Genomic DNA, 56751 nt, shown 5'->3' with positions numbered 1-56751 from the left:
CTCGACCGCGTGGCCGGACACGATCATGCCATGCTTGGTCAGATCGAAGGTCGACAGATGCAGCGGACAGGGGCCGAGCACCGAATGCTCGGGGCGAAATTCGCTCTCGCCCATATAGCCGCCCATATGCGGGCAAATCGTGTTGAAGGCGACGATGTTGCGCGCCTCGCCCACGCCGCCGCCGGCCTCTTCGTTCAGCATCATCAAGAGATTCTCGATGTCGTCATTGGGATAGGTAAAGGTGATCGCCGTACCCGGCCCGAGGTCCGACAGCTTGCCGATCACCTTGCGGGTATAGGCGGACGAAACCAGTTCCTGCGCCTGCGGTCCGGTGCCATAGGTGGCCAGCACGGTGATGGCCGTGCCACCGAGGATCATGAAATTGCGCCGTGAGAGAGAAGCGCAGCCATGGTCTGCACCTTTGGGTTTGGTTGCCTGGGTCATTTGAGAAACTCCGACCATGTTGCGGTTTCGGGCAATTCGGGGGGGTCGGCGAGCAATGGCTCGTCCATAGACAGCGCTTCGAGAAAGGCGATCAGATCGGCCTTTTCTTCGTCGCTCAGGCCCAGAGGCTGCAGCCCGGCGGTCTGTTCCTCGCCGCCACCCGCGTCGTAGAAATCCACGACATCGGCCAGCGTCCAGAATGTGCCGTTGTGCATGTAGGGTTCGGTCCAGCGCAGTTCGCGCAGGCTCGGCGTGCGGAACTTGCCCTTGTCGCCGGGCCGCTTGGTGACGTGATAGAGGCCCAGATCGTCATCGCCCTTGCGATAGGTCGCCTCATCCATGCCCTTCTGATACAACTCCCATCGGAGCGTGATCTGATAGAGCGGATCCTGCTCGAATTCCGCCGCAGCAGGCACGCCGATGTCGTAGAATTTCTGATCCGAGGCCAGCGCGCCGTTGTGGCAGGAAATGCAGCCCGCCTTGCCGTTGTAGATATCCATGCCCCGCTTGGCCGCGTCGCTCATCGCATCCATGTCACCCGCGAGATAACGGTCGAAAGGCACCTTGGTGGCATCTGTGACGATAGTGCGTTGATATGCGGCGATGGCATCCCAGGCATTCGCTACATGCGGCCATTCGGTGCCGAAAACCTCCTTGAACGCCGCGACATATTCGGGGACAAAACGCAGGCGCATTTCCATCATGGAGCTATCGCCGTTGCCCGCGACGCTACCCCCGGCAGCGGCCGGTGCCTGCGCCTCGAGCGAGCTGGAATTGCCTTCCCAGAACAGCTTGTTGTAATAGGCGGAGTTCAGGATGGTCTGGCTGTTGCGCCAATGCTGCGTGCCGGGATAGCCAAAGCTGATCGCACCCCCGGTACCCCAGCCGAGATCGGGCAGGTGGCAGGCCGAGCAGGGCATCGATCCGTTGCCCGACAATCGTCCGTCCCAGAAGAGTTTTTCGCCCAGCTCGATCTTTTCCGGGGTCATCGGATTGTCGTCAGGAATTGGCGGTGGTGACAGGGTGGCGAGCGTCGGGGCGCTCTCGGCCAAGGCAGGCAGGCTCAGCAAGGCCGAGAGCGCCGTGCTGCCCAGAATGCGGGTGAAGTGACGTGTCATGTCTCGGACCTCCTCAGTTCTTGCCAACGTCGCGCAGGGCGTAATCCGGCAGTTCGGGCGGGGTAACATCGGGCGCATCGCCAGTCAGACTGTCGAGGAAGGCCACAAGATCCGCCACCTCTTCGGGGCTGAGGCCAAGCGGCGCGATCCGCTCGTTGCCAGCATTGTAGAAGGCCACGACATCGCTCAGTGTCCCAAACACGCCCGAATGCATGTAGGGTGCCGTATGGCCCACATCCCAGAGCGAGGGGGTGACGAATTTGCCGATGTCGGCCTCGTCCTTGGTCACGACATAATGCCCCACATCCTCGCGCAGGTTCATGTAGTTGGGCGTGCCCATGGTCGCGAAGTGGCGCAGCATGGTGATCTGGCGTGCGGCGGTCGCATCATCTGGTGCGGCGGCGGTGTGGCCAGCATGCTCTGCCGCCTGACCAGGGGCATCCCCCAGGAGTGCCGGGTGATCGGGCGCGCCGATGGCATGCAGTCCGCCGTCCGACAGCATTTCGCCCGAATGGCAGGAGATGCAGCCCGCCTTGCCTTCGAAGAGAGCGAGGCCGCGTTTGGCCGCGTCGGAGATTGCCGCGTCATCGCCTTTCAGATAGGCGTCAAACGGTGCGTTCTGCGTGCGGATCGTCTTGAGGTATTCGCCAATCGCGCCATAGATGCGTCCGCCATAGGGTTCGGCCCCATAGGCTGCCTCGAACATCTCCATATATTCCGGCACCTGTTTCAGCCGCTCCTGTGCAAGGCGGCTGTCCATGTTCATTGTATGCGCCTCGGTCAGCATATCGCGCACCAGCGTGCCGAGATCGGACCCGTCAAGCCGCCCGTCCCACATCAGGAAGTTGCGGTTGGCCACATTGAAAAGGCCGGGTGCGTTACGGAAATAGAGCAGATCGCCATAGGCATGTGACATCGGCTCGCCGGTGCCCCAGCCTTTTTCCGGATCGTGACAGGAGGCGCAGGAATGACCCGTGTCGCCCGACAGGCGGCTGTCGAAGAACAGCATCCTGCCCAGGTCGGCGCGCGCCTGGTTGATTTCCCCCGGTTCCGGCAGGGGCGCAAGGGGCGCAGCCTCTTGTGCCGGGGCGAGGGGCGCGGCGACGGTCAGGGCCAGGGCGGAAATGCCCGCAACGAGCGTTGCGATCCGCGATGGTCGGGTTGTTCGTGTCATCGAATCCTCCATTCTTGGAAAATCGGTCGAGCAGGTCAGTTGCGCGTGCCGTCAGGGTTGAATCCGGCCAGGAAGGCGATCACGTCGGCGATATCTTCATCCTTGCGAAGGCCCGGAAACTTCATCTTGTTGCCTGGCAGGGTGCCAGCCGGATCGGCGAGAAACGCGGCGAGTGTCGTTTCATCCCACACGAGGTCGCTGTCGGTCATGGGGCTGGAATAGGCAAAGCCCTCCGCTGTGCCCGCAGGTCGGCCAATGATCCCGTTGAGCGTCGGGCCGGCGCGATTTTTGGCATTCTCCCCAACCTGATGACAGGCCTTGCACTTGTTGAAGACCTTTTCACCGGCCTCGGCATCGCCTGCGGATGCAGGGGCCACCACGCTGAGCGACAGCGCGCTTATGACAACGGCGGATATGGGTATAAGTCTGGGCATGCGGCCTCCGGTCCTGATGTCCTGCCAGAGCGCGATCTGACCGCTTTGAGGGTCGGTTTTCCGTTCCTGGCTCAGGGCGGAAGTTATTCAAACGCGCACGCACGGTTGTTGCGGGCGCTGTGACGCGATGTGAAAAATTGTGACGAAATGTGACCGCTGCATCAAGCGGCGCGGCTCGCGTCCAGCATGCGGCGCACATGGCGCGCCAGGTCCAGCGGATCGAGCGGCTTGGCCAGCACCTCGGTCGGCCCACCGGGCAGGATGACATCCGTGGGCGTAAACCCGGTGCAGAGGATCACCGGCAGGTCGGGTCGTAGCGCGCGCATGGCGCGGGCCATCTCGATTCCGTTCATCTCGGGCATGATCACGTCCGAGATCAGCAGGCTGTGGCGCGCCGGGGTTTTCTCGAAACGATCCAGCGCGATACGGGCCGATGTATAGGCCTCGACCTGATAGCCCATGCGTATGAGGCCGCGCCTGAGCGTCGCGGCGACCTCGGTCTGATCGTCGACGATGAGCAGGCTCTCATGTCCGCGCTCGGGTGCGGGGCTGGCTGCGGATTGCGCGGCCTGGGCCGCAGCCGCCCCCGGCATCAGGATGCGGAACCGCGTGCCATTGCCCGGCGCACTCTCCACGGTAACGCGCCCGCCGATGTCCTGCACCAGCCCCTGCACCACGCAGAGGCCCAACCCGGTGCCTCTGCCAAGCGGCTTGGTCGTATAGAAGGCATCGAAGATACGCGCGGCAGTTTCGTCGGACATTCCGATCCCCGTATCCTCGACCGTAAGCTCGGTCCAGCCTTGGGTGCGCGTCGACAGCCCCTCGGGCGTGTCGGCAAGGGCGCGGGCCGTGATGCGGATATGCCCGTCGGCATCGCCGATCGCTTCGGCGGCGTTGGTGCAAAGGTTCATCAGGATCTGGTGCAGATGGGTCGGATCGGCAAGCACGGTGACCGGCACACAGTCCTTGACGCCCTCGATCCGGATGGTCGGCGGGATCGCCGCACGCAGCAGCCGTTCGACCTCTGCCATCACGATGCAGAGATCGGTTGCGACCGGCGTGCCGGGTTCGCGGCGGGCAAAGCCCAGAAGCTGGCGCACCAGCGCCTGCGCGCGCCGCGCGGCGATGTCGATCTGTTCCACTTCCTGCGCCAGATCGCTGCCGGGATCCGCATCGAGCGACGCCAGATGCGTCGAGCCGAGGATCGCCGTCAGGATATTGTTGAAATCATGCGCGATACCACCCGCCAGAAGGCCGACCGCCTCGATCTTTTGCGCGCGGACCATTTGTTCTCGGACCTGACGTTTCTCGGTGATGTCCTCGCCGATGCCGACATAGCTGTGAATGCTGCCATCCTCGGCGCGCAGGGGCAGGATGGTGCTGTCCACCCAATAGCTGCCCCCATCCCGGCGGCGGTTGTGCAGCACACCGCGCCAGATCTCGCCGCGTTCGAGTGTTTTGCGCAGATCGGCATGAACATTGTCGGATGTCTCGCCGGATCGCAGAAGTCTTGGCGTGCGACCGATGATTTCCGCGCGGGTCCAGCCCGAGACGTCCTCGAACCGCCGGTTGACATATTGGATGCGCTCGGACGTATCGGTAATCAGGATCGTGGCCGGGCTTTGCTCGACCGCCTGCGCGAGGCGCTGTTCGGACCGTTCCAGTGTCCGGCGTGCCCCCAGCTCTTGCGTGAGCCGCAGATTGGCGGCACGCATGTCCCGGATCAGCACGCCGATCAGAACGGCGATGGTCAGCGCTGCCGCCGCCAGCAGGACCATGGCCAGGAAACCATAGCCGATCAGCATCTCGCCGCGCGTGACGGCAGCGATGATCCGTGCAGTGCTGCGCGCGCGGCTGTCCATCCAGAGTATTTCCAGATTGCGCAGTGCGAGAACCGCCTCCGTGTCATCGACCCTGACCAGCCGGTCGGTGCGTTCGGCGGGCCAGTTGCCCGCTACCGCGCGGTCGGCGATGCCGAGGCGCGCGCGGTATTCCCCGATGGTGACGCGAATCGTCTCGAGCGCGCGACGCTCGACGTCGGGTAGCGGCTCGGACAGATAGCTTGCCATCACCGCATCGAACTGGGTGATTTGATCGAGCATGCGCGTGCGATAGCTCTCATCCTTGCGGATCACATAGTTCTTGAAGTTGTGGATGATCCCGCCATAGCCCAGATAGCCGCGCAGGGAACTGATCCAGACGCCTTTCTTTTCAGGGTCTTCGGCGTAATCCGTCCAGCTTTTGGCGATGTCGTTGAACTGCGCCCGCGTCTGTGCCCCGAGATAAATCCCGGTCGTGACCGTGACCAGAACGAGCAACGCCGCCGCCGTGGCGATTTTGTAGGTGCGTTTGATCGAGGTCATGGTTGCCCTTTCACCGGGTCTTTACAATCGCCCCATTGATTTTCTGTTGCAACAGATTGTGCGGGGATGCACCGAATGACCGAGCGAATACTTGTGGTGGATGACGACCGTCAGATGACGGGTTTTCTTGAGCGTTTTCTGACCAAGCAGGGTTTCGAGGTGCATGCCGTGGGGTCGGCTACGCGGATGGGGCTGGCGATGGAGCATAGTGGCTATGACCTTGTGCTGCTTGATGTGGGGCTACCCGATATCGACGGGTTCGAGGTGACGCGCGAATTGCGCCGCTCGTCGCGCTTGCCGATCATCCTGCTCACCGCACGCGAGGACGTGTTTGACAAGATCATCGGGTTGGAGTTGGGGGCCGATGATTATGTCTCCAAACCGTTCGAGCCGCGCGAGTTGCTGGCGCGCATCCGGTCGGTCCTGCGTCGATCGAGGGCGATGGGTGCGCCGCATGATGCCTTGCCTGAAGTGCGCATGCTACGCTTCATGGGCTTTGTCCTCGATCTGCCGCGGCGGCAGCTTTCGGGGCCTGATGATCGTGAGGTTGCGCTGACGGGCATGGAATTCAGCCTGCTGAAGGTGCTTGCTGAAAACGCCGGTGCGGTGGTCAGTCGGGATAGGATCATGCAAACCGTCTATGGCAATGCGATCACCGTGACGGATCGCGCCATCGACGCTCATGTCGCCCGGTTGCGCAAAAAGATCCTGCCATGTGCCGGGAGCGAGTCGCTGATCCGCACGGTGCATGGCGCGGGTTACAGTCTTGCCGTGCAGGTCTGTGCCGAATAGCGCCTGACGAGGATTCCATGTGGCAAGCGACCGAGGCCGGCTGGAAACGCCGTCCCGGGAGAGGCGGGGCATGCCAGCCTTGTGTGTCAGTACGCACTGCCCGTGATCGGTGAAGCAGGTGAGGCGCAAGGTCGCAATCCGGATTTGGTATTTGCAATGCGCAATGTTACAGGTTAATCGGTAAATAAAATACCTATTCATTCGATCCCGGTTGAGTCGCCGACAAGGAAAAAGGGGCCCATGGAGCACACTGCCGAAGCCAACATCCCACAGGCGAGGGAGGCGCTGATCGACGCTATCGCGGCGCATGTCATGGCGGACGGCGATGGCCTTGCCCCGCGGTTCGGGTCCGGGACATGAGCAAGCGCGGAACATATGCGTCGCCACCCTGCCTGGCGCATGAGGTCGATCCCGCCTATCACGATCCGCTGGCCGTCGATCCGGATCAGGCGCGCGATGTGGCGCGATGGCGGCGGGCGGAACGGACACGGCTGGCTGGGCTGAGGGACGCCCTTGGTCAGTCCGGGCGGGCGCGGGTCGGGGAGGATGTCATGCGGCACCTGGGGGCGATGCTCACGACGCGCGCCAAGTTACATGGAACGATCCTGTCCGGCTATTGGCCGATCAAGGGCGAACCCGATCTGCGCCCGCTGTTGTCCGGACTGCACCGCGCCGGTGTCACGATTGCGCTGCCGGTGGTCGAAACACGCGCGGCGCCGCTGGTGTTTCGCCGCTGGACGCCCGAGATGCGCATGATCCGTGGCGACTGGAACATTCCCGTGCCCTCACCCGAGGCCGAGGTGCTAAGTCCTGATGTCGTTCTGGCGCCCTGTCTGGGCTGGGACGCCGGGTGTTACCGGCTTGGCTGGGGCGGGGGATATTTCGACCGCACGCTGGCGGTGCTGAACCCGCGTCCGTTTGCCATCGGTATCGCGCTGGCGGCGGCGCAGATGTCCACGATCTATCCGCAGCCGCATGACATCCCCCTCGACATGATCGTGACCGAGGCGGGCGTTCTTGCCGAAAGGGAAGGCCGGAGATGAGCATTGACGCTGGCATCGCATCCGGGTCGTCCCTGTCAGGTATTGGCCTGTGGCGTGGTTCAGTAATGGTTTCGATCACGAGAGCGCGGGCTATCGTCGGATCGCGGTGACTGCGCCTGCTTGACGGTCTGGAAAGGTGTGAGAGATGGCATCCACAACTGCCGAACAGATGCGGGCCTGGACGGGACCCGCGATCCTGACCTACGGGTTTCGTCCGTTTTTCCTGGGCGCAGCCGTCTGGGCCGCGTTTGCCATGGCGCTGTGGGTTCTGATGTTGTCGGGTTATGCCGCAGTGCCGACCGCCTTTGATCCGGTGTCGTGGCATGCGCATGAATTTCTCTATGGCTATCTTGGCGCGGTAGTTGCGGGGTTTCTGCTGACCGCGGTGCCGAACTGGACCGGGCGACTGCCCATCGTGGGCTGGCGGCTGGGAGCGCTTGCGGGGTTGTGGCTTGCGGGGCGGCTGGCGGTGGCGGTGTCGGCGGCGTTGCCGCCTCTGCTGGTTGCGACGGTCGATCTGGCCTTTCCGCTGGTTCTGGCAGCGGTTCTCGGGCGAGAGATCGTGGCTGGCAGGAACTGGCGCAACCTGATCGTGCTGGGCATGCTTGGCGTGTTTACGATAGGCAACGGGCTATTCCACCGGGAGGCCGCGCAGGGCCTTTATGCCGCTCAGGGTGCGGGGCTGAGGCTGGGGCTTGGTGCGGGGATGATGATGATCGCTGTCATCGGGGGGCGGATCGTGCCGTCGTTCACGCGCAACTGGCTGGTCAAAAATAATGATGTGGTCCTTCCGGCGCAACCCATGCAGGGTTTCGACAAGTTCACATTGCTATCGCTGTTACTGCCGCTGCTCTTGTGGGTCGTGCAGCCCGTGCATGTCGTGACTGGTGCGGCACTGGCACTTTCGGGAGGGCTGCATCTTGTGCGTCTTGCCCGCTGGGCGGGACACCGGACCCTGGCAGAGCCGCTGGTGACGGTCCTGCATGTCGGTTATGTTTTCCTGTCCTTGGGCGCGCTGGCGCTGGGGATCGAGATTCTGTTTCCCGGCAGCTTTGGCATGGCGGCGGCGCAGCATCTGTGGATGGGCGGGGCGGTCGGACTGATGACGCTGGCGGTGATGACGCGCGCCACCCTTGGCCATACCGGGCAGCCGCTGAGCGCCGGGGCGGGAACGGTGGCGATTTATGTCGCACTCGTGCTGGCGGTTATGGCGCGGATCGCCGCAGGATTCTGGCCGGGTGGAGCGGCGCTGTTGCACGCGGTCAGCGGCCTGTTCTGGATCGTGACCTTTGGGGGCTATGCAATGCTTTATGGTCCGCTCCTGCTACGCCTGTCTGCGGCCAGACGGCTCTGAGGCGGGCGCTCGGGCGGGGGGACTGCGCTGGCATTGTTTGGCGTCGTCGCCTGGCCGACTCCGGCAACGCGGCTTGCCAGTTCCTGACTGGCCAGCATCGCGGGGAACCATGTGATGCCCATGGTCCACATGAAGCGCACCTTGCCGTCGATCACCCAGCGGTCGACGTTGAGCGGTTTCTTGCGCCGTCCGGGGTATTTTTCCGGGCTGAGCCAGCCCTTGCCGTTCCTGATTCCGTATTCCACGCCCATCGTGCGGTGCGGGGTGACGAAGATCATCTGCTTGCCCGGATTGTCGCCGCCCATCATCCACTCGGTGAAGAGCACCGTCTTGGTCTCGTAGGGATCGACGCCCGACAGATGCACCTCAGGCATCCTTGACGCTGTAGTCCGGCAAACGGTCGAGCGCGTCCTTCAGGGTCTGACTCTCTGCCCTCGACTTCAGAGTTCATCGGGGAAACGGAGGTCTTTTCACAAGCCGGTTAATGGTGCTCCGGTGATGAGTTTTGAGTCGCAAAACAAGCTGTCCAGAGCATCGTCCTGTGCTGACTCATCAAGGTGCCTCATTCAATTGAATGTCGAAATGTAGCGCAGAACTACCGGACCGATGGTTACAATGAGGAGTGATGGCATCATAAGACTGGCCATAACCGCCGACATGTAGACCGGCAGTTTATTGGCCTTCTCCTGCGCACGGATTTCGCGGCGTTGGCGCATGTCGGCCGAATAGGCAAGTAGTGCCTGCCCCATACTGGTGCCGAAGCGCATTGATTGAAGAACAACATTAACGAAAGCAAATGCCTCTTCAATCCCGAGACGTTCGGCCATGTCTTGATATGCGGCATCACGGTCGCGCCCGGCGAGGATCTCGCGCTGAGCAGTGTCAAACTCATAACTCAGATCCGGGGCGGCCACACTCAATTCCGTGGCCACACGCGACAGGGCCGCATCGAAGCCAAGGCCAGACTCAACCGATACCTGCAGCAGATCGAGCGCATTTGGAAAGTTTTGTTCGATACGCTCGCGCCGTTCGGTGGCACGGGCCGAAAGCCAGATGGCGGGACCGTAGAAACCGATAAGTATCATGATACCGAGACCGATCATCATCTGACGGGGTCCGATCTTGCTCAGTTGAATGTCAATGCTTGAGGGTATCGGAAGTTGGTCGCGCATCAATATCATGGCAGCCAGGGCCGCAGGCAGTAGCAGTCCGATGCCTACGCGGATCATGTAATATTTGATCACGGCATTCGGGCCGGTAAATCCCGCATGCGCCAGATCACGACGAACCTTCGCGCGTTCGCGCCTTTTGGTTGGCAGGAATGCCTTTGCGATCGAGGAAGGATCTGACTCGGGTGCAACAAAAAGGCCGGCTGTGGCATCACCAGCCGCGCTCATGCGTTGCAAAGTGCGCGCACCGGCACGTTCCCGGAAAGTCATTACCAGGCTCAGGAAGACCAGAAATGCGCCGAGGAAAACGCCAGCCGCGATCAACATTTGCGGCTCGACCCCTGTGGTTTCGGAAATTCGTGTAAAGATGTTGAACATGGGAAACTCCCGGGGATGCTAGAACTTGAAATTGACAAGCTTGAACAGCACGAGCGCGTTCAGCGCGATGAGCGTCAAGGCCGTGAACGCGAGCGGTATGAAGAGCGGATCGCCCACTACGCCCCCATAATATTCCGGCGTGATAATCGAATTCAGGCCAACCATGAGGAAGGGGATACAAGACAGGATTACCGCCGATACACGTCCCTCGGCTGACATGGCCTTTATCTTGCGTCGTGTCATGGCGCGACCGCGCATGACCTGCGAGAGCACCGTCAGGATGCGCCCAAGGTTGCCGCCCGTTCCATGCTGAATGGCGATGCTTGCGGCGAGGTAGCGAAAATCTTCGGTTGGAACACGTTCGGCAAGTTTGCGCACCGCGACGACCATTTCATCGCCATAGCTTATCTGGTCGACAAGAATGCCGAACTCTGTGCCGATCGGATCGGGCATGGTTTCGGCAACGGTGGCGATCGAGGTGTTCAGTGGATGCCCCGCCCTGAGGCCCCGAGCCATGAGATCGAGCGCATCAGGTAGCTGCGCCGACAGTTTCTGACGCCGCGCATCGCGGATTGACATCATGATGAGAAGAGGCAGCAGCACGAACAACGAAAGCGCAGTTACTATAGCCGGAATCAGGCCAATCAACTGAAGGAGCATTGCGGTAAGTGCGGCCGCGCAAAGCAATGCCACGACCACATAAAGTGCCGGTGATCGGCTTAGACCGACAGAGGTCATCAAAGCGGCCAATGAGCCTCCTTCGCCAGCTTGCCGGGGTGCGAGCGCCGAGAGTCGCTCGGCTACATCGGTGCCGGCTGCGACCATCCTCATCCGGCGTGAGCGCGCCTCGGTGTTCGTTTCGCGCCGTGAGAGAAGTTGGCGCATTCCCTCGATCAGCAACAGCGCACCCAGGAAAACACCCACAAATAAAAGCCAACCGGGATCAACTCGGGAAAGAATATCAGTCATCTTACCGGTCTCCGTTTTGGTAAGCATCAGAGGCGATGTCGATTCCGGCCGCCGCCAGACGTTCCGCAGATTTCGGGCGAATTCCGGTTGCAACGAATTCGCCCAGAACCTCACCGGTTTCTGACCGGCCCCGTTGACGGAAGACAAAGATGTCCTGCATTGTGATGACATCGCCCTCCATACCTGTAACTTCGGTGATCGACATGATGCGGCGGCGGCCATCGGCCATCCGGGCGAGTTGCAACACCACCTCAAGGCCCGACGAAATCTGGCGGCGCACTGCAGACAGGGGCATTTCACCGCCTATCATGGACACCATCTGTTCAAGCCGCGCCAGCGCATCGCGCGCGTTATTGGCATGGATCGTGGTCATCGAGCCATCATGACCGGTGTTCATCGCCTGAAGCATGTCAAAGGCCTCCGATCCGCGAACTTCGCCAACGATGATCCGGTCAGGGCGCATCCGCAGCGCATTGCGCACCAGATCGCGTTGCGTGACAGCGGGCGTACCCTCGGCGGTTGCGGGCCGTGTTTCAAGCCGCACGACATGATCCTGTTTTAGCTGAAGTTCGGCGGCATCCTCGATGGTGACGACCCTGTGAGCGGGATCAATGAATGCAGACAGTGCATTGAGCATGGTCGTCTTGCCCGATCCGGTACCGCCGGAGATCAGGATGTTGAGTCGCGCCTCAACCAGACCGCGCAAGAGCTGAACCGAACCCGGCGTCAGCGTGCCTATCTGCAACAAGCGATCAAGCGTAAGCGGATCGCGAGAAAACTTGCGGATCGACAGCGTCGGCCCATCAATGGCGCAGGGACGGATAATTGCATTGACCCGGCTGCCATCCTCAAGTCGGGCATCGACCCAAGGCTGGCTTTCATCCACACGGCGGCCCACGCGGCTGACGATCTTGTCGATAATGCGCATCAGGTGACGTTCGTCGCGGAACTGAACCGGCACACGTTCGAGTCGCCCGTTCCGTTCGACGTAGACATTGTTGTACGAGTTCACCAGCACATCGGCGACCTGCGGATCAGCGAGGATCGGTTCGAGCGGACCGAGGCCCAACACCTCGTCCAGAATTTCCTCGGTCAGCCGTTCCGTATCATCGGCCCGCATGGGATGGTTCTCGCTGGCAAGAAACTCGACCACAAGCGCACCAATCTCGCGATGGAGTTCGGAGCGCTCAATTCGATCGAGCACAGAAAGATTCAGACGACCGAGCAATTCCTCGTGAAGGCGCGACTTGAGATCAAGATGGGCGCGCAGGGCGTTGTCAATTTCAAAATGGGCCTCCACGGGCACCACGTTGTTCGAAACCTGTGCCTCGCGTTGGGATTGTATGGCCGTGGCAACTGCGCCGCTTGAATGCGTGTGTGCCTCTGGTTTCCGGAGAACAAAATCCTTGAACATCTGGTGTTACCTTTGCATTTCTTGTTGTGGCATTGCGCGGTCCAGTGACTGTGCGATCCTGCGCACAGCCCGCGACCACGCAGAGCGAGGAGCGAATGTGATCATCGGTTCACCCCGATCGAGCGCGAGGCGGGCGTTCCGGGCTTCGTCAGGCAGCCAGTACGACAGGGGTGCGCCGATGGCATCGGCAGCCTGACGATGCAGCTTGCTCTGAAAGATCGGCTTGTGCTCACGCGAAACCACGGATTCGACGACAAGGTTCGGTGCATCTTCGCGTAGAATATTGAGCATCCGGCGTGCACTGGTGACGGAGGTGACGGCCAGATTGGTGACCATCAACAGACGTGTGGCCCGTGAAAGCAGGGGTTCGATCCAGGTAACCAATGCCGGTGGCATATCGATTATGACAACGTCGTTATCGGCCATCAGTACGTCTATGATCGCGGCGATGCGCGGACCATCGAGCGCCTCTAGCGGAATAGGATTCGCCGGGGCCGCCAACACCTTTAGTCCGCTTTCATGTGCAATCAGCGCGCTGCGCACGGCCTGGGCATCGGGGTGGCGGGGCAGTTGCAGAAGTTTCAGCAACCCGCCCCGATCAACAAGGTCAAGACTGGTGGCCACGGTTCCGAATTGAACATCGAAATCGACCAGCACCACCTTTTTGCGTTCTCGGGACAGACGCGAGACGCGCTTGCTTCTCATCTCCAGCGCAAGGTTTACCGCAAGCGATGTCGCGCCGATTCCGCCGCGCGCACGGGCCACGAGGATCAGGCAGCCGGGGGCGGGAGTCCAGCGAACAGGCAATAAACGTTCATGAGCCCCCTCGTCGACCGCTGTATCGGTTTTAGCCTTATCGGCCTGGTCGTGAAGCGGCCTGATATCGCCTTCGGCAAGCGGTTCTTGATCCTCGACCGGCTGGGGTTGCGGGTCGGTGCCGCGCGCCAGAGGCGTAACGGCGCTGCCATTGCGCTTTGAGCGGCTCTGATCAACTGCGCGACGGCGGTGTTCATCCAGTAATCTGGCAGAATCTGGCAGAACAAGCGGAGTTGGCCCAGCCGTTGCCAGAGCGGGTCCGCCACCCGAGGCGGTACCCGGAGAACTGTAAAGATTGTTTGCTGCCATGTTACATGTTCCTTTAATTTAATTGTTCAATGCGTCGGGTCATTCGTGTCTATCCGTCCATCCCCTGTGCGAGATCTTCGCCGGGAAGCGATACGCTCATCCCCGGCATGGGGATATCGGCACCTAGTGCGGTGGTATTTCCGGTCAGCGGCGTTAGCATCCGCCCCAATTGCGAAATGAAAACAAAATCGACATTGATGAATTCGACCGTGACCATCGGGATGTAAGGTCCGCCGAGGAACCCAAGATCAGGGTCGAACGAATAACTGAAACGCAGATTGTCGGCTTGAGTGCCCGGTGGCATCAGCGGTCGGATCGCCTGCAAGATTTCGACAGAGGTTGCGTTCGTGTCGTTACCCTGGCAGGTGAAGGTGCCTGGATCGGCACAGACGCCCGTCCCCAGCCGGCACATGGAACCAAATGTCGTGGACCCTGTCGCGGTTCCCCGCACGTTTTGTGTCGGCACACCTGGGCAAACGGGTGGGCGGACCGCGGCGAGGCGGGCGGCGATCTGCGTGGCCTTGTTGGCGGCGACCCAGGCATTCGCGAGGCGGCCGAAATCAATGATCGCAAAGAGCAGGAACAGAAACAGCAGGATGACCAGGGAATATTCGACCAGCCCTGCACCGGATTGATCCGAGCGGAAACGGCGAACCTCGTGGCATGCGGCGCGGATATGACGGGTCATGTTCATAGGCCGTGCACCCTTGCCTGTTCTTGCACCGCGGTCGTGATCGTCCCCCATCCTGCGCCACCAATCAGCGTCAAGATGCCGGTAAATGGCATCTCCATGCTGAGATCGGCCGTGACGGTTGCGACCGGAACGACGGGTTGGCGCAGGTTGAGGCTGTTGACGCAATCAAGCGTGGCCGACAGGCCCGTGATGCTGATACCGGGAGGTGCGATACCGTCGCCGTCGATCGTGCTGTTGACGATAGTGAGAAGGCGAGGTTCAAAAGTCGCAATCGCCGGACCAGAGTCACAGATATCGCCGGGCGCTATGCGGGCCAGATATCGCGTGGCGTCGCGAACCCCGGCAATGGTCGCCTGATAGGACCAGAACAACCGCATGGTATCAATCAATCCATAGGACATAACCAGGATCAGCGGCAGGCTGATACCGAATTCGACCAGCGCCGCGCCGTGTTCGGCGCGTCTGAAGGTGCGAATTTTTTCAAGGATCGCGCGCATGCCCATCACCGGTACAACTGAATGAAGTCGCGATGCACACCAGTCAGCGCACCCGAGCCGACACCACCGGCGCTGCCGACCACCTCGACCATGATTTCCGCGTCGTCGCCACCGCCGGGCGCCAGCACCGGTTCGGTCATGAACAGCTCGACGAATTCCAGTGGCACCACGTTCTGCGTGCTGCCCTGGATGCTGTTCGCGCTGCAGTCCACCGCGGCGGCAACGACGTTGCGCCGGTTGACATCGGGGGATGGTCCGAGCGTATGGCACATCACCTCGCCGGTCTCGTCCATGCCCGGCAGCGGTACGCCACCGTTCGATTGGGCGACGGCGACTTCCGCCAGATAGATCTCGTAGCGCGAACTGGTCGGACCGGTGCCCGCTGGGTAGACCCCGCCGTGATTCTGGGCGACATAGGCCGAACGGTCCCAGTTGCCGTCACCAAAGCGACCGCAGGTTTCGCAATCAATGATAGTGTCACGCGGCAGCGGCATGGTGTTGATTTCGCCATCGGCGTATGTGAGCACGTTGTTGCCACGGCACACTCCGCCATTGGGCAGCGTACCCTGAACGGTATTGGGCGCAGGCCGATAGGCGGGGTTGGTCTTGCGTTGCTGCATCGACCCTTGGAAAGTATCGAAGCGGGTGTTGAAGGCCTCGGCTAGGCCCTGCCGTTGGCCGGGCAGCGTATTGACGCCGGCATCGGTGCGCACGCAGCCCGTGATCGCTTCATCGGCCCCGACGAGGCAGCGATAAAGCTGCGCGCCGTTCAGCCCCGCGCAAGGGCCGGCCGGATCGACCTCCAGTATGGTCGGATCGAGAAAGCCGAAATTTCCCGGCCCCCAGGCCGCGCCCTGTCCGCCCGCGCGCAGCTTGATCTGGTCGCCTACATTTGCGTCGGCTTTCCAGGAGCTGTCGGGGACGCAGAACATCAAGGGTGTGATGTCGCAGGCCCAGGATGTAATCCCGGCGGTTGCCGAGGCCCCAATGTCGGATGACAAATTCTCCCCGCCAACCAGTGCGGCATTTACCGCCGCAAAGAGCGTCATCACGGTACGGTCGGTCACATCGACACGGACAAAACGCGCCTGCGCCCCGTCGTTTGTTGTGTCGGTTGCGGCAACGTTATCGGCGGCGGGAAGGGATCGCAGGAATGTCAGAGTGAAATCGCCCGCGCCAAGCGCCTGGGCGCCGGTCGCATAGGTCTGCGCATCAGAAATCAGCCCGTTCGCGGCGACCGTGGCCCGGGTGATGGCATCGGGACGGCCATCCAACTCTCCGGCGGCCGCCAGCGCGACCTGATCGGCGAAGGATTGCATCTCTGATTGCGTGCTCGCGACCCGGCCCAGGTCGAAGGCCAGCGCCATGAACCCGAAGGCAACCGCCAGAAACATTCCCCATAGAATAAGGACGGATCCCTCTTCGCCCCGCAGGAACCGGGCCGGACGCGCGGGGCAGATGGCTGGATCGGTTGCGGGGCAGGGCATGATCATTCTCCGTTCGGGTTGGCAGGATCAGTCGCGCAGGGTAACTTCCGCGGCATCGACACCGCGGCGTTCGATGATCGTGTGTCGGCTCGGGGCCGCCGGGGCCGCCGGGGCTGCCTCCGGTGCCGGTTCGGGCTCGGCGATGGGTTCCTCCGGCACCAGGTCGCTGAGGCGCAGCCGTTCCAGCGGCGCGCCATCATCGCCACCGCCATCGCCATTGCGCAACGCCAGGCTCAGCGTTCCGGCCCGCTGGGCGAGCGCGATCACCTGCCCCTGTTCGGCGGTCACCTCGACCGTCACGGTCGCGGCCACATCGGGGCTGTTGCTCGTCTCGTCGGATTTCTGATCAACGCCGACCACACGGATGTTGCGCAGGATCGTGTCGGTCATAAGTTCGTCGCCGCGACCACGGGTCAGCAGCAGATCGACATGATCGCCCGGCGTCACGAAACCGCCCACGGCGGTGACCGCGTCGACCTTGATGGCCATCGCGCGGGTTCCGGGTGACAGAGATTGAACGATGGTGACCTTTTCGCCAAAATCGGAAATCTTGCTGGCAAGCAAAACTTCGCCGGCGACCAATGGGCGGATTGCGCGCCGGGGCTGGCCTCCCGTTTCAGGCAACAGTGCCGCACGGTCGATAAAGGCACCGGGGGGGACCGCGTCGCTGGGCCAGGCCTGCGACGACAGCATATGGGGTAGAATTTCTTCGCCGCGACGGATCTCGACGGCTGCGGTCAGAACCTGAACGAGTTCGGGTTTGACCGTGGCGTCGGCCCGCGACGCGGCCAGCATTTCGCGCGCCAGTTGGGCGGACCCGCCAGCTACGCCAAGACCGACAAGGGCCAGGATAATCGAGGAAATGCGCATGGTCGTGCTCCGGGGTCAGAGGGAGGGGCGACCGCCGGGGGGAGGGCCCCCGGCGGTCGGAAGAGTGTGGAGAAGATCAGGGAGTGGTGGCGGCGGCACGCACCGCCTGCGTGGCGGCTGCAGCGTCGGTGAACTGTGCTTCCGTGTCTGTCGAAATAGTGATCAGAGCAGCGGTCCCCACCAGAATGACGACCAGCAGGGCGACACCGTATTCGACCAGGGCAGCACCGCTTTCGTCGCGGACAAACTTGTTAAGAAGAGCTTTCATATCGGTAATCCTATCCTTGAGTTGTGTAATACCACGGGCGGCAGACCCGAGGCCCCGCAGCCAGAGGGCGGCGGTTAACCAAAGATTAGTATTGGACAGGATGGCCCCGCATCGTTCAAACCGATGAGAAAAAGCGCCCTAGGGGAGATTTGTGGCGGAAAATAATCAACCTAGACACGAATATCCTGCGCGAATTCAACGATTCGACGCAGTTCACCACACAGTGATTCGCAATCTGTCCGATCACGTTGTGCGACAATTGTGGCGTAATAAAGAAACAATCAGGGCGTATCTGCCGCAATCTCTATTCCCGCGACACGTTTTCGCCCCAATGTTTGACTGCGATGCCCCAACGGCGCAAACTGATCTGTATCGGCGGGGGAATTGCAGGTGCCGTTTATAGTTTGAGGCATTCAAAGTTTTCTCTCGTCATTCTGTGTGTTGGTCATTTTTTGGATTTTTTACCATGACGATTGCAACGTTTGTTCACAAGGGCGGGGGACAGCCTACAACCATTATTCAGGCGGCAGATTTTCTTGTCCGTTGGGCGGAGTGCCTGCATGGCTCGGGAAATCTGCGCGACACACTGGCTTTGTTTGCCGAGCTGACCGGCTCTCGTGTCGTTAACCTGTCCCGTTTCGATCCTGAAACCGGACGTCAGCGCACGATTACCTGTTTCGATCTGGATGCACGCGAAGGTAAACGCCCGCTGACCAAAGGTATGGCGCCGTCGATCCTGCGGGGTCATGGCGCGTATGCCCGGCCAGGAACCATCTGGACCCTGGGCGAAAAGGACCGCGTGCAACGGACCGAGCTGGATAACCGCAGCCAGAGATGGATGGAGGACCGGGGGTTTGGCGAAGTTGTCGTCATACCAATGGGACGGGATGGCACGGACATTGACGCAATTGAATTCTATCGCGCCGAGCCGCTTGAAGATACGAATGATCCGATCCTCAAATGGCTGGCGTCTTCGGCCGCCGAAGTCTGGGGCCGACGCCGCAAGGGCCGTATAGCACGACTGCTGCGGTCGGTCCCGGCAATTACCGAGCGGCTCCAATCCCCGGACCCTGATGAGCCGGTCGATATACTGTCATCGGAAAATCCCTGCCGCCTGACCGCCGCCGAAACCCGCATCTGCATTCTGATACAAGCCGGTTTTGCATTGAATGAGATGGGTTTAAAGATCGGCATTGCCGAAGCTACCGTCCGGTCACATCTACGCAGCATTTACGCAAAAACCGGAGCGGCGGGCCAGATAGGTCTGGTGCGCATGCTGCTGGATATCGACCAACAAGTGCATCAAGCGATAAAGGCCTGATACCGGTCTCATGCCCGAAAATCGTGGCCGACCAGACGCGGGATCGCGGGATGCCGTAGCGAGGTGCGCGTTAGCGCCGAGCAACGCGGTGTTGTCAGGCACCTGATAGTCACCTAGCGTTTGCCTGAAGACTGTGAACCGGCTTGCGGTTGCAAAGGACTTTCAGGCATGTCGCGGATGAACCTCGAACAGATCAGGACGTTTCTCGCGGTCGTCCGTCTGGGCGGCGTCAGCAAGGCGGCGCAGGTGCTTAATCTGACGCAGCCCGCCGTGACCACGCGGATCCGAAATCTGGAACAGTCGCTCGGCGCCGATCTGTTCGACCGGACGGGCAGCGGGATGAGATTGACCAAGCGCGGGGAGTTGTTACTGAAATACGCGGAGCAGTTCGAACAGCTTGGCGAGCTGGTGCAGAAGGACGTGATCGAGCCGGAGGGCACCGAGGGCCGTCTGCGGCTGGGTGTTTCTGAGACGATCGCGCAGTGCTGGCTGCCCGAGTTCATCGCGCGACTGCATCAGATCTATCCAAGGCTGGAGATAGAGATCAATGTTGATATCTCGATGAACCTGCGTGCCGGGTTACTGGACCGGGAAATCGACCTGGCGATTCTGCTGGGTCCGGTTTCGGATCATGCGGTCGACAATATCGAGTTGCCCGGTTTCGATCTGGCGTGGTATCAGGCCCCCGGTTCTGATCATGGCGGTGGCGCGTCGGCGGGTTATTTCTCGCGCCCGGTCATCACCTATGCACGCAATACCCGGCCTTACCGGGAGCTGAAATCCGAACTCTTCCGGCGCGTCGGCCCAGGTATTGCGCTTTTCCCTTCGTCCTCGCTGTCGGCGTGTTTTCGTCTGGTCGAGGCCGGGCTGGGCGTCGCTGCCTTGCCGCGTGCCCTGGGGGCTGCCTATGTCGAAAGCGGGCGCATCGCGGAGTTCGACCCGGGCTGGCATCCCGAACCGCTGCGGTTCTCGGCCTCCTACATGGGCGAACCCCGAAGCCACATGATCATCACGGCCGCACAAACCGCGTTGAGGGTTGCGTTGGAGCACGAGGAGCATAGATGATTTTTATGTCCGAGTAAAAGTTTATTCAATTTGATTTTATAACCCCCGCCGGTGATGTTGTTGCAAGGGGAGGGGCGCGAATTGCCTACCACGTATGATCAACTCAGGAATGCAGATACCACGCAGTTGCGCGCGGCGATCCGGGGCGGGGATTATGCGGGACACACCGCCGGGTTAGGACGTGGATTTCTGCAGGCCAATGTGGTAATCATGCCCGAGCGTTTCGCGCTTGATTTCATGCGGTATTGCCAGCGCAACCCCAGACCCTGTCCGTTGACCGGCGTGTCGGACAAGGGCGATCCGCGCATGACGACGCTGGGGCGCGATATCGACATCCGCACCGATGTGCCTGCCTACAACATCTATCGCGACGGGCAGTTCAGCGAGACCCGCAGGGACATCAGCGCGCTCTGGAGCGACGATATGGTGGCGTTTGCGCTTGGGTGTTCATTCACCTTCGAACATGCCCTGCAGCGGGCGGGCATCGCGCTATGGCATATCGACAACAACACGACCGTGCCGATGTTCCGGTCCAGCCTCGAAACGGTCGCGGCGGGTCCGTTCTCGGGGCGGATGGTCGTGAGCATGCGCGCCATTCCCGAGAATCAGGTGAAGCGGGTGCGCGACATCTCGCGCCGCTATCCTCTGGCGCATGGCGCGCCGATCCATGCGGGGGATCCCGCAGAGATCGGTATTCGCGACATTGCGCGCCCCGACTGGGGGGATCCCGCACCGGTGGAGCCGGGTCATGTCCCGGTCTTCTGGGCGTGCGGGGTCACCCCCCAGGTGGCCGTCGAACAGGCGCGCTTGCCGCTCTGCATGACGCACAAGCCCGGACATATGCTGGTCACCGATATCGCCGAGGACGCCGAGGTGCCGGTTTTGCCGCCTCTAACGAATACTGAAACCAACAGGGAGATCATGAGATGAAACAGATGCTCAGCACCGCCGCCATCGCGGCGCTTGCCGCCACACCGCTTGCGGCACAGGACCTTTCGGTGGTCGGAAGCTGGTCCGGCCTGCCGTTGCACAAGGAATTCGAGCGACCGTTCTGGACCGAAACGCTGCCCGCGGCGTCGAACGGCGCGATCTCGGTCTCGATGACCACTCATGGCGAGATGAACCTTGGGGTGGCGGATGTCTACCGCCTGCTGGGTCAAGGGGTCTATGACGTGGCGATGACCGTGGCAGATTATGCCGTGGCTGATGCGCCCGCGCTGGAGGGGCTGGATGTGCCGCTCGTCGCGCTGTCCGCCGACGAGGCCCGCGCCATGGTCGAGGCGGCGCGCCCGATGGTCGAGGATATCTATCGCGACACATTCAACAGTCACGTTCTGGCCATTGCGCCCTATCCGCCGCAGGTGGTGTTCTGCAATGCCGAAGTCACGGAATTGGCTGATCTGGAGGGCCTCAAGGTCCGTGCGTCCGGGCGGATGACCGCCAAGTTTCTCGAAGCGCTTGGCGCCGAGGGTGTCAATGTCAGCTTTGCCGAAGTGCCCGGCGCGTTGCAGAAGGGCGTGGTCGACTGTGCCGTGACCGGTGCCGGTTCAGGCTATAGCGCGGGCTGGTGGGAGGTGTCCACGCATCTCATGCCAATCCCTCTCGGGGGCTGGGATTCGGTGGTGACCGCGATCAATCTCGACAAGTGGAACAGTCTTGACGAGGCCACGCAGGCGCTCATCACCTCCGAGATCAGGACCGGGTTCGAGGATGCCGCCTGGACCGTGGCACAGGATGCGCTGGTCGAGGATATCGCCTGCCTGACCGGCAATGGCGAGTGCCCCGCAGGCGAGGCGCGGTCGATGACACTGGTCGAGGTTTCCGAGGCTGATTTCCAGAAGGCGCGCGACATTCTGGTGAGCAAGGTGCTGCCGGACTGGGCACAACGGGCAGGCGGCGACTGGGCCGAGCGCTGGAACGCCTCGGTGGGCGAGGTGGTCGGCGTGACCATCGCCACCAACTAAGCGTTGTCACGCCTTGTGAAGGGGATTCCCGATGCCCGATAGCCTGCTTGTGATGTTGCGACGCCTTAACCGGCTGGTGGCCGTGCTGGTCGGGGTGATGTTGCTTGCCTGCGCGGCGGTGGTGTTGTCGGATATACTGCTGCGGCAGGCGGGGTCCTCTTTCGGTGGCACGGACGAGATCAGCGGCTATGCCATGGCGATCGCTACGTCGTGGGGGATGGGATTTGCCCTGCTGGAACTGGCCCATGTGCGCATCGACCTGTTGCGCAGCAGGGTGAACAGTCTGGGGCGGGCACTCTTCGATCTCTTCTCGATGCTCGTGCTGAGTGCGACGGTGTCGCTGATCGCGCTCAGGTGCTGGCCGGTTCTGGAGCGCTCGCTGTCGATGTCTTCGCGCGCCAACACGCCGCTGGAAACGCCGCTCTGGATAGTGCAGCTGCCGTGGTTCTCCGGATGGATATGGTTCGCGCTGATGGCGTGGCTCACCTTTCTCGCGGCGCTTGTGCTTGTGCTGCGTGGCCGGTTCGACGCCTCGGAAGCCGCAATCGGAGTCTTTGGCGAAGAGGAGATTCTGAAATGATCGTCTCGATCTCGGTCGGGCTGCTGGCGCTGCTGAGCCTTTCTATTCCGGTCGGAATCGTGCTGTTTCTGCTGGGGTTCGGTGTGGATCTGTTCCTCAGCCCCTTTCCGCTCATCCGGGGTCTGGGCAACATGGTCTGGTCCACCTCGGACAATGCCACGCTGATCGCAATTCCGTTCTTTGTCCTGCTGGGCGAGGTTCTGGTGCGCAGCGGGGTGGCGGCGCGCACCTATGCGGCACTTGACCGCTGGATTTCGTGGCTGCCCGGCGGGCTGATCCATGCGAATGTGGCGACAGCAACCATGTTCTCGGCCACCTCCGGCTCTTCCGTGGCGACCGCTGCGACGGTCGCCACGGTGGCCATGCCGCAGGCCGAGAAGCTGGGGTATGATCCGCGGCTCTTTTCCGGCGCCATCGCGGCGGGCGGCACCCTGGGGATCATGATCCCGCCGTCGATCAACCTGATCGTCTATGGCTTTCTCACGCAGACCTCGATCCCGCAGCTTTTCCTTGCGGGGCTGGTGCCGGGGATCGGACTTGCCGTCGGGTTCATCGTGATCACCGCAATCATCTGCATGATCCGCCCCGAACTGGGCGGTGAGCGGCGTGTCTTTCCGCTGGCCGAGATGATGTCTGCGCTGGTGAACCTGATCCCGATCATCCTGCTGTTCACGGTCATCATCGGCACCATCTACAAGGGGTGGGCCACGCCCACGGAGGCGGCCGCCGTCGGCGTCGCAGGGGCGTTCGTCATCGCCGCTGTCTTTGGCGGAGTGTCGCTGGCGATGGTGACAGAGAGCATTCTGGGCACGGTCAAGATCACCTCGATGATCATGCTGGTGGTGCTGGGGGCGTCGTTTCTCAATTTCACGCTGGCCTCCGCGGGTCTGGGCAACGAGCTGCGCGTCTTTCTCGACGGTCTGGGTCTGTCGCCGCTGATGACGATCCTTGTCATCGTGGGCATCTACATCGTGCTTGGGTTTTTCATCGAGACCCTGTCGCTGATGGTGGTGACGATCCCGATCATCGTGCCGCTGGTGGTTCAGATGGGCTATGATCCGATCTGGTTCGGTATCCTGATGATTGTGCTGATCGAAATGGCGCTGATCACACCGCCGGTAGGATTGAACCTTTATGTCGTGCAGGGCGCGCGCAAGGGAGGCAAGATGAGCGAGGTGATGCTGGGCGCTATTCCCTACGTGATCGCCATGCTGCTGATGGCCATGGCGCTGATCGCCTTTCCGCAGATTGCGCTTTATCTTCCCGGTGCCGTGCAGAACTGATATCCGCCTGAACATGCCCCAAGGTTTTCCGTCATGACGCCCATCGGCCCTGACCGATCCAGGATCGACCCGGCGCGGGACTGGCCACGGATCCGCACCGTCGGGGTGGACGGGCTGCTGGTCAGTTTCGGCGACCGGCTGAGCGAACCCGCCAACCGCGCGGCACTTGCCTTTCGCGCGGCGCTGGAGCGTGCCGCGCCCGAGGGGGTCGAGGAAAGCGCGACCTCGCTGGTATCGGCCTATGTCCGGTTCAATCCGCTGTGGAACGATCACGCGGCAATGCGCACCGCGCTTGAGGCGATCCTGGTCTCACGCGACTGGTATGATGCGCCCTTGCCTGAGGGCCGCCGGTTGTGGCGTATTCCCACCGTCTATGGCACCGATCTGGCCCCGCAACTGGAGGAGGCCGCCGCCGCCGCGGGGCTGGTGCCCGAGGCCGCGATTGCGTCGCTTTCGCAAAGCCGGGTGCGGGTCCAGACTATCGGTTTTGCCCCCGGCCAGCCCTATCTGGGCGAGTTGGATCCGGCCTGGGACATCCCCCGTCAGAAGGCGTTGACCGCGCGCGTCCCCGAGGGCGCGCTGACGGTTGCGATCCGCCAGATCGTGCTCTTTTCGGTGTCCGCCCCTACGGGATGGCGGCATGTCGGGCAGACCGCCATTCGTCTCTTTCGGCCTGAGGCCGACACCCCCTTCGTGCTGCGGCCCGGCGACGAGGTGCTTTTCGATGCGGTTTCGCCCGAAAAGCTTGCGGCGATGCGCGGGGATCCGGATGGCGGCGCGACCGCGCAGGCCCTCAAATGACCCGGACGCTGATCGTTCATCGCGCCGGGCCGGGACTGAGCATTCAGGATACGGGCCGTCCGGGGTATCTGGGGTTTGGCCTGTCGCGCGGGGGCGCGGCCGACCGGCTGGCGCTTGCTGAGGGCGCGGCGCTGCTGGGACAGGACGAAAGTCATGCAGCGCTGGAAATGGCCGGAATGGGCGGTGAATTCGAGGCAGGTTGCGATCTGCGCATCGCGCTTACCGGCGCGCCGATGCGGGTCAGCATCGACGGCGCGCGCGCGGCATGGAATGCGAGCCACTCGTTGCCTGCCGGCGCCCGCCTGTCCATAGGCGGGGTCGAAGCGGGCTGCTTTGGTTATCTGCATCTGGGTGGAGGTATCGAGACGCCCCTGCTGCTTGGCGCGCGTGCCGCCCATTTGTCGAGCGGTCTGGGGCAGACCGTCGCAGCGGGCGCGCGGTTGCCTGTCGGTACGGATCCGAAGGCTGGCGAAACCGGTCTGACCCTTGCCGTCGAACCGCGCTTCGAGGGTGGTGTGATCCGGGTCGTGCCCAGCCTGCAAACCGATCTGTTCGATCCCGCCGAGCGGGACCGGTTCATGGCAACGACGTTTCACCGCGATGCGCGCGGCAGCCGGATGGGCGTGCGGCTGAATAGCAAGGTTCCGGGGTTTCACAGCGAGGCGGGTCTGAGCGTGCTCTCCGAGGTCGTGGTGCCCGGCGATATTCAGATCACCGGCGACGGCACGCCTTTCGTACTGCTGGGCGAATGTCAGACAACCGGGGGCTATCCCCGAATTGCCTCGGTCCTGCCGTGTGATCTGCCGCGTGTGGTGCAGGCCCCGCCGGGGGCGGCGCTGACATTCCGCCTTGTCGAGCTGGACGAGGCCGTCGCTGCGGAACGCCGCGCCGACGAGCATCGCAGGGGGCTGCGCGCCAATCTGCGTCCGCTGGTGCGTGACCTGCATGACATTCGGGACCTTCTGTCCTATCAATTGATCAGCGGCGTCACCGCCGGGGATGATATCGAACGAGGCCGGACATGACCATCAGCGTGGATCTCAATGCCGATATGGGCGAAAGTTTTGGACCCTGGCGCATGGGCGATGATGAGGCACTTCTGGGGGTCGTCACCTCGGCCAATATTGCCTGCGGGCAGCATGCGGGCGACTGGGACGTGATGGCGGCGACCATGCGTGCCGCCGCCCGCAATGGCGTGGGAATCGGCGCGCATCCCGGTTTTGCCGATCTGCAGGGCTTTGGTCGGCGGCGGATGAGCTTGCCGCTCGACAGCCTGGGCAACCTGGTGCGCTATCAGCTTGGCGCGGCGCAGGCGATGGCGCGGGCGAACGGGGCAACGGTCCGTCATCTGAAGTTGCATGGCGCGCTCGCCAACATGGCGTCCGAGAGCAAGGAGATGGCGCGCGCCTGCTACGAGGCGGCGCTGTCCGTCGCGCCGGAGATCATCGTCATGGTGCTGGCAGGCACCGCGCAACAGGCGGCGGCGGCAGAGCTTGGTTGCCGGACCGCCTGCGAGATTTTCGCCGACCGTGCCTATCGCGACGACGCTACGCTGGTGGACCGGAGCCAGCCGGGCGCGGTCATACACGACCCTGCAACAGCGGCGGCGCGCATGGTCGAGATGGTGCGTGCAGGCGCGATCGTGACCACGAGCGGCAAGCGTATTCCCAGCCGGATCGACACGATCTGCCTGCATGGTGATACGCCCACTGCCGTTGCCATCGCCCGCGCCGTGCGTGGCGCGCTGAACGAGCAGGGCGTCACGCTGCGCATGTTCGAAGGCGCGACCGTCTAGGCTTGGCTCTGAACCGGGCCACAGCCTCCGCTCGTTCTCTGATCGGGGCTATTGTGCGAGGAACGAAGCCCCGGCTTGCGAGAGCGCCGCAGGTCATCGTAATTTATTGAGCAGGATGACATTCAGCCGTAATCTTGCGCCTGATCAATCTGGGCGGGTTGCAAAGATGTCATTCACCATACGTCAGTTGAACTACTTTGTAGCCGTTGCAGAACATGGCTCGGTCAGTGCTGCGGCGCAGTCTCTGTCGATTTCCCAAAGCGCCGTGACCGAGGCGGTTAAAGACCTCGAAGCCGATCTGGGTGTCAAGCTGTTCGACCGACATTCCCGCGGTCTGCGGATCACGCATCGGGGGCATCAGTTTCTGCGGCATGCGACGACGATCCTGTCCGAAGTCTCTTCGGCGCGGGGCGCCTTTGATGACGAGGGTCAGAGCGCGAAGGGCAGGCTACATCTTGGTCTGACATCGCTTGTCGCAGGTTACGTGATATCGGATCTGCTGGCCAAGTATCGCCGGGCCAATCCAAAGGTCGAGATCAGCGCCATCGAGGAATCGAGCGAATATCTGGAACATCTGCTCATTGGCGGCGAAATGGATGTGGCCGTGATGATGACCTCTCCCGTGGCGGAGCGTCATGCGCTTTATGCGGAAACGCTGGATGTGTCGCCTTACCGGCTGTGGATGCCTCTTGGGCATCGTCTGGCCAGTCAGGAGAGCATCAGTCTTTCGGATCTCAAGGATGAACCGCTGATCATCCTGAACATCGACGAGATGGAGCAGGAGACGGTAAAGCTGCTGTCTGTTCTGGGAACGCAGCCAAAGGTTGCCTTTCGGACCCGGTCGGTCGAGGCGGTACGGTCCCTGGTGGCGACGGGGGCCGGGGTGGCGTTGCTGCCCGATCTTGTCTACCGGCCCTGGTCGCTGGAGGGGGACAGGATCGAGGCGCGGGATGTCTCGGGGTCGTTGCCGGTTGTGCAGGTGGGGCTTGTCTGGCGCAAGGGTTCCAGGCTGTCGGCGGCGGCGCGGGAGTTTGTTGCCGTCGCACAAGCCCATAAAATGATAAGCGGGGTATAGCTGCCTGCTATCGAAAAAACCGATAGAACAATTCTGACAATTGAATTTGCGAACGCAACAGGCTTCCCGCAGTCTTCCGCCAGGAATGGGCAGAAGTTGCCAGGTCCACCCATAGGGGAGATTGCGAATGAAAAATGTCTTGAAACCAGGCGTAGCGCTGCTGCTTGGTGTGACGGTGGCCGGTCAGGCCGCTGCCCAGTCAATGGTCATGCAACTCGGCGCGGGCGAAGGGCAGGTCAATATCGTCGCCTGGCCCGGATATCTGGAACGCGGCGAGACCTCGCCCGATTTCGACTGGATCACGAGCTTTGAGAACGCCACCAGTTGCAGGGTCAACGTAAAGACCGCCAACACGAGCGATGAGATGGTCGCCCTGATGAACGAGGGCGGTTTTGATCTGGTCACGGCTTCTGGTGATGCGTCGCTGCGGATGGTCGCGGGCAAGCGCGTGCAGCCGATCAACATCGACCTGATTCCAAGTTGGTCCACGATTGACGACCGGCTCAAGGAAGCGCCCTGGCACTATGTGGACGGTACTCACTATGGGGTGCCATACATGTGGGGGCCAAACGTGCTGATGTATTCGACCGAGGTATTCCCCGAAGCTCCGAAAAGCTGGGATGTGGTGTTCAAGGCGATGGACCTGCCGGACGGCAAACCGAACGCGGGGCGTGTGCAGGCCTATGATGGGCCGATCCATATTGCCGACGCAGCCAACTATCTGATGTATCATCAGCCCGAACTGGGCATCATCTCGCCTTACGAGTTGAACGACGAGCAATATGCCGCAGCGCTTGATCTGCTGCGGGAGCAGCGCAAGATCGTCAGCCGCTACTGGCACGACGCCTTTATTCAGATCGACGACTTCAAGAACGAAGGTATGGCGGCGTCCGGCACATGGCCGTTCCAGGTGAACCTGCTGCAGGCCGACAACACGCCTGTCGCGTCGACCATCCCGCAGGAGGGGGCGACGGGCTGGGCGGACAGCACGATGATGCATGTGGATGCGGCGAATCCCAATTGCAGCTACATGTGGATGGAACATACGCTGGCGTCAAACCTGCAATCGGATCTGTCGGTCTGGTTCGGGGCTAATCCGGCCGTGCCCGTCGCCTGCACGGACGGGCGCGGAATGCAGACCGCCGAGGGTTGCACCAAAAATGGTCTGGACGATTTCGAAAAGATCAGGTTCTGGACAACGCCGGTTTCCGCCTGTGAAAGCCAGGGCGAATGTGTGCCCTACTATCGCTGGGTCTCTGATTATATCGGTGTGATTGGCGGGCGCTAGAGCCGTCCGGACATATCTTAACCCGCCACGGGATGTGGCGGGCATTCTCGGGAAGACCCATGCCATCCGCAATCCGATTTTCCGGCGTCTCGCGTCATTACGGTAACGTGAAAGCCGTCGATGGCGTTGATATGGATATCGCCGAGGGAGAGTTTTTTGCGATGCTTGGCCCCTCCGGTTCGGGCAAGACGACAAGCCTGCGGCTGATCGCCGGGTTCGAGCAGCCGACGGCGGGCGATATCCATATCTTCGGGCATGTGGCGCAGGGGCTTCCGCCCTACAAGCGCAATGTGAATACTGTCTTTCAGGATTATGCGCTGTTTCCGCATCTGAATGTGCGTGACAATGTCGCTTATGGCCTGATGGTCGCAGGTCAGGCAAAGGCGGAGCGTTACCGATCGGCGGAACGCGCCCTGGATATGGTTGCCCTTGGCGGCTATGGCGACCGCAAGCCTTCGGCCCTGTCGGGGGGTCAACGCCAGCGGGTCGCGCTTGCAAGGGCGCTGGTGAACGAGCCCAAGGCGCTCTTGCTGGATGAGCCGCTCGGGGCGCTGGATCTCAAGCTGCGCGAACAGATGCAGGAAGAACTGAAATCTCTGCAGCGCAGTCTTGGCATCACGTTCATCTTTGTCACCCACGATCAGGGTGAGGCGCTGTCCATGGCTGACCGCGTGGCGGTGTTCAACGAGGGCCGGATCGTGCAGACCGGAACGCCGGAGGACATCTATTATCGCCCCGAGGTTCCGTTTGTTGCGGATTTCGTGGGATCCTCGAATGTCCTGCCGCCTGAGATCATGCGCGATATACGGGGGGTCGACGCCTATGGCGCCTTGCGCCCCGAGGCGGTGCGCCGCTGCGACGCAGGGCATGACGCATGGGTGAGGAACGTCAGCTTTCTGGGCGCATCGACGCGGGTGTCCATGCAGGTTCATGGCGTGGCGATGACGATGCTGTTGCCGAGAGGTGCAGAGATTCCGGCGGTGGGCAGCACGATTCAGGTCTGCTGGCAGCAGGACGATCTGCACGTGATGTCCCGATGACCGAACAGAGCGCGATCATGGACCGTCAGGGCGGCTTGATGGGCCGTCTCTCAGATGCGTTGTGGCGCAAGCCGGGGCTGTTGATTTTCCTTCTGATCCTGCCGCCGGCGCTTTGGCTGGGAATTATCTATCTGGGGTCGCTCTTTGCGCTGCTTGCGCAGAGCTTTTTCTCGGTTGATGAGTTCTCGGGGCTGATCCAGTATGAATTCACCCTGAAGACATATCGCGAATTGTTGCGCCCGTCGAATTTCGATATCATCATTCGTACCGTTGTCATGGCCGCCGCCGTCACTCTGGGGGCCGCCATCATCGGTTTCCCGGTCGCCTATTACGCCGCCCGTTACGCGCGGGGCAAATGGAGGGCGATCTTTTACCTGGGTGTTATGCTGCCGTTGTGGTCCAGCTATCTGGTCAAGGTCTATTCCTGGAAGCTGATCCTCGCCAAGGAGGGCATTCTCAACTGGCTGTTCGAGACCTTGCGTCTGGGGTGGCTGCTGAACGCCTATCTGGCAATTCCGGTTATTGGCGGCAATTCACTGTCGGTCAGCACGACAGGTACGTTTCTGGTGTTCCTCTATGTCTGGCTGCCCTTCATGATCCTGCCCATTCAGGCGTCACTGGAGCGTGTTCCGCTTTCCATGCTGGAAGCCTCTGGCGACCTTGGCGCGCGCCCCGCGCAGACGTTTCGTCATGTGTTGCTGCCGCTGGCGCTGCCGGGGGTCATCGCAGGGTCAATCTTTACCTTCTCGCTGACGCTTGGGGATTATATCGTTCCGCAGATCATCGGGTCGTCTCGCCGCTTTATCGGTCAGGCGGTCTATGCCTATCAGGGCACTGCCGGGAACATCCCGCTGGCCGCCGCCTTTGCGGTCGTGCCGATCCTCTTGATGGCGGTCTATCTGTGGATCGCGAAACGCCAGGGGGCATTCGATGCGCTCTGATCGCGCCCCGCTTGGCCTGAAGGTTGCGGCCACCTGCGGCCTCGCCTTCATGCACCTGCCGATCCTGCTGATCTTTGTCTATGCCTTCACGACCGAGGACAAGTCCTATCAGTGGCCGCCGCCCGGTGTCACGCTGAAGTGGTTTGCCGTGACGTGGGGGCGTACCGATGTCTGGGAGGCTCTGGGCCTGTCGCTGCAAGTGGCGAGCATATCGACCGTGATTGCACTGGTCCTGGGCACGCTTTGCGCGGCGGCGGTAAGCCGGACCAGGTTCTTTGGCCGCGAGACGATTTCGCTTCTGGTAATCTTGCCCATTGCATTGCCCGGTATCATCACCGGCATCTCGCTGCGGTCGGCCTTCAATCTGGCCGATATCCCGTTCAGCTTCTGGACCATCGTGCTGGGGCACGCGACCTTTTGCGTCGTGGTGGTCTACAACAATGCGGTGGCGCGATTTCGCCGGGTGTCCGGCAACCTGATCGAGGCGTCGATGGATCTGGGCGCGAACAGTTTTCAGACGTTCCGATATGTCATCCTGCCAAATATTGCGACCGCACTGTTGGCCGGAGGGATGCTGGCCTTTGCCTTGTCCTTTGACGAGGTTATCGTCACCACCTTTACCGCCGGACAGCAGCAGACCCTGCCGATCTGGATGCTGGAGGAACTGGTCCGCCCGCGCGAGCGCCCTGTGACCAATGTGGTCGCGATGGTCGTCGTGCTTGTCACATTTCTGCCGATCCTCGGCGCATATTACCTGACACGGGGCACCGAAACGGTGGCCGGTCAGGGCAAATAACCAAACGGGAGAATCCTGATGGAAACCAAGATGTTGATTGGCGCGTCATTCGAGGCAGGCACGGAAGCGGAGGAAACCGTGTTCAACCCGCGGACAGGCGAGGTGATCCTGACCCTGCCTGAAGCAAATGCCGGGCAGATAGATCGCGCGGTTGCTGCGGCGCGCGTGGCCTTTGCGCCGTGGTCGCGGACCACGCCGGCCGAACGCTCTGCCAGATTGCTGGCGATTGCCGATGCCGTCGAGGCCAACGGCGAAGAACTGGCGCGGCTTGAGGCGCTCAACTGCGGCAAGCCGATCAACGCGGTGCTCAACGACGAAGTGCCTGCCGTGACCGATTGCTTTCGCTATTTCGCCGGGGCGGTGCGCAACATGCACACCTCAGCGGCGGGAGAGTATCTGACGGGGCATACCTCGATGCTGCGTCGCGATCCGATCGGTGTCGTGGCCTCTATCGCGCCCTGGAACTACCCCATGATGATGATGGCCTGGAAACTGGCTCCGGCGTTGGCGGCAGGAAACACTGTGGTCCTCAAACCATCAGAGCAGACGCCACTGACCGCGATGCGGCTGGCGCGGATCATGACCGATATCCTGCCCGAAGGTGTCGTGAACATCGTCGTCGGTCAGGGTGCCAGCGTAGGGAATACCCTGATCAGCCATCCGGATGTGGATATGGTCTCGATTACCGGGGATGTAGCGACCGGCAAGAAGGTGCTGCAGGCCGCATCGAGAACGGTCAAGCGGACGCATCTGGAACTGGGTGGCAAGGCCCCCGTGATCGTGTTCGACGATGCGGATCTGGGCCGGGTCGTCGAAGGGCTGAAGAACTTTGGTTACTACAATGCCGGTCAGGACTGCACCGCCGCCTGCCGGGTCTACGCGGGTTCGAAAATCTATGAGAAACTCGTAGCAGAACTGTCATCTGCGGTGTCCGGCATCGTGTATGACAATGCGGACGACACGCTGAACGAGATTCCGCCGCTGATCTCGATGCGCCAGCGCGACCGCGTCGCCAGTTTCGTCGAACGGACGCGCGAGCACAGGCATATGGAGATCACGACAGGCGGGGGCCTGCATGCAGGAAGCGGCTTTTACTATCAGCCTACGGTCGTGGCGGGTGCGCTCCAGTCAGACGAGATCGTGCAGCGCGAGGTTTTCGGTCCGGTCGTGTCGGTCACCCGTTTCAGCGATCCAGAAGAAGCGGTGACATGGGCCAATGACAGCGACTATGGTCTCGCCTCTTCGATCTGGACGCAGGACGTCGGTCGAGCAATGGATGTATCCGGGCGCATGCGGTATGGCTGCACCTGGGTGAACACGCATTTCATGCTGGTCAATGAAATGCCCCATGGCGGGTTGAAGCAATCCGGTTATGGCAAGGATCTGTCGATGTATGCTCTGGAAGACTATACAGCCGTTCGGCACGTGATGATCGCCCACTGAGGCCAGGAGGCGGGGCGACAAGGCGCCGGTGACCCCCACTCTTACCCGCTCAGGCGGCTTCATATCGGGAGAACACTTCGGCACTGCCGTTCCGGCGGATGAGGAACACATCGTAGGCTTCGCGTTCGCTTTCCGGACCCATGCCGGGTGAACCGTAGGGCATTCCGGGCACGGCGAGGCCGACGACGTCGGGGCGCTCGTCAAGCAGGCGACGGATATCGGCAACCGGGACGTGGCCCTCGATCATGTAGCCCTCGGCCCGCGCGGTATGGCAGGAGGTCATCTCCGGCGGGATGCCGTTATCCGTCTTGTAGCGCATGAGCAGGGTTCCGGCGGTCGGTTCGGTCGTTACTGCGAAGCCGTCATTTTCGAGTATCCCGATCCAGGCTGAGCAGCAGCCACAATTCGGGTCTTTCAACACATGGACCGCCGGTCCGGCGCCTTGTGCCAGCGCCCGCATGGGCGATGTCGCCAACAGTGCCGTTGCGCCGATCAGGACCGTGCGGCGCGATAGAATGTCTTGGGTCATCTGAGGTCCTTTCCTGTTGGAACGTAGCAATATCGGGTCATAGGTCAATCCGCCCGAGCCGCAGGGCGTTCGCGATCACCGAGACGGAGGACAGGCTCATCGCCGCCGCCGCGATCATGGGCGAGAGCAGAAGGCCGGTGGCCGGGTAAAGCAGCCCCGCCGCGATGGGCACGCCAAGTGCGTTGTAGGCAAAGGCGAAAAACAGGTTCTGTTTGATATTGCGCAGGCTGGCACGGGCCAGCTTGCGGGCTCGCACGATCCCCATCAAGTCGCCGCCGAGCAATGTAATCCCGGCGCTTTCCATCGCCACATCCGCGCCCGTGCCCATGGCGATGCCGACATCGGCGGCGGCGAGCGCAGGCGCGTCGTTCACCCCGTCGCCGGCCATCGCGATTTTGTGGCCATCACGGCGCAACTGGTCGATCAGTTCCTTCTTGGCCTCGGGCAGGACACCTGCGCGCACCTCGTCGATCCCAAGCTTGCCTGCCACCGCCTGCGCCGTGCGTTCGTTGTCGCCGGTTGCCATGATGACCCGCAGCCCCTGGGCATGCAGTTCCCTGATCGCCTGCGCGGTGCTGTCCTTGATCGGGTCAGCCACCGCCACCATGCCTGCAAGCACGTCATCGACTGCAATGAACATGGCTGTCTTGCCTTCTAAACGGAATGTGTCGGCCTTTTCTTCTGCCGCACCCGTATCCAGTCCCATCTCCCGCATCATCGCAGCATTGCCGAGCGCCACCGAGCGTCCGCCGACCTTGCCACGCACGCCCTTGCCAGTCACCGCTTCGAAGTCCGCAGCGTTTTGCCGGTTGGCGCCCTTTGTCTCTGCCCCCTCGACGATCGCCTCGGCCAGCGGATGTTCCGAGCCGCGTTCCAGCGCTGCGGCGAGAGACAGAAGGTCGGCTTGCGTAATATCAGCAAGAGCAACGGTATTCGTCAGTTTCGGCTTGCCCATGGTCAGGGTGCCGGTCTTGTCCACGATCAGCGTATCGACAGCAGCCATGCGTTCGAGCGCCTCTGCATCCTTGATCAGCACACCCGCCTGCGCGCCCCGTCCCGCCGCCGTGGTGATCGAGATCGGTGTCGCCAACCCGAGGGCGCAGGGACAGGCGATGATCAGCACGGACACCGCCGAAGCGATGGCAATGGCCAGTGCAGGGTTCGGCCCAACGGCCAGCCAGACGAAGAAAGCGACGATTGCGATGACGACCACGGTCGGTACGAATACCGCCGACACCCGGTCGGCCAGCCCCTGGATCGGCGCGCGGGAGCGCCGCGCGTTCGACACCATCGCCACGATCTGTGCGAGCACCGTGTCCGCGCCGACCTTGCCCGCCTCGATCACGAGGCTGCCGTTCTTGTTGATCGTGGCCCCGGTCACCGCATCGCCCGGACCTTTCTCAACTGGCATCGATTCGCCGGTCAGCATGCTTTCGTCCAGCGAGGATCGGCCCTCGATCACCGTCCCGTCGACCGGGACTGCATCGCCGGGGCGCACCCGCAGCCTGTCGCCCTCCATGATGTTCTCCAGCGGCGCGTCGTATTCCGATCCATCGGGCAGGATGCGTCGGGCGGTCTTGGGCGCCAGATCCAGCAGCGCGCGGATCGCGTCGCCGGTGCGCTCGCGCGCGCGCAGTTCCAGAACCTGCCCGACGAAGACCAGTGCGACGATCACCACGGCCGCCTCGTAATAGGTGCCGACGCCGTGGTCCATCCTGTACTGTTCCGGAAAAATTCCGGGCAGGAAAGTGGCGACGAGCGAATAGAGCCAGGCCGCCGCCACGCCGAGGCTGATCAGCGTCCACATATTGGGGTTGCGGTTCACCATCGAGTCCCAACCACGCCGGAAGAACGGTAATGCCGCCCAGAGGATGATCGGCGTCGCCAAAAAGAACTCCAGATAACTGGCGCTCTGATGCCCTATCCAGTCACGCACCGGCAGGGCGACCAGTTCACCCATTGTCAGGACGATGAGGGGCACTGCCGCCGCGGCCGAAATCCACATCCGGCGTGTGAAGTCGGTGAGTTCCGCGCTGGGTTCGTCCGAGGGCAGCAGCGGTTCCAGCGCCATGCCACAGATCGGGCAGGACCCCGGCGCATCGCGAACGATCTCCGGGTGCATCGGGCAAGTGTATTGTACATTTGCAGAGGCAGGCTTTTTGCGCCCGACAGCCCGGCCCGAGGCGTAGAACCATGGATCGGCCTCGAACCTGATTTTACATTTCGTAGAGCAGAAATGAAAGGTCTCGTCCCGGAAAACCGCCTGATACCCGTCGGGTTTGACTGCAACTGTCATCCCGCAAACCGGATCCTTTGCCGTTTCGCCCTCGTCCGGAATGTCGGGCGCTGCGTGGTGATGATGATCGTTTTCCATGGTCTGAAAACCTTTCTGGTATAGCCTCACAGGTGGGCGGTCATGCGGTCAGCCAACTCACGCTCCACCGACTCGGCAACAAGGTGGAATTCCTTGCCCCCGTTGTTCATGTGAAACGGCAGGGTCCAACCATTCAACGTGATCACCGGATTGTAATCCAGCCCGGAAGAGCGCCGGGGCGAGATCTGGGTTGCGCCGCCACGACAGGAAGGGTTGCAGGCTCGTAAGCGCAGGCGACCAAAGCAGCGGCCGACGTTCTCGAAAGAAGATGGATTTTCATGTGGAGCTGCCCTGAATTGTGAACTTCGGATTTACGCATGAATATGCGCAAGATAACGACCCCAACACGGGGCTTGTCTCATATCAGGTTTCGAGGCGGGCGTATTAAACCGGCCGTCTCGATAGAGCCTGCCTCGTCGTGCTGCAACACGAATGCGGCACTTGCACCATATTCGGAGAGAGCCGATGTGGTTTCGTCAAGAGCATCGGTCAGGTAAATACCATTGCAGCACTTGCCCGGCGGATGGTTATCAGAGTTGTCCGGATGCGCTTGATGGTCGTCGGTTGAACTGTCGGACTGAAACAGACAATGTGCTTGCTGCGTGTTCTCATGTTCGGACAGGGCCGCGACGGGATGATGTTCACTGTGTATTCCCGATGCGGCATGCGATATTGTGGGCGGAAAAGGCACCAGCACGACAGAGAGCAGAGAACATATCAGTGTTCTGAAGCGTGCAGCCATGATGCATTTCCAAGCCATGCGCCCGAAATGTTAGATGCTCAAACAACTGTCAACCGGACCAGCGTGGGAAGGTTTGTGAATATTTCAGGTATTCTTGTTGTGCAGATCACCCGGGAGTATTGAGATGATCCCATGCCGCCGCAGGCGGACTCCAGTATCGGTCGGATTAGATCGCTCCGCTTGACGATCTGATCAGAGCGACCACACCCGGTGTCCAACCGGTCTCAGCCCTGCGAACCTGCCGGGCGGAAGGGTTGTGTTGATCGTCGTGCCTGATGCCAGTTGTCGGCACCTTCGCTTCGGGACTGCGAATGGCCGGAAATATCAAAGACCTTGCGGGCTTCGGCTGCGGCATCGGCCAGGATTTCATCCAGATCCAGATGCAGAATTTCGCGACCTTCCATGAGGATCTGCCCATCAACGATCACGGTGTCGACATCGGCGGCATTGGCGAAATGGGTGATCCGGTTGAGCGCCATTACTGGCGGCCACAGGTGCGGCTTGCGGCCATCAAGCAATACGATATCGGCTTTCTTGCCGGTCTCGAGCGATCCGAGTTCTGCGTCCAGCCCGAGCGCCCGCGCGGCGTCGATGGTGCATAGCTCGAGTGCCTTGCCGTCGGGAAGAACGGCCGGGTCGCGGAAATGGCGGCGGTGGTAATGCATTGCCTGCGCCATGTGGCGGAACATGTCAAAGCCCCGGTCCGGTGCGCCCGCGTCCGAGCCGAGGCAGACGGTCACGCCCGCTTCGATCAACTCGGGCACCGGGCAGCGACCGATGATCGACATGATTGCCGACGGGTTGTGGATGACCGAGGCACCGGTTTCCGTCAGCGCTTCGAAATCCTCGGGTGTCAGATCGACGCTGTGCCCAAGAGCAGCGCGAGGCGAAAGAAGGCCAAGATCGCGGGCCAGCGCGATGGATCCCGAGCGGTGGCCATCCTGCGTGAAGAGAGTGCCAGTCCGGTCCTGCAGGGCCCGCATCGCGGCAGACATCCGACGGATTTCGGCCCCGTGCGCATCCATGTGGTCCTGCGTGTAAACTGGCAGGATCAGGGCGACACCCGTGCGCCGGGTCAAGATTGCATCGTGGCGCGAGATCAGATCGGCGCTGACCTTCATCTGCTGATCGAAGCTGACGGGGCGGCGGTCCGGACCGAAGGCCTTGGGGAAGGGCAGGCGGCCCGGTCCCACGGCGATGAAGGTGCGCAGGCCGGATTCGATCGTAGCCGCGCAATGGGCGTCACCGACTTCGGGCGCGTCGGTGCGCATGACGTCGGCCCCACCGCCCAGAAGCGAGACAGCAGCGGTTACGCCGCCCAGAAGCCGCTCCATTTGCGCCAGTCGCGCCTCGGCCAGCCAGAAGGCGGGGGTGGCGGCACCGGCATAGATATCCTCGCAGATGCGGAACCACAGATCGCCGTCGCCATCGCCCGCCGCCCTGACAAGGCCATGGCCGGAATGGCAATGCGCGTCGATCAGGCCAGGCAGCGCAATCAGCCCGGGCCGGTCAATCACGCGGCGCGCAGCAGGGGGTTGCCCGGTGCCGATTGCCGCGATGCGGTCATTGTCGACGGCGATCCAGCCGTCGTCGATCACACGGCGGTCGGCATCGACCGTGACGATGGTGGCACAATGCAGCAGCAGGTCATGGGGTGCGCTCATGCCAGAAGATCCCGCAAATCGCTGCTGTCCTGTGTGTCCTGATCCAGATCGAGCTGACCTTCCAGATGATCGATGTGGTGATCCATCAAGTGACGCGCGCGGTCCGCGTCGCCGCGGGCGATGGCGGCTACGATCTCGGCATGTTCGTCGGGACCGCAATCGGTCTGGCTGCGGGTCTGATACATCACGATGATCAGCGAGGTGCGCGACAGCAGGTCGCGCAGCGCTTCCCAGAGATAGGGAGACCCGGCAAGTTCACCGATCAGAAGGTGGAACGCCCCGGATAGGCGGACGGTGCTTTTGGTGTCGGCTGCCGCACGTGCGGCGCGTTCCTCCGCGACATGCGCCTCGAGCCGGGCAATGGCCTGCGGCGTGGCGACATGACAGAGACGAGAGACAAGCTGTGTCTCGATGGTGCGGCGCGCGAAGAAGATATCCCGCGCTTCCTCGATCGAAGGTTGCGAGACGAAGGCCCCCCGGTTCGGTACCAGCGTTACCAGCCCGTCATGTTCCAGCGCGGCCAGCGCCTGCCGGACGCGGGCGCGACTCACTGAGAAGATTTCTGCCAGTTGTTCTTCTTTGAGGCGCGTTCCAGGCTTCAGTTTTCGCTCGGCGATCGACAGCCAGATGCGGTTGTAGATCTCGACATGCGGCGTGTCGGCGCTTGCTTCGGTCAGGTTCATCTGCGGCATCCTTGCGTCACGAAAGACAAATTTTGCTTTTTGCGAGGTTACGTCAACATGATTGTCATCACAATAATAAAAAATTGTAGACAATTTAGACTATTTATGTTTGCAATATATGCATCGCGGCCATGCAGTCAAAGCAATGCGGCCCGCGCAGAAACCAACGGGAGACTTGCCAATGCTTCGCCACCTCATGATGTCCGCCGCTGCCGCGACGCTTGTCGCGACCGGGGTTAGTGCCGAAACCCTGCGCTTTGCCACGGCGCGTGACGTCTATGGGCTCGACCCTCATGCCGTCACGGACAGCTTCACGAATATCTTTACCCACCACCTTTATGAGCCGTTGGTGCGTTATGATGCGGATCTGAACATCGAACCTGCCCTTGCCACCGGCTGGGAGGTCATCGAGCCGACCCGTGTTCGCTTCACGCTGCGCGAGGGCGTGAGTTTTCACGGCGGCGAAGCCTTTGGCGCGGATGACGTGCAGGTGTCGCTGATGCGGGCGGTGGATCCGAAATCCCCGCTGCGCGGCAACCTGCCGGGGCTGAAGGCGGTCGAGATCGTGGACGACCTGACGGTTGATCTGATCCTAGAGGGACCGACACCGCTGTTGAACAATTACCTGACCAACATCTTCATTCTAGACCGTGGCTGGCTGGAGGCGAACAACGCGGTGGCCCCTATCGACGCAAGCCAGGGTGAGGAGGGTCACACCACCAACAACGCGAACGGCACAGGGCCCTTCAAGCTGGAGAGCCGCCGCCCCGACGCGCTGAACGTTCTGGTTGTGAACGAAGGCTGGTGGGATACGCCGCAGCACAACCTGACGCGGATCGAACACACGCCCATCGGATCGGATGCCACGCGGGTGGCGGCGCTTCTGTCCGGGGAGATCGATCTGATCGAGCCCGCGCCGTTGCAGGATGCCGGGCGAATCGAGGCATCAGAGGGTGTACGTATGCTGCAGAATCCTGGTCTGCGCAGCATCATGATGGGCATCAACATGGGCGACAGCCTTGTGGATGGAAATGTCGAGGGCAATCCCCTCAAGGATATCCGGGTGCGGCAGGCGCTGTACCATGCGATCAACATGGATCTGATCCGCGAACGTATCATGCGTGGCAAGTCGCGTGTCACTGGCTCGTTGATCGCACCTGAGGTGAATGGCTATACCGAGGCGATGGACCAACGTCTGCCCTATGACCCCGAACGTGCCAGGGCACTGCTGGTCGAGGCGGGTTATCCCGATGGTTTCGCCTTCAACCTGAACTGTCCCAACGACCGCTATGTGAATGACGAGGGTATCTGCCAGGCCATGGCCGCCATGCTGGCGCAGGCCGGGCTGGAGCCGCGTCTGGTGACCGAACCGCGCCAGATGCATTTCCAGAAGGTAGACAACCGGCAGGTGGACCTGTTCATGCTGGGATGGGCGACGCTGCCGATGCTGGACGGCTTTTCCGTCCTGTCGGCGATGCTGGCAAGCCCTGGCGGGGAGTACGGCACCTTTACCCCGGCAGGCTATTCGAACCCCAAGGTGGACGAGCTGACAAAGGCCGTGGCTGTCGAGGTCGATCCCTCAAAGCGCAATGCGATGATGGTCGAGGCGCTGATGCTGGCCAAGGCCGATATCGCCTGGCTGCCACTGCACCAGCAACCGCTGTCCTGGGCAGTCCGTGATACGGTCGAGATCCCGCAGGCGGCCGATGATCTGGTGCGGCTCTGGTATGCGCGCGTCACCAAGTGACATGAGTGGGCAGGGGGCAGGCGCGCCGCGCTTGCGCCCTCTGCCGCCGGTCAAGAACAAGGGGAGGTTCCGCAATGTTTGGATTTCTGATCCGCCGGATCATTCAGTCGGTTTTCGTGATGCTTGCCGTCGCGCTCATTGCCTTCATGATGTTCCGTTTCATGGGCGATCCGGTCAATTCCATGGTGGCCGAGAACGCCACTACTGAAGAGCGCGACGCCGTGCGTGAACGCCTTGGTCTCGATCAGCCGATCTGGATACAGTATGGCCGCTTTGTCGCCCGTGCCGCTATCGGCGATTTCGGTCTGTCGTGGCGCAATGCGCGCCCGGTTTCGACGTTGCTGGCCGAACGCTTCCCCGCCACGGCCGAACTGGTTCTGGTGGCGGCCGGGCTGTCGCTGGCGATTGGCATCCCGTTGGGAATTCTGACGGCGCTCCGGCCCAACAGCATCTCGACGCAGGTCTTGCAACTGATGTCGCTGGTGGGGATCTCGCTACCGACTTTCGTGACGGGCATCTTGCTGATCCTGGTGTTCTCGGTCTGGCTGGGCTGGCTGCCTTCGTTCGGGCGCGGCACGGTTGTCGATGTGGGGTGGTGGTCCACCGGCTTTCTGACGCTTTCGGGCCTCAAGGCGCTGATCCTGCCTTCGGTGATGCTGTGCCTGTTCCAACTCACGCTGATCATGCGGCTGGTTCGGGCCGAGATGATGGAGGTGCTGCGCACCGACTACATCAAGTTCGCAAAGGCGCGCGGGCTGACCAACCGGTCGATCCATTTTCGCCATGCGCTTAAGAACACGCTGATCCCGGTCATCACCATCTTCGGGTTGCAACTGGGCGGTCTGATCGCCTTTGCGATCATCACTGAGACCGTGTTTCAATGGCCGGGTATGGGCGCGCTCTTCATCCAGGCAGTCAGCTTTGGCGACGTGCCCGTGATGGCCGCTTATCTTGTGCTGGTCAGCCTGATCTTCGTGATCATCAACACCACTGTCGATCTGCTCTATGCCGTGCTGGACCCGCGTCTGCGGGTCGAAGGCGCGCGTGCGGCCCACTGACACAAGGGAGGATGTGATGACAGACACGACGCAATCCAGGACGACAGCCTCGACGCTGGCTCGCCTGCTGGACAGTGACATCGCGTGGAACTTTCGACATTCCTGGACGGCCCGCATATCATCGGTGCTGATCCTAATTCTGTTTGCGGCGGCGCTCTTTGCACCAATGCTGGCGACGCAAAACCCATATGACATCTCGCAATTGTTGCTGCTGGACAGCGAGTTGCCGCCTGCCTGGGTGGAAGGGGGCGATCCTCGCTATCTCCTCGGGACGGATGAACAGGCGCGCGACGTTTACTCCTCGATCCTTTACGGGCTGCGCCTGTCACTGATCGTGGGCTTTGCCAGTGTCGCACTGGCGGCTGTCGTGGGTATCTCGCTGGGGCTGCTGGGCGGTTTCGTTGGCGGCATGGTGGATGGTGCCATCATGCGGGTGGCGGATATCCTGCTCAGCTTTCCAGCCATTCTGGTGGCCCTGCTGGTGAACGGTATCGCGCGCGGCGTGCTGCCGCCGGACCGGCACGCCGATGCGGCGATCTGGGTGTTGATCCTGGCCATCGGCCTGACCAACTGGGTGCAATATGCCCGCACCGTGCGCGGCTCGACGATGGTGGAGCGGCAGAAGGAATATGTGCAGGCGGCGCGGATCAACGGCGTATCGGGCATGGGGATCATGATGAACCACATCCTGCCCAACGTGCTGGGGCCGGTTCTGGTCATTGCCACGATCAACCTGGGCATGGCCGTGTTGACCGAGGCGACGCTATCCTTCCTTGGCGTCGGCATGCCGGCCACGCAGCCTAGTCTTGGCACGCTGATTCGGATCGGTAACGAATACCTGTTCTCGGGCATCTGGTGGGTGGTAATCTTCCCCTCCGTTGTGCTGGTTGCTCTTGTGCTGGCGGTCAACCTGCTGGGTGACTGGCTGCGCGACGCCCTGAACCCCAAGCTGAGGTAAACGCCATGGCCCTTCTGTCTGTCGAAAACCTGACCGTCGCCTTTCCGGGTCGTCGTGGATCGGTCAATGCGATCGAGGATGTGTCGCTGAGCATCTCCCCCGGCGAGATCCTGGGCATGGTCGGCGAAAGCGGGGCGGGCAAGTCCATGACCGGTGCCGCCATCATCGGGCTGATCGAGCCCCCCGGCCGCATTGTAAAGGGCGGGATTCTGCTGGAGGGCCAGCGGATCGACACGCTTCGCCCGGAAGAGATGCGTCGAATCCGGGGGCGCAGGATCGGGGCAATCTTTCAGGATCCGCTGACCAGCCTCAACCCGGTGCTGACCGTGGGCGAACAGCTGATCGAGACGATTCAAACCCATCTGCGCCTGTCCAAGGCTGAGGCGCGCGAGCGGGCCATCGACTGGCTGCGCCGGGTCGGTATCCCTGCACCGGAAGCGCGGATCGATACCTATCCGCACCAGTATTCCGGCGGGATGCGCCAGCGGGTCGTGATTGCCCTGGCTCTGTGTGCCGAACCGCGCCTTGTGATCGCGGACGAGCCGACGACAGCGCTGGACGTGAGCGTGCAGGCGCAGATCATTGCGCTACTGCGCAAGCTGGCGCGGGAAACCGGGGTGGCGGTGATCCTTGTCACGCATGACATGGGCGTGATTGCCGAAACCGCCGACCGGGTGGCGGTGATGTATGCCGGCCGTATCGTCGAGGTAGGGCCAGTGGCCGAGGTGCTGACCGCACCACGCCATCCCTATACGCGCGGCCTGATGGCTTCGATCCCGCGGATCGGTGCGCGCCCCGATGTGCTGCCGCAGATCGAAGGAGCCATGCCGCGTCCCGATGCCCGCCCGGGGGGGTGCGCTTTTGCGCCGCGCTGTCCTCACCGGATGGATATCTGCGGGCACACCCGGCCTGACCTGAATGGCGGCGCGACCCTGTCGGTCGCCTGCCACCTGACCGAGGAGGTTCCCGCATGAGAGATCCGATCCTGACCGTCTCGGGGCTGAAGAAGTCATTTGATCTGTCGCAGCCCTTCGTGACCCGCCTCATGAAGGGAGGCGAGCGCAGGTATGTCCACGCTGTCGATGGGGTTGATTTCAGTATCGAGCGCGGCACGACGCTTAGTCTTGTGGGCGAATCCGGCTGCGGCAAATCCACCGTGGCCAAGCTGCTGATGGGGTTGACGCGACCGACCGGGGGAAGCATCCGGTTCGACGGGCATGAACTTGCGGGCATCCGCGCGGGCCAGCCGTCTGTAGTGCGCCGTCGGATGCAGATGATCTTTCAGGATCCATATGCCAGCCTCAACCCGCGCTGGCGCGTGGCACGCATCATCGGCGAGCCGATGAAAAGCTTTGCCACCCATCCCGATCCGGTCGCGCGCCGCAAGGAGGTGGATCGCCTGCTGGAATTCGTGGGTCTCTCCGCCGCGGATGGCGAGAAATTCCCACATGAATTCTCGGGCGGGCAACGGCAACGGATCTCGATTGCGCGGGCGATTTCTACCAAGCCGGAATTCCTGGTTTGCGACGAACCAACCTCGGCGCTGGATGTGTCGGTGCAGGCACAAATCCTGAACCTGATGCGGGAATTGCAGAAGGAACTGGGGCTGACCTACCTTTTCATCAGTCACGATCTGGCCGTGGTGAACTACATCTCGGATCAGATCGGGGTGATGTATCTGGGCCGTCTGGTGGAATTGGCCTCGGCTGAGCGGATATTCAGCACGCCGCAGCATCCCTATACGCGGCTACTGCTGGAAACTGTGCCGGACATTACCATGGCGCACCGCGATATGGATCGTCCTGCGGGTGAGGTGCCAAACCCGATCACGCCACCGCCCGGCTGTCATTTCAACCCGCGCTGCCCGCTGGTCAATGATCGCTGTCGGGCAGAGGCTCCGGCCTTCCGGGTTCACGGTGACGCGCAGGTCCGCTGTCACGCAGTGCAGGAAGGGCGAAGCGATCCCAAGAAGCTCAGAAAGGTCGGATGATGGAGTTCGATTTCACGCGGCTGCCACCTCAGGACAGGTATCGGCTGCTGACCAATTTCGTCGGCCCACGTCCCATTGCGCTGGTTACCACGCGGTCCGCAGGCGGACACAACAATGCTGCGCCGATGAGTTTTTTCAACGTTTTCTCACAGGATCCGCCCATCGTGATCCTTGGGGTCCAGACACGCGGGGATGGTGGGGAGAAGGATACGCTGGTGAATATCCGTCGCACGGGCGAGTTTTGCGTCAACATGGTGGATATGGAACTGGCCGAGGGGATGATTATGTGCGGTGTGAATTTTTCTCCTGATGTGGACGAACCCGCCTTTGCCGGGCTTGATACCGCCCCCTGCCGACAGATCGATGCCCGCTACCTGATACGCACGCCCTGCGCAATGGAATGTCGGGTAGAGCGGATCATCGATTACCCCAGCCGCGCAATCATCCTGGGCGAGGTGGTCGAGATGACCGTGCGCGATGACTGCCTGGACGTGAGGGGGCGCTATGTGAACCCCGAAGTCTATCAGCCCATCGCCAGGCTTCATGCTGACAATTACATCGTCGCGGACCGGCAGTTCGAGTTGACCAAACCCGCTGCGGCGGCGCAGTGGGAAGTGGCGCAACTGACCCCGCAGAAGAAAAGGGCGACGTGATGCGCATCCACGTAATCAACCCAAACTCGACCGTCTCGATGACAGACCGGATCGGTCGGACAGCGCGACGGGCGGTGTCTGCGGGCATACAGATCGATCTTGTCACCGCCCATGCAACGCCCGCCTCGATCGAAGGCTATGCCGACGAGGCGCTGGCCGTACCCGCCATGTTGGCGGCCATCCGCGCGGCCGAGGCGCGTGGCGCTGCGGCGCATGTCATTGCCTGTTTCGACGACCCCGGCCTTGATGCCGCGCGTGAGGTGGCCGCCGGCCCAGTCCTGGGCATTTGTCAGGCGGCCTTGCAGGTCGCGATGACGCTGTCCGTGCGGTTCACTGTCATCACGACCCTGCCGCGCTCGGTCCCGATCATCGAGGATCTGGCCGATGCCTACGGGGTAGGACGGCGCTGTCGCAGGGTTCGGGCCATCGACCTGCCGGTACTGGCGCTGGAGGACGATCCGATATGTGCCGAACGCCTGATCGCAGCCGAGATCCGCGCGGCACAGGCGCAGGACGGGGCTGAGGCTGTGGTCCTGGGCTGCGCTGGCATGGCAGAGCTGTGCGAGCGGTTATCGCAGGAGACCGGCATTCTGGTGATCGACGGGGTGACCGCAGCGGTCCGGCAGGCCGAAGCGTTGATTGGCATGGGCTACCGCACATCGAAACTGGGCGGCTATGCTTGGCCGCGTCTCAAGGCAGGGGGATTCGCCCCGGAGGCCGCATGACAGACCTTCTGATCCGCAACCTGCGCCCGCTGGGTGCGTCAGCCACGGACATGTTGATCCGTGACGGGCGGATTGCCGAGCTTGCGTCAGGGATCAACGCCTCCGGCGTGCCGGTCGAGGAGGCGGGCGGTGCCATCGCCATTCCGGGTCTCGTCGAGGCGCATACCCATCTGGACAAGACCGTGATGGGGATGGAGTGGTATGAAAACGCGGTCGGCACCGACTTGCGCGCTATGATCGACAACGAGCGCCGGGCGCGCCGCCAGCTTGGTCTTGATCCTGCGCGCCAGTCCATGCGTCATGCGCTGGCGCTTGTCGGAAACGGCACGACCCATATCCGAAGCCACGTGGATGTGGACATCGTCAATGGTCTTTCGGTGCTGGAGGGTGTGCTGGACACCCGCGAAGCGTTGCGCGGTATCGTCGAGATCGAGATCGTGGCCTTTCCTCAATCGGGGCTGATGATCCGCCCCGGCACACTGGAACTGCTGGATCAGGCCATGGTGGCGGGGGCGGATCTGGTGGGCGGGCTTGACCCCTGCGGGATCGACCGCGACCCGAAAGGGCATCTGGACGCGATTTTCGGGCTGGCGGACAAGCATGGGCGCGGGATCGATATTCACCTGCACGAGCCGGGTGAGATGGGGGCCTTTTCGCTGGAACTGATCCTCGAACGGACGGCGGTTCTGGGCATGAAGGGGCAAGTGGCGATCAGCCATGCCTTCTGCCTCGGGATGCCCGACTGGACGCGGGTCGAGGGTCTGCTGTCCGAACTGGCGGAGCAGGATGTGGCGATCCTGACTACTGGCGCGCCTTCGCGAGAGGTGCCCGCGGTCAAGCGGGTGCTGGGCGTGGGTCTGCGGATGGGAGCGGGTTGTGACGGGGTGCTGGACACCTGGAATCCGTGGAACCGCCCCGACATGCTGGATCGGGCGCGGATCGTTGCGCAGAAGAACAACATGCGCGCCGATGCCGATCTGGCGCTGGTGCTGGCGGTCTGTTCGACCGGTGGCGCGGCGGTCATGGGGGTTGCTGGGCATGGGTTGGAACCGGGATGCAATGCCGATCTGGCGCTGATTCCCGGCCGCACCCTTGCCGAGGCGGTTGCTACGGGCGGACCGGTGCTGATGACCGTCAAGGGCGGGCGCGTGACGGGTCGCGACGGCAAACCCCTGAGAGAGGTTTCGTGATGCTTCTGGATATGACCCTGGGAGCGCGTCCAGCGGGGCGCACCGCCCTCACCGCCCGCTGGATCGTGGCCCATCGCGATGGTCATCACAGGCTTCTGGAAAACGGCGAAGTGGTGTTCGAGGCTGACCGTATCCTTCACGTCGGACGACAGTTCGAGGGCGAGGTGGCGCGGCGCATCGATCTTGGGGAGGTGCTGATCTCGCCGGGGTTGATCGACCTTGATGCCTTGTCGGATCTCGACACGACGGTTCTGGGTGTCGATTGCGGCCCGGCCTGGGCCAAGGGTCGGGTCTGGCCCGAGGACTATGTGCGTCGTGGCCCTTACGAGATGTATGCGCCCGGCGAACTGGCCTTTCAAAAGCGCTTTGCCTTTGCTCAACTGCTCTGCAACGGCATTACCTCAGCACTTCCCATCGCCTCGCTTTTCTATCGCGAGTGGGGTGAGACGGTTGCGGAATTCGAGGCTGCGGCCGAGGCGGCGGGCGAGTTGGGGCTGCGCGTCTGGCTTGGGCCGGCCTATCGGTCAGGCGGGATGGTCTGCACCGCGCCCGGCGTTCTGGCGGCGCGTTTTGACGAGGCGCGCGGGCTGGCCGGGCTTGATGATGCCATCGCCTTTGTCCGGGCGCAGGCGGGCCGGTATGGTGGACTGATCCAGGGAATGCTGGCCCCCGACCGGGTGGAGACCTGCACGGAAACCCTGCTCACACAGACAATGGCGGCGGCGCGGGATCTGAATGTGCCGGTGCGATTGCACATGGCGCAGGGAAAGATGGAACGCGATACGGTGCAGACGCTGTACGGCACCACCGCGCCCGAGTGGCTGGCCAGCTTTGGCGCGCTGAACGACCGGTTGATCGCGCCGCATGCAACCTTTGCGACCGAAGACGATCTGCAACTCTATGCCGATCACGGCGTGACGGTGGCGCATTGCCCGCTGGTTTTTGCCCGCTCCGGTGCGATGTTGCGATCCTTCGGCAGGCTGCGGCGGATGGGGATCAACATCGGGATGGGCACGGATACCGCGCCGCCCGACATGGTGCTGAACATGGCTGTGGGCGTGATGATGGCGCGGATGGCGGGGGACAGTATCCCTGATGCCGCGCCGGAGCATCTGTTCGATGCGGCCACCCTTGGTGGTGCGGCCGCCTTGGGGCGCAGCGATCTGGGGCGGCTGGAGCCGGGAGCCAAAGCGGATATCGCCGTCTTCGACATGCAGGATGGGCTGATGGCACCGAGGGTTGATCCGGTTCGGACCCTGATCCTCGGGGCAACAGGGCGCGTAACGCGAGCGGTTTTCGTCGATGGCCGACTTTCGATGCTGGACGGGCAGGTTGCCGGTCTGGATATGGCCGCCGCGCGTGTGAGGGCACAGGCGCAGTTCGAGGGGCTGCGCGCGAAATATCCCGACCGCACGTGGGGCCACCCGCCGATCGAGGAGATATTTCCGCCTGCCTATCCGTCTTGGGCCGATCCGGTCTGACGTGAAATGACCGACGCCGGCGTGCTGAAATAACGGTAAAGCAAAAGCGCCTGTCTGTCAGCACGGCGCAGATGAACGGTCAAGGCTGTCGGCCGTCGCATTTACCGCGCGATTGCCACATACGAACGTAGCGGGTCAGGCCCCCATACGGGAAGGGCCGGTGTAGCGGAGAATGGCACCACGCGACGCATTGCCGGGACCGACATCGAACATCCTGCAGGCCGCTTCGTACCGCAGGTTGGGGAAATGCAAATTCCATGATCTGCAGGAGTTGGCAGGTTTCCGTAAAAAGCCGACTGATCGTGTGGGATCATGGAAGGATATTCGACCCGAGTTACGAGGCATGCACTTGATAACGGATTTGCCCGCCTTGGTGCTTCATGTTGTAGAGCGTCAGTCGCTTCCGCTTCGGTGTATAATCCAACCAGAGTATGCAGCAAAGCTGTACAAGGCACCCCCCCTGATAATCTCTCCCATCATCGGGATGGTCATGAAGCTGCCATGCAGCACGACCATCGGCTTGCGCGTTCGCAAAGCCTGGTAGTGCATTTGCATGCCGTTAATCTCGACGCGATCGCCTTCGGGTCCTTGCTGTGCGACAACTGGAAACATGGCGGTGACAAGCGCGAGACATGTCATCCCGGTTGCTCCTTCATTTAGCTCGGTGGTGCGCCCGCCGGACAGCGCGCATCGTCCGGATCGAAGCTGCGGTGCGCGCAAAAGACGAGTATCCGGCGCAACCTGATGAGACAGGTTTGCACGTTGTCCGACACGCCCCAATTACCTTGGAGGTCATGCGAAGCGCTCCTTTTGGTGATTCTCGTGGCATGGGTAGGAACGGAGGACAGCCTTGGGCCAGGACACCCGATTGTAATTTTCTCGACCGCCTCCAGAAATGTCACCGATGATATCACATGTCATTATCTGGAATCGCATGATCGCCCCGAAATGCAAAATGTTGCGTTCTCTCCAATTGATGTTATCGCCATACCTCGCACATATCGGCTATATCAAGGTCGATGAGGTCACCGAAACTCGTGTGGCGGGAGATGATGACTTGTTTGGGCAAGACCCTGATCCGCTCGCGTTCCCGGTTGGAAGGCCGGTGATGGGCGTCGTCGCGGCGAAGGAACGTTTCGCTCACGTAGCGCCCTCTCGTTGGATATGGACCCGGCAGGCACCGGAAGGGAACTTGGTGATGGCGGCCATTTTCGTGTGCGGCTCATGTGTCAATGAGTCGTTTCAGAGGGGCAATTCGGGGATCTCGGGGCGTGCCCCAGCGCAGCGGCAAGCGCTGCGAATAATTTGAGATACGGAAAAAATGAATATAAGACAATACGCTAGACTTTCCATTGCGCCGATGATGGACTGGACGGACCGGCATTGCAGGTATTTGCACCGGCTGTTGTCGCGTCATGCTTTGCTTTATACCGAGATGGTCACGGCGCCTGCTCTCGTGCGGGGGCATGCGTTGCATCTGCTTGATCATTCTCCCGAGGAGCACCCCGTGGCGCTGCAACTGGGGGGCTCCGATCCTGAGGAACTGGCGCAGGCGGCGAAGCTTGGGGCAGAGGCGAGTTATGATGAAATCAACCTCAACGTGGGCTGTCCCTCTGACCGGGTGCAATCAGGCACATTCGGCGCGGTTCTGATGAAAGATCCGGGCCTTGTGGCCGAGTGCTGCGCCGCGATGATCGCGGCACAATCTGTTGAGGTGACTGTAAAATGCCGTATCGGTGTCGACGATCAGGAGCCGGAGCGGGTCTTGCCTGACTTTCTGGAGCGGGTTTCGGCGGCGGGGGTCAGCCGTTTTGCCATTCACGCGCGCAAGGCGTGGCTCGACGGGCTTTCTCCCAGGGAGAATCGCGATATCCCGCCACTTGATCATGATCTTGTGCTGCGGATGAAGTCGCAGTTTCCCGCGTTGCATATCAGCGTCAATGGCGGCATTGCCTCACTCGATCAGGCCGAGCGGTTTCTGGATGCCGGTCTTGACGGGGTGATGGTGGGACGTTCGGCCTATCAGCGACCCGCCGATATCCTTTGCGCCGCCGACCGTCGGATTTTTGGCGCGAAAACCCTCGACTCGACCCCTGAAGAGGCGGTGCGCGCCATGCTGCCCTATATCGAGGCGCATCTGGTTGCGGGGGGGCGTCTAAACCAGATCACGCGGCACATGCTGGGTCTCTTTGCGGGCCGTCCCGGCGCGCGTGCCTGGCGGCGCATGCTGTCTGAGGGGGCGGTGCAGCCCGGTGCCGGGCCGGAACTGGTCGAGGCGGCACTTGTTCAGGTTGCCGGGGTGATGATGCCCGCCAGTTGATCCACCGCTTTCCCTCCTCCACGCCCCGGTGTATGGCTGCGCCAAATCAACCCGGAGCGCGCCATGCCCATCATCCTGCCGGACACCACCCTGCTACTGCAAATGCTGGCCCTGCTGATGATTATCGGTGCCTTTGCCGGAGTTTTGGCCGGTCTCCTGGGGGTGGGCGGCGGGATCGTTCTGGTGCCGTCGTTTTTCTATGCCTTCCAGACGCTTGGCTATGACGGTCCGCAGCTCATGCAGATCTGTCTGGCCACCTCTCTGGCCACTATAATCGTGACATCGCTGCGCTCGGTTCTGAGCCATCACAAGAAGGGCGCGGTGGATTGGCAGATCCTGCGCACATGGGCAATCGGCATCGCGGTGGGGGCGGTTCTGGGCGTGCTGGTCGCGTCCAGCCTGCGCTCGACGACGCTGCAGGGACTGTTTGGCGGGCTGGGCATTATCATCGGCCTTTACCTGGGCTTTGGCCGGTCGCACTGGCGGCTGGCAGAGCAGATGCCGCGCGGATTGAGGCGTGCCATTCTCTCGCCTGCCGTGGGGTTTCTGTCAGTGCTGATGGGCATCGGTGGTGGCAGTTTTGGCGTGCCGCTGATGAGCCTTTATGGCGTGCCCATCCACCGCGCCGTGGCGACGGCGGCGGGCTTTGGCATCACCATTGCGGTGCCCTCGGTCGCGGGTTTCCTGCTGCTCGATGTAGCGCCGGAAAACCGGCCGCCCTTTACCATTGGCGCGGTTAATATGGTGGCGTTCTTCGTGGTAATCGCGATGACGCTGGTGACCACGCCCTGGGGCGTTCGGCTGGCGCATGCGATGGATCCGAAGCCGCTCAAACGGGTGTTCGCGGTGTTCCTGACGCTGGTGGCGCTCAACATGCTGCGCAAGGCGCTGGGGTGGTGACAGGGCTGACGGATGCCGGCTGGGCGCTCTTTGCGCCCGAGAAGGCGGTGTCTGACTGGGCAGGGGCAGCGCGGGCGGCGGCGCTGGAACGGGTCCGCGATCCAGAGGAACAGGCCCGCAGCCTGACCTGCGAGGGCACATGGTTCGTGGGGGTGGATTGCCTGCCCAATGATGCGCGCGGGGCCGTGGGGCAGAGCGGGCCGCTCTGTGGAGCTGCACTGACCGCCGCGCAACGGATTTATGGTCAGATACCGCTGCACCGCGCGCAGGTTTCAGTCATCTATCCCGGCTATCCGCGCCCCCGCGACGGCGAGGACGATGCGGCCTTTCGCTATCGTCTCAGCCGTGATGCGGCGCATGTCGACGGGCTATTGCCCGTTGGGGCGGGGCGACGACGGATGCTGCGCGAGCGTCACGCCTATATCCTCGGCCTGCCGCTGACCGGGGCCAGCCCCGATGCCAGCCCGCTGGTGGTCTGGCAGGGCAGCCACCATGTGATGCGCCGCGCCTTTGCCGGGGCGCTTGGCGGGATTGACCCGCGCGACTGGGGCGATGTCGATCTGACCGGGATATATCAGGCCGCCCGCCGCGAGGTGTTCGAGACCTGTCCGCGCATTCCGCTCGCCGCAGAGCCGGGTGCTGCCTATCTCATCCACCGGATGGCGCTGCACGGCGTGGCCCCGTGGGGCGAGGCGGCGGAGGCGCCGCCCGAGGGCCGGATGGTGGCCTATTTCCGCCCGGAGCTTCAGGATATTGCAGGGGATGAGTGGCTGAGATTGCCGTGAGGGGGGGGTGGGTCGTGTGTGGTGGGGTGGTGGTTGGCCTAGGGCGGGCTGCAAAATTTGATTGGAACGATAGCCCAGAAAGAGATACTGCAACTCTATGCAAAGCCAAACTGAAAATAGCGTCGTAGTTGCTCTGACAGAGGATCACGTTGCTCGCGCGACGGGACTAAGCAAATCCCAACTGCGCGCTTGGGATCGACGCGGTTTCTTTAGCCCCCGACATGCCTATGACGACCGTCGTGCTGCCTATAGCCGAATTTACTCGTTCAAAGATGTTGTCGGTCTGAAAACAATTGCGACACTTAGGTCCAGATACAAAATTGGTTTTAAAAAGCTAACTCGTGTTGCGGAAGAGCTACAGAAACGGGGGTTCAGCCATTGGGCGGATACAAAGCTCTATGTCCTCAAGAGAGATGTTCATTTTAAGGACCCACAGACCGGCGATATAGAAAATCTTCGTGATGGGCAACTCGCGATGCTCGAAGTGATTGACGTAATTAATGACATTACTGAGAAGATATCTGAGATCAAATCCCGCCCGAAGGAAAAGTTTGGTTCAGTTGAAAGGAACAAGTTCGTAGCTAGAAACAGTTGGGTTATTTCTGGCACCCGCATTCCGACCGCTACTATCCGCCGCTACTCAGACGCCGGATATTCCGTCGATCAGATAATTGAGGAGTACCCTTCGCTTTCAAGAACTGATGTTCTAGCTGCGCTAGAACACGAGAAGACCCTAGAAAATTCTGCATGAATTTTATCAAGTTTGCGCATGCGTTTTATGCTTGACGAAAATGTACCTATGTCCGCCAAGCGGTACTTATTGAGTACTGACTATGAGGTGGAGTTCATTAGAGATCTAATCCCTGAAGGCTCAGTCGACCCGTTGGTTGCATTCGTTGCTGAAGATCATAAAGCTGTTCTGGTATCGCATGATGGTGATTTTCAAAAGATCGCTCCGCGGATCCCCGATGGGCAAAAAACTAGATTTAAGAAGCTGAGCAGGATTTGGCTGCGGTGCAATGAGTATCAGACGGCAGACAGACTCAAAAAAGCAATGTCTTTGATAGAAGCAGAATTCAATATCGCCGAACATAATAGAGATGCTCGAATGCAAATCTGGATTGGAAACACCTACATTCGAACAGAACGCTAACGCCCCCTCCGCTTCACATTTCCCCCGCGTTGCCCCGGCCGACCCGCCGTTGACCTGCCCCTCCCCTTGACCGCCTCGGCGCTCGCCGCCTCGACCGCGGATTGGCGCGCGAGGGGGTCGTCGGAGATCAGAAGATCCACCGCCTCCAGCCGTTTGACCTCATCCCGCAGTCGCGCCGCCTCTTCGAACTCCAGATTTTCCGCCGCTTTGCGCATGTCGGTGCGCAGCCCTTCGAGCACGGCGGCGAGGTTCGCGCCCACGAGTGGCTTGTCCACCGTGGCGGTGACGCGGGCCATGTCCACGTCGCCCTTGTAGAGCCCTTGCAGGATGTCATCGACATTCTTGCGGATTGTCGCGGGGGTGATGCCGTGTGCCTCATTATACGCGATCTGTTTGTCACGGCGGCGGTTGGTTTCGGTCAGCGCGCGTTCCATCGAGCCGGTGATGCGGTCGGCATACATGATCACTCGACCCTCGGCGTTGCGGGCGGCGCGCCCGATGGTCTGGATCAGCGAGGTTTCAGAGCGCAGGAAGCCTTCCTTGTCGGCATCCAGAATGGCCACCAGCCCGCATTCGGGGATATCCAGCCCCTCGCGCAGCAGGTTGATCCCCACCAGAACGTCAAAGGCTCCGAGGCGGAGGTCGCGTAGAATCTCAATTCTTTCAATGGTGTCGATGTCAGAGTGCATGTAGCGCACGCGGATGCCCTGTTCGTGCAGGTATTCTGTCAGGTCCTCGGCCATGCGCTTGGTCAGGGTGGTCACGAGCGTCCGATAGCCCATGGCCGAAACGCGGCGCACCTCGTCCAGAAGGTCATCGACCTGCATGTCGACGGGGCGGATCTCGACCTGCGGGTCGAGGAGACCCGTGGGGCGGATCACCTGTTCGGTAAAGACGCCGCCGGTCTGCTCCATTTCCCATTTCGCAGGTGTTGCGCTGACGAACACCGACTGCGGGCGCATGGCGTCCCATTCCTCGAACTTCAGCGGGCGGTTGTCCATGCAGGAGGGCAGGCGAAAGCCGTGTTCGGCGAGGGTGAATTTACGCCGGTAATCACCCTTGTACATGCCGCCGATCTGCGGCACCGAGACGTGGGATTCGTCGGCAAAGACGATGGCATGGTCGGGGATGAATTCAAAGAGCGTAGGGGGCGGCTCGCCGGGGGCGCGGCCGGTGAGGTAGCGCGAATAATTCTCGATCCCGTTACAGACGCCGGTGGCCTCGAGCATTTCAAGATCAAAACTGGTGCGCTGTTCAAGGCGTTGCGCCTCCAGCAGCCTGCCCTCGTTCACCAGTTGGTCAAGGCGCTGGCGCAGTTCCTTCTTAATGCCGATGATGGCTTGCTGCATCGTCGGTTTGGGGGTGACGTAGTGGGAATTGGCATAGATGCGGATTTTCTCGAACGTGTCGGTTTTCTCGCCGGTCAGGGGGTCGAACTCGACAATGGATTCGAGTTCTTCTCCGAAGAAGCTCAGCCGCCATGCGCGATCCTCGAGGTGGGCGGGAAAGATTTCGAGGGAGTCGCCGCGCACCCGGAACGATCCCCGCTGGAACGCCTGATCGTTGCGACGGTATTGCTGGGCGACGAGATCGGCCATGATCTTGCGCTGGTCATACATATCGCCCACCTTCAAATCCTGGGTCATGGCCCCGTAGGTCTCGACGCTGCCGATGCCGTAGATGCAGGAAACCGAGGCCACGATGATCACATCGTCGCGTTCCAGCAGCGCGCGGGTGGCCGAATGGCGCATCCGGTCGATCTGTTCGTTGATCTGGGATTCCTTCTCGATATAGGTGTCCGAGCGCGGTACATAGGCTTCGGGCTGGTAGTAGTCGTAATAGCTGACGAAATATTCGACTGCATTCTCGGGGAAGAAGCTCTTGAACTCGCCGTAAAGCTGCGCCGCCAGCGTCTTGTTGGGGGCGAGGATGATCGCGGGTCTTTGCGTTTCCTCAATGATCTTGGCCATGGTAAAGGTCTTGCCGGTGCCGGTGGCACCCAGCAGCACCTGATCGCGCTCACCCGCCCGGATACCCTGCGCCAGTTCGGCAATGGCGGTGGGCTGATCGCCGGCCGGCTGGAATTCTGTGGCCAGAACAAAACGCTTGCCGCCTTCCAGCTTTTCGCGGGTCTTCACGTCCGGGGCGGGATTGGACAGCGGGGCGGGCGTCTTGTCGGAATAGGCATCGGGCATGGGCGGCGGTCCTTTGACTCAAGGTCCACATTTGTTCTCTTTGACGCGGGCTTCAAGTCCCAAAGCGGAGATCACGGGCACCGCGCAAGCAGGGGCGTGTTATCCGCAGATTCAGGGTGTGTCGGCACCCTGCACGTTATGGGCGAATCGTGCGAGCCAATTATTACGTTGCGTTAGAGGTGGCATGCGAGACATAATGCCACAGGTTGCGCTGCGGGTGGGGTCTGAAGGTTGCACGGTGCCGCGCCCCCGTGCCGCACAGGCGGGTTCCAATGGGAATGCGCAAGAAACCTGTGGAAAAACGTGATTTGTAAAAAAATTTACAACCATTTCCATCTCCGACTAAAAATTATTCACCAACTATACAAACAGATATGCGGTCATCGTTAATTTTTTTCAAAATTTGAGATACTGTATGCTAAGGGATATTTACCCTGTTCGATCGGCTGTCGGACAGGGCAGGGACGGAGGATTTCAAGCCATGGTGACTTCTGCAGACGCCAGCGGTGCACATGCGCCAAAGCCCCATATCGACGCCGCCACATACAAATCCATGTATGCCGCCTCGGTCAGCGATCCTGCGGCGTTCTGGGGCGAGCATGGCAGGCGGATCGACTGG

The 56751-nt window shown here is 61.7% G+C and carries 56 protein-coding genes (1 of these 56 only partly in view); 34 read left to right on the top strand and 22 right to left on the bottom strand.

The window, feature by feature from the left end:
• The 5 genes from BSG08_RS07430 to BSG08_RS07410 all read right to left on the bottom strand — a co-directional run.
• Nucleotides 1–378 carry the 5' portion of a Rieske 2Fe-2S domain-containing protein gene (locus tag BSG08_RS07430; RefSeq protein ID WP_175544721.1) on the bottom strand. It extends 102 nt beyond the left edge of the window, so only the first 378 of its 480 coding nucleotides appear in the window; the start codon lies at nt 376–378; the stop codon falls past the left edge of the window.
• Nucleotides 379–440: 62 nt separating this feature from the next.
• Nucleotides 441–1562, bottom strand: a complete 1122-nt coding sequence (locus BSG08_RS07425) for a cytochrome-c peroxidase (RefSeq protein ID WP_093034470.1) — start codon at nt 1560–1562, stop codon at nt 441–443.
• Between the two features lie 13 nt (nt 1563–1575).
• Nucleotides 1576–2736 (bottom strand): cytochrome-c peroxidase, encoded by a 1161-nt coding sequence (locus BSG08_RS07420; RefSeq protein ID WP_175544720.1) that lies wholly within the window; start codon nt 2734–2736, stop codon nt 1576–1578.
• 35 nt (nt 2737–2771) lie between these two features.
• Complete coding sequence (locus BSG08_RS07415; RefSeq protein WP_093034464.1) at nt 2772–3170, bottom strand: c-type cytochrome; 399 nt, start codon at nt 3168–3170, stop codon at nt 2772–2774.
• Nucleotides 3171–3331: 161 nt separating this feature from the next.
• Nucleotides 3332–5533 (bottom strand): hybrid sensor histidine kinase/response regulator, encoded by a 2202-nt coding sequence (locus BSG08_RS07410; protein WP_093034461.1) that lies wholly within the window; start codon nt 5531–5533, stop codon nt 3332–3334.
• A 75-nt stretch (nt 5534–5608) separates the two neighbouring features.
• On the opposite strand from BSG08_RS07410, the gene BSG08_RS07405 reads away from it, so the two are divergent.
• From BSG08_RS07405 to BSG08_RS07395, 3 genes are all read left to right on the top strand, one after another.
• Nucleotides 5609–6325 carry a response regulator transcription factor gene (locus BSG08_RS07405; protein ID WP_217649880.1) on the top strand — a complete coding sequence of 239 codons (717 nt, stop codon included), beginning with the start codon at nt 5609–5611 and terminating at the stop codon, nt 6323–6325.
• A gap of 356 nt (nt 6326–6681) precedes the next feature.
• Nucleotides 6682–7368: a 5-formyltetrahydrofolate cyclo-ligase gene (locus BSG08_RS07400; protein ID WP_093034455.1), complete on the top strand. Its 687-nt coding sequence runs from the start codon at nt 6682–6684 to the stop codon at nt 7366–7368.
• Between the two features lie 145 nt (nt 7369–7513).
• Entirely contained in the window at nt 7514–8722 is a 1209-nt protein-coding gene (locus BSG08_RS07395; protein ID WP_093034452.1) for an NnrS family protein, read from the top strand.
• On the opposite strand, the gene BSG08_RS07390 is transcribed toward BSG08_RS07395, so the two are convergent.
• The 4 genes from BSG08_RS07390 to BSG08_RS07375 all read right to left on the bottom strand — a co-directional run bounded on the left by BSG08_RS07390 (nt 8677) and on the right by BSG08_RS07375 (nt 12358).
• Nucleotides 8677–9096 (bottom strand): hypothetical protein, encoded by a 420-nt coding sequence (locus tag BSG08_RS07390; protein WP_093034449.1) that lies wholly within the window; start codon nt 9094–9096, stop codon nt 8677–8679. The genes BSG08_RS07395 and BSG08_RS07390 overlap by 46 nt on opposite strands.
• Before the next feature lie 192 nt (nt 9097–9288).
• Nucleotides 9289–10269, bottom strand: a complete 981-nt coding sequence (locus BSG08_RS07385) for a type II secretion system F family protein (protein ID WP_093034446.1) — start codon at nt 10267–10269, stop codon at nt 9289–9291.
• 18 nt (nt 10270–10287) lie between these two features.
• Nucleotides 10288–11238: a type II secretion system F family protein gene (locus BSG08_RS07380; protein WP_175544719.1), complete on the bottom strand. Its 951-nt coding sequence runs from the start codon at nt 11236–11238 to the stop codon at nt 10288–10290.
• A 1-nt stretch (nt 11239) separates the two neighbouring features.
• Nucleotides 11240–12358 carry a TadA family conjugal transfer-associated ATPase gene (locus BSG08_RS07375; protein ID WP_245770623.1) on the bottom strand — a complete coding sequence of 373 codons (1119 nt, stop codon included), beginning with the start codon at nt 12356–12358 and terminating at the stop codon, nt 11240–11242.
• A 3-nt stretch (nt 12359–12361) separates the two neighbouring features.
• Between BSG08_RS07375 and BSG08_RS19645 the strand changes: the two genes are divergently transcribed.
• Nucleotides 12362–12607 (top strand): hypothetical protein, encoded by a 246-nt coding sequence (locus tag BSG08_RS19645; protein ID WP_245770622.1) that lies wholly within the window; start codon nt 12362–12364, stop codon nt 12605–12607.
• A 51-nt stretch (nt 12608–12658) separates the two neighbouring features.
• Here the strand turns inward: BSG08_RS19645 and BSG08_RS07370 are convergent, their stop codons facing one another.
• From BSG08_RS07370 to BSG08_RS07345, 6 genes are all read right to left on the bottom strand, one after another.
• On the bottom strand, nt 12659–13777 hold the full coding sequence (locus BSG08_RS07370) for a CpaE/TadZ family protein (RefSeq protein WP_093034437.1): 1119 nt from the start codon (nt 13775–13777) through the stop codon (nt 12659–12661).
• Between the two features lie 49 nt (nt 13778–13826).
• Nucleotides 13827–14465, bottom strand: coding sequence for a TadE/TadG family type IV pilus assembly protein (locus BSG08_RS07365; protein ID WP_093035145.1), 639 nt, complete (start codon nt 14463–14465; stop codon nt 13827–13829).
• Between the two features lie 2 nt (nt 14466–14467).
• On the bottom strand, nt 14468–14968 hold the full coding sequence (locus BSG08_RS07360; RefSeq protein ID WP_175544718.1) for a TadE/TadG family type IV pilus assembly protein: 501 nt from the start codon (nt 14966–14968) through the stop codon (nt 14468–14470).
• Nucleotides 14969–14973: 5 nt separating this feature from the next.
• Nucleotides 14974–16455 carry a pilus assembly protein TadG-related protein gene (locus BSG08_RS07355; RefSeq protein ID WP_093035142.1) on the bottom strand — a complete coding sequence of 494 codons (1482 nt, stop codon included), beginning with the start codon at nt 16453–16455 and terminating at the stop codon, nt 14974–14976.
• 27 nt (nt 16456–16482) lie between these two features.
• Entirely contained in the window at nt 16483–17325 is an 843-nt protein-coding gene (gene cpaB / locus BSG08_RS07350; RefSeq protein WP_093034431.1) for a Flp pilus assembly protein CpaB, read from the bottom strand.
• Between the two features lie 76 nt (nt 17326–17401).
• A complete protein-coding gene (locus BSG08_RS07345) occupies nt 17402–17593 on the bottom strand; it encodes a Flp family type IVb pilin (RefSeq protein ID WP_093034428.1) in 192 nt (63 codons plus the stop codon).
• A gap of 466 nt (nt 17594–18059) precedes the next feature.
• Between BSG08_RS07345 and BSG08_RS07340 the strand changes: the two genes are divergently transcribed.
• The 15 genes from BSG08_RS07340 (at nt 18060) to BSG08_RS07270 (ending at nt 32985) form a co-directional block, all read left to right on the top strand.
• Nucleotides 18060–18914 (top strand): helix-turn-helix transcriptional regulator, encoded by an 855-nt coding sequence (locus BSG08_RS07340; RefSeq protein WP_093034425.1) that lies wholly within the window; start codon nt 18060–18062, stop codon nt 18912–18914.
• 168 nt (nt 18915–19082) lie between these two features.
• Nucleotides 19083–19979 carry a LysR family transcriptional regulator gene (locus BSG08_RS07335; RefSeq protein ID WP_175544717.1) on the top strand — a complete coding sequence of 299 codons (897 nt, stop codon included), beginning with the start codon at nt 19083–19085 and terminating at the stop codon, nt 19977–19979.
• Between the two features lie 81 nt (nt 19980–20060).
• Nucleotides 20061–20909: a putative hydro-lyase gene (locus BSG08_RS07330; protein WP_245770621.1), complete on the top strand. Its 849-nt coding sequence runs from the start codon at nt 20061–20063 to the stop codon at nt 20907–20909.
• The gene (locus BSG08_RS07325) at nt 20906–21943 is read left to right on the top strand and encodes a TRAP transporter substrate-binding protein (RefSeq protein WP_093034419.1); all 1038 of its coding nucleotides are present in this window, start codon (nt 20906–20908) and stop codon (nt 21941–21943) included. Before BSG08_RS07330 ends, BSG08_RS07325 begins: the two co-directional genes overlap by 4 nt.
• A gap of 31 nt (nt 21944–21974) precedes the next feature.
• A complete protein-coding gene (locus tag BSG08_RS07320; protein ID WP_093034416.1) occupies nt 21975–22523 on the top strand; it encodes a TRAP transporter small permease subunit in 549 nt (182 codons plus the stop codon).
• A complete protein-coding gene (locus tag BSG08_RS07315; protein WP_093034413.1) occupies nt 22520–23806 on the top strand; it encodes a TRAP transporter large permease in 1287 nt (428 codons plus the stop codon). Before BSG08_RS07320 ends, BSG08_RS07315 begins: the two co-directional genes overlap by 4 nt.
• A 33-nt stretch (nt 23807–23839) precedes the next feature.
• Entirely contained in the window at nt 23840–24607 is a 768-nt protein-coding gene (locus tag BSG08_RS07310; RefSeq protein WP_093034410.1) for a 5-oxoprolinase subunit B family protein, read from the top strand.
• Nucleotides 24604–25632, top strand: a complete 1029-nt coding sequence (locus BSG08_RS07305) for a 5-oxoprolinase subunit C family protein (protein WP_093034407.1) — start codon at nt 24604–24606, stop codon at nt 25630–25632. The genes BSG08_RS07310 and BSG08_RS07305 overlap by 4 nt, the downstream gene beginning before the upstream one ends.
• Nucleotides 25629–26402, top strand: coding sequence for a LamB/YcsF family protein (locus BSG08_RS07300; protein ID WP_093034404.1), 774 nt, complete (start codon nt 25629–25631; stop codon nt 26400–26402). The genes BSG08_RS07305 and BSG08_RS07300 overlap by 4 nt, the downstream gene beginning before the upstream one ends.
• Before the next feature lie 166 nt (nt 26403–26568).
• The gene (locus tag BSG08_RS07295; RefSeq protein WP_093034401.1) at nt 26569–27477 is read left to right on the top strand and encodes a LysR family transcriptional regulator; all 909 of its coding nucleotides are present in this window, start codon (nt 26569–26571) and stop codon (nt 27475–27477) included.
• A 127-nt stretch (nt 27478–27604) separates the two neighbouring features.
• Nucleotides 27605–28765: an ABC transporter substrate-binding protein gene (locus BSG08_RS07290; protein ID WP_093034398.1), complete on the top strand. Its 1161-nt coding sequence runs from the start codon at nt 27605–27607 to the stop codon at nt 28763–28765.
• A gap of 59 nt (nt 28766–28824) precedes the next feature.
• Nucleotides 28825–29805 (top strand): ABC transporter ATP-binding protein, encoded by a 981-nt coding sequence (locus BSG08_RS07285; protein ID WP_093034395.1) that lies wholly within the window; start codon nt 28825–28827, stop codon nt 29803–29805.
• Entirely contained in the window at nt 29802–30746 is a 945-nt protein-coding gene (locus tag BSG08_RS07280) for an ABC transporter permease (protein ID WP_093034392.1), read from the top strand. The genes BSG08_RS07285 and BSG08_RS07280 overlap by 4 nt, the downstream gene beginning before the upstream one ends.
• Nucleotides 30736–31542 (top strand): ABC transporter permease, encoded by an 807-nt coding sequence (locus BSG08_RS07275; protein WP_093034389.1) that lies wholly within the window; start codon nt 30736–30738, stop codon nt 31540–31542. Before BSG08_RS07280 ends, BSG08_RS07275 begins: the two co-directional genes overlap by 11 nt.
• Before the next feature lie 18 nt (nt 31543–31560).
• Nucleotides 31561–32985, top strand: a complete 1425-nt coding sequence (locus BSG08_RS07270) for a gamma-aminobutyraldehyde dehydrogenase (protein ID WP_093034386.1) — start codon at nt 31561–31563, stop codon at nt 32983–32985.
• 49 nt (nt 32986–33034) lie between these two features.
• Here the strand turns inward: BSG08_RS07270 and BSG08_RS07265 are convergent, their stop codons facing one another.
• The 5 genes from BSG08_RS07265 to BSG08_RS07245 all read right to left on the bottom strand — a co-directional run bounded on the left by BSG08_RS07265 (nt 33035) and on the right by BSG08_RS07245 (nt 38977).
• Nucleotides 33035–33514 (bottom strand): DUF411 domain-containing protein, encoded by a 480-nt coding sequence (locus BSG08_RS07265; protein ID WP_093034383.1) that lies wholly within the window; start codon nt 33512–33514, stop codon nt 33035–33037.
• Nucleotides 33515–33551: 37 nt separating this feature from the next.
• The gene (locus BSG08_RS07260; RefSeq protein WP_093034380.1) at nt 33552–35888 is read right to left on the bottom strand and encodes a heavy metal translocating P-type ATPase; all 2337 of its coding nucleotides are present in this window, start codon (nt 35886–35888) and stop codon (nt 33552–33554) included.
• Between the two features lie 358 nt (nt 35889–36246).
• On the bottom strand, nt 36247–36630 hold the full coding sequence (locus tag BSG08_RS19220) for a hypothetical protein (protein WP_139274543.1): 384 nt from the start codon (nt 36628–36630) through the stop codon (nt 36247–36249).
• 224 nt (nt 36631–36854) lie between these two features.
• Nucleotides 36855–38294: an amidohydrolase family protein gene (locus BSG08_RS07250; RefSeq protein WP_093034377.1), complete on the bottom strand. Its 1440-nt coding sequence runs from the start codon at nt 38292–38294 to the stop codon at nt 36855–36857.
• On the bottom strand, nt 38291–38977 hold the full coding sequence (locus BSG08_RS07245) for a GntR family transcriptional regulator (protein WP_093035136.1): 687 nt from the start codon (nt 38975–38977) through the stop codon (nt 38291–38293). Before BSG08_RS07245 ends, BSG08_RS07250 begins: the two co-directional genes overlap by 4 nt.
• Nucleotides 38978–39158: 181 nt before the next feature.
• Between BSG08_RS07245 and BSG08_RS07240 the strand changes: the two genes are divergently transcribed.
• The 9 genes from BSG08_RS07240 (at nt 39159) to BSG08_RS07200 (ending at nt 48779) form a co-directional block, all read left to right on the top strand.
• On the top strand, nt 39159–40724 hold the full coding sequence (locus BSG08_RS07240; protein ID WP_093034374.1) for an ABC transporter substrate-binding protein: 1566 nt from the start codon (nt 39159–39161) through the stop codon (nt 40722–40724).
• Nucleotides 40725–40798: 74 nt separating this feature from the next.
• Nucleotides 40799–41782: an ABC transporter permease gene (locus BSG08_RS07235; protein ID WP_093034371.1), complete on the top strand. Its 984-nt coding sequence runs from the start codon at nt 40799–40801 to the stop codon at nt 41780–41782.
• A gap of 16 nt (nt 41783–41798) precedes the next feature.
• Entirely contained in the window at nt 41799–42740 is a 942-nt protein-coding gene (locus BSG08_RS07230; protein ID WP_093034368.1) for an ABC transporter permease, read from the top strand.
• 5 nt (nt 42741–42745) lie between these two features.
• Nucleotides 42746–43714, top strand: coding sequence for an ABC transporter ATP-binding protein (locus BSG08_RS07225; protein ID WP_093034365.1), 969 nt, complete (start codon nt 42746–42748; stop codon nt 43712–43714).
• Complete coding sequence (locus BSG08_RS07220) at nt 43711–44730, top strand: ABC transporter ATP-binding protein (RefSeq protein WP_093034362.1); 1020 nt, start codon at nt 43711–43713, stop codon at nt 44728–44730. The genes BSG08_RS07225 and BSG08_RS07220 overlap by 4 nt, the downstream gene beginning before the upstream one ends.
• Nucleotides 44727–45383: a flavin reductase family protein gene (locus BSG08_RS07215; RefSeq protein ID WP_245770620.1), complete on the top strand. Its 657-nt coding sequence runs from the start codon at nt 44727–44729 to the stop codon at nt 45381–45383. The genes BSG08_RS07220 and BSG08_RS07215 overlap by 4 nt, the downstream gene beginning before the upstream one ends.
• Nucleotides 45383–46108, top strand: coding sequence for an aspartate/glutamate racemase family protein (locus tag BSG08_RS07210; RefSeq protein WP_093034359.1), 726 nt, complete (start codon nt 45383–45385; stop codon nt 46106–46108). Before BSG08_RS07215 ends, BSG08_RS07210 begins: the two co-directional genes overlap by 1 nt.
• Nucleotides 46105–47298 carry an amidohydrolase family protein gene (locus BSG08_RS07205; RefSeq protein ID WP_093034357.1) on the top strand — a complete coding sequence of 398 codons (1194 nt, stop codon included), beginning with the start codon at nt 46105–46107 and terminating at the stop codon, nt 47296–47298. The genes BSG08_RS07210 and BSG08_RS07205 overlap by 4 nt, the downstream gene beginning before the upstream one ends.
• On the top strand, nt 47298–48779 hold the full coding sequence (locus BSG08_RS07200; protein WP_093034354.1) for a chlorohydrolase family protein: 1482 nt from the start codon (nt 47298–47300) through the stop codon (nt 48777–48779). The genes BSG08_RS07205 and BSG08_RS07200 overlap by 1 nt, the downstream gene beginning before the upstream one ends.
• A 393-nt stretch (nt 48780–49172) precedes the next feature.
• Here BSG08_RS07200 and BSG08_RS07195 read toward each other — a convergent pair whose 3' ends face one another.
• Nucleotides 49173–49418 carry a hypothetical protein gene (locus tag BSG08_RS07195; protein ID WP_093034351.1) on the bottom strand — a complete coding sequence of 82 codons (246 nt, stop codon included), beginning with the start codon at nt 49416–49418 and terminating at the stop codon, nt 49173–49175.
• Between the two features lie 682 nt (nt 49419–50100).
• Between BSG08_RS07195 and dusA the strand changes: the two genes are divergently transcribed.
• From dusA to BSG08_RS07165, 5 genes are all read left to right on the top strand, one after another.
• Nucleotides 50101–51099: a tRNA dihydrouridine(20/20a) synthase DusA gene (dusA, locus tag BSG08_RS07185; RefSeq protein WP_093034345.1), complete on the top strand. Its 999-nt coding sequence runs from the start codon at nt 50101–50103 to the stop codon at nt 51097–51099.
• Between the two features lie 75 nt (nt 51100–51174).
• Complete coding sequence (locus tag BSG08_RS07180) at nt 51175–51999, top strand: sulfite exporter TauE/SafE family protein (RefSeq protein ID WP_175544735.1); 825 nt, start codon at nt 51175–51177, stop codon at nt 51997–51999.
• Nucleotides 51993–52784 (top strand): hypothetical protein, encoded by a 792-nt coding sequence (locus tag BSG08_RS07175; protein ID WP_093034339.1) that lies wholly within the window; start codon nt 51993–51995, stop codon nt 52782–52784. The genes BSG08_RS07180 and BSG08_RS07175 overlap by 7 nt, the downstream gene beginning before the upstream one ends.
• A gap of 97 nt (nt 52785–52881) precedes the next feature.
• Nucleotides 52882–53535 carry a DUF433 domain-containing protein gene (locus BSG08_RS07170; protein ID WP_093034336.1) on the top strand — a complete coding sequence of 218 codons (654 nt, stop codon included), beginning with the start codon at nt 52882–52884 and terminating at the stop codon, nt 53533–53535.
• 18 nt (nt 53536–53553) lie between these two features.
• Entirely contained in the window at nt 53554–53937 is a 384-nt protein-coding gene (locus tag BSG08_RS07165; protein ID WP_093034333.1) for a DUF5615 family PIN-like protein, read from the top strand.
• On the opposite strand, the gene uvrB is transcribed toward BSG08_RS07165, so the two are convergent.
• A complete protein-coding gene (uvrB, locus tag BSG08_RS07160) occupies nt 53934–56132 on the bottom strand; it encodes an excinuclease ABC subunit UvrB (protein WP_093034330.1) in 2199 nt (732 codons plus the stop codon). The two genes, BSG08_RS07165 and uvrB, sit on opposite strands and share 4 nt — an antisense overlap.
• 415 nt (nt 56133–56547) lie before the next feature.
• Here uvrB and BSG08_RS19800 point away from each other — a divergent pair.
• Nucleotides 56548–56751: acetyl-coenzyme A synthetase N-terminal domain-containing protein (locus BSG08_RS19800; protein WP_425439269.1), on the top strand; the 204-nt coding region annotated here is incomplete at its 3' end.

It is taken from the genome of Roseovarius azorensis (genome assembly GCF_900109455.1).
Lineage (GTDB): Bacteria > Pseudomonadota > Alphaproteobacteria > Rhodobacterales > Rhodobacteraceae > Roseovarius > Roseovarius azorensis.
The sequence above is the reverse complement of the archived record's forward strand: the minus strand, read 5'-3'. Positions and strand labels throughout refer to the sequence as shown.

Coding starts and splice junctions, on each gene's coding strand:
- BSG08_RS07295 (WP_093034401.1), top strand. CDS start 26,569: ATGTCATTCACCATACGTCAGTTGAACTACTTTGTAGCCGTTGCAGAA.
- BSG08_RS07220 (WP_093034362.1), top strand. CDS start 43,711: ATGAGAGATCCGATCCTGACCGTCTCGGGGCTGAAGAAGTCATTTGAT.
- BSG08_RS07225 (WP_093034365.1), top strand. CDS start 42,746: ATGGCCCTTCTGTCTGTCGAAAACCTGACCGTCGCCTTTCCGGGTCGT.
- BSG08_RS07230 (WP_093034368.1), top strand. CDS start 41,799: ATGACAGACACGACGCAATCCAGGACGACAGCCTCGACGCTGGCTCGC.
- BSG08_RS07410 (WP_093034461.1), bottom strand. CDS start 5,533: ATGACCTCGATCAAACGCACCTACAAAATCGCCACGGCGGCGGCGTTG.
- BSG08_RS07385 (WP_093034446.1), bottom strand. CDS start 10,269: ATGTTCAACATCTTTACACGAATTTCCGAAACCACAGGGGTCGAGCCG.
- BSG08_RS07395 (WP_093034452.1), top strand. CDS start 7,514: ATGGCATCCACAACTGCCGAACAGATGCGGGCCTGGACGGGACCCGCG.
- BSG08_RS07250 (WP_093034377.1), bottom strand. CDS start 38,294: ATGAGCGCACCCCATGACCTGCTGCTGCATTGTGCCACCATCGTCACG.
- BSG08_RS07365 (WP_093035145.1), bottom strand. CDS start 14,465: ATGACCCGTCATATCCGCGCCGCATGCCACGAGGTTCGCCGTTTCCGC.
- BSG08_RS07400 (WP_093034455.1), top strand. CDS start 6,682: ATGAGCAAGCGCGGAACATATGCGTCGCCACCCTGCCTGGCGCATGAG.
- BSG08_RS07310 (WP_093034410.1), top strand. CDS start 23,840: ATGACGCCCATCGGCCCTGACCGATCCAGGATCGACCCGGCGCGGGAC.
- BSG08_RS07210 (WP_093034359.1), top strand. CDS start 45,383: ATGCGCATCCACGTAATCAACCCAAACTCGACCGTCTCGATGACAGAC.
- BSG08_RS07360 (WP_175544718.1), bottom strand. CDS start 14,968: ATGCGCGCGATCCTTGAAAAAATTCGCACCTTCAGACGCGCCGAACAC.
- BSG08_RS07285 (WP_093034395.1), top strand. CDS start 28,825: ATGCCATCCGCAATCCGATTTTCCGGCGTCTCGCGTCATTACGGTAAC.
- BSG08_RS07415 (WP_093034464.1), bottom strand. CDS start 3,170: ATGCCCAGACTTATACCCATATCCGCCGTTGTCATAAGCGCGCTGTCG.
- BSG08_RS07195 (WP_093034351.1), bottom strand. CDS start 49,418: ATGACATGTCTCGCGCTTGTCACCGCCATGTTTCCAGTTGTCGCACAG.
- BSG08_RS07235 (WP_093034371.1), top strand. CDS start 40,799: ATGTTTGGATTTCTGATCCGCCGGATCATTCAGTCGGTTTTCGTGATG.
- uvrB (WP_093034330.1), bottom strand. CDS start 56,132: ATGCCCGATGCCTATTCCGACAAGACGCCCGCCCCGCTGTCCAATCCC.
- BSG08_RS07375 (WP_245770623.1), bottom strand. CDS start 12,358: ATGCGGGCCGATGATACGGAACGGCTGACCGAGGAAATTCTGGACGAG.
- BSG08_RS07275 (WP_093034389.1), top strand. CDS start 30,736: ATGCGCTCTGATCGCGCCCCGCTTGGCCTGAAGGTTGCGGCCACCTGC.
- cpaB (WP_093034431.1), bottom strand. CDS start 17,325: ATGCGCATTTCCTCGATTATCCTGGCCCTTGTCGGTCTTGGCGTAGCT.
- BSG08_RS07380 (WP_175544719.1), bottom strand. CDS start 11,238: ATGACTGATATTCTTTCCCGAGTTGATCCCGGTTGGCTTTTATTTGTG.
- BSG08_RS07290 (WP_093034398.1), top strand. CDS start 27,605: ATGAAAAATGTCTTGAAACCAGGCGTAGCGCTGCTGCTTGGTGTGACG.
- BSG08_RS19645 (WP_245770622.1), top strand. CDS start 12,362: ATGGTTCTCGCTGGCAAGAAACTCGACCACAAGCGCACCAATCTCGCG.
- BSG08_RS07265 (WP_093034383.1), bottom strand. CDS start 33,514: ATGACCCAAGACATTCTATCGCGCCGCACGGTCCTGATCGGCGCAACG.
- BSG08_RS19220 (WP_139274543.1), bottom strand. CDS start 36,630: ATGGCTGCACGCTTCAGAACACTGATATGTTCTCTGCTCTCTGTCGTG.
- BSG08_RS07420 (WP_175544720.1), bottom strand. CDS start 2,736: ATGACACGAACAACCCGACCATCGCGGATCGCAACGCTCGTTGCGGGC.
- BSG08_RS07300 (WP_093034404.1), top strand. CDS start 25,629: ATGACCATCAGCGTGGATCTCAATGCCGATATGGGCGAAAGTTTTGGA.
- BSG08_RS07340 (WP_093034425.1), top strand. CDS start 18,060: ATGACGATTGCAACGTTTGTTCACAAGGGCGGGGGACAGCCTACAACC.
- BSG08_RS07170 (WP_093034336.1), top strand. CDS start 52,882: ATGCAAAGCCAAACTGAAAATAGCGTCGTAGTTGCTCTGACAGAGGAT.
- BSG08_RS07425 (WP_093034470.1), bottom strand. CDS start 1,562: ATGACACGTCACTTCACCCGCATTCTGGGCAGCACGGCGCTCTCGGCC.
- BSG08_RS07325 (WP_093034419.1), top strand. CDS start 20,906: ATGAAACAGATGCTCAGCACCGCCGCCATCGCGGCGCTTGCCGCCACA.
- dusA (WP_093034345.1), top strand. CDS start 50,101: ATGAATATAAGACAATACGCTAGACTTTCCATTGCGCCGATGATGGAC.
- BSG08_RS07165 (WP_093034333.1), top strand. CDS start 53,554: ATGCGTTTTATGCTTGACGAAAATGTACCTATGTCCGCCAAGCGGTAC.
- BSG08_RS07270 (WP_093034386.1), top strand. CDS start 31,561: ATGGAAACCAAGATGTTGATTGGCGCGTCATTCGAGGCAGGCACGGAA.
- BSG08_RS07305 (WP_093034407.1), top strand. CDS start 24,604: ATGACCCGGACGCTGATCGTTCATCGCGCCGGGCCGGGACTGAGCATT.
- BSG08_RS07200 (WP_093034354.1), top strand. CDS start 47,298: ATGCTTCTGGATATGACCCTGGGAGCGCGTCCAGCGGGGCGCACCGCC.
- BSG08_RS07280 (WP_093034392.1), top strand. CDS start 29,802: ATGACCGAACAGAGCGCGATCATGGACCGTCAGGGCGGCTTGATGGGC.
- BSG08_RS07345 (WP_093034428.1), bottom strand. CDS start 17,593: ATGAAAGCTCTTCTTAACAAGTTTGTCCGCGACGAAAGCGGTGCTGCC.
- BSG08_RS07315 (WP_093034413.1), top strand. CDS start 22,520: ATGATCGTCTCGATCTCGGTCGGGCTGCTGGCGCTGCTGAGCCTTTCT.
- BSG08_RS07370 (WP_093034437.1), bottom strand. CDS start 13,777: ATGGCAGCAAACAATCTTTACAGTTCTCCGGGTACCGCCTCGGGTGGC.
- BSG08_RS07390 (WP_093034449.1), bottom strand. CDS start 9,096: ATGCCTGAGGTGCATCTGTCGGGCGTCGATCCCTACGAGACCAAGACG.
- BSG08_RS07320 (WP_093034416.1), top strand. CDS start 21,975: ATGCCCGATAGCCTGCTTGTGATGTTGCGACGCCTTAACCGGCTGGTG.
- BSG08_RS07215 (WP_245770620.1), top strand. CDS start 44,727: ATGATGGAGTTCGATTTCACGCGGCTGCCACCTCAGGACAGGTATCGG.
- BSG08_RS07355 (WP_093035142.1), bottom strand. CDS start 16,455: ATGCCCTGCCCCGCAACCGATCCAGCCATCTGCCCCGCGCGTCCGGCC.
- BSG08_RS07335 (WP_175544717.1), top strand. CDS start 19,083: ATGTCGCGGATGAACCTCGAACAGATCAGGACGTTTCTCGCGGTCGTC.
- BSG08_RS07245 (WP_093035136.1), bottom strand. CDS start 38,977: ATGAACCTGACCGAAGCAAGCGCCGACACGCCGCATGTCGAGATCTAC.
- BSG08_RS07260 (WP_093034380.1), bottom strand. CDS start 35,888: ATGGAAAACGATCATCATCACCACGCAGCGCCCGACATTCCGGACGAG.
- BSG08_RS07405 (WP_217649880.1), top strand. CDS start 5,609: ATGACCGAGCGAATACTTGTGGTGGATGACGACCGTCAGATGACGGGT.
- BSG08_RS07240 (WP_093034374.1), top strand. CDS start 39,159: ATGCTTCGCCACCTCATGATGTCCGCCGCTGCCGCGACGCTTGTCGCG.
- BSG08_RS07205 (WP_093034357.1), top strand. CDS start 46,105: ATGACAGACCTTCTGATCCGCAACCTGCGCCCGCTGGGTGCGTCAGCC.